Source organism: Kitasatospora sp. NPDC005856 (assembly GCF_040629945.1).
Taxonomy (GTDB): domain Bacteria; phylum Actinomycetota; class Actinomycetes; order Streptomycetales; family Streptomycetaceae; genus Kitasatospora.
In genome coordinates, this window is the sequence record NZ_JBEXWT010000084.1 from 1 (window position 1) to 41,129 (window position 41,129).

The following is a 41,129-nucleotide window of genomic DNA, read 5'->3' on the forward strand; positions in this document are numbered from 1 at the left end:
GCCGGGCCTTCCGGGCCGTCGGGCGCGCCCGGGCCCGGGTCGGCCGGTGCCGCCGCCGGGGACGAGCCCTTCCGGCGACCGCCCCGCCGATGCCGTCGAGCACCGGCCGACCTCCCCGGCCGTTCGCCGGGGGCCGCACCCGCCTCCGGGGCAGCGGGCCCGGGGCGGCCTTCGGCACCGGTCGGCGCCCCTTCGGCGGGCGCGGAAGCCTCGTCGCCCGGCGCTCCGCCGACCGGAGGCCGCGGACCCCCGGCCGGGGCCGCCGCGACCTCGGGCTCCTCGCGCCGCCGCCGCTGGGCCTCGACGGCGGTCAACAGGCCCTCGGGCGTCATGCCGTCGTTGAGCGACTCGTAGAGCAGTTCGGCCAACAGGTAGCCCGGGGCGAGCCGCAGGACGTGGCCGAGCACCACCCGGGCCGTCGCCGTGTCCCCGGCGACCCAGGACGTCCAGGCCAGCAGGGTGAGCGGGGCCACCGCGCAGCCCTCGTACGGCGGCACGGCCCGCCGGGCGAGGAAGCGCCAGAGCCGCTCGGCCGCGGCCAGTTCGGCGGGCCGGGCGAACTCGACGCCGCGGTCCCGCACCAGGCGGTCCCGCAGGGCGAGCAGCAGCTGGGCCGTACGGTCCGCATCGAGTTCCCTGGCCCCGGCCCGGAACTCGGCAACGGCCTGGTCGAGCAGGGCGATGCGCTGCTCCCTGGCGAGGGCGTCCACGGCCTCGGCCCGGGCGAGCGCCTCGCGCTGGGCGGAGGCCTCCGGCGGACCGATCGGGTCCAGCCCCCCGATGATCGCCTTCCGGCTGCCGCGCGGCACCAGGCCGGCGACCGTCGCGGCGGCCGCCGCCGGGCCGGGTTCGGGACCGCGCCGCACCGGATTGCCCGCCGCGTCGCAGCATCCGTCACCACGGCAGAGGAAGGACCACCAGCGGCCGTTCGAGACGCACAGCGACTCCTTGACGGCCACGCCCCGGCGCCCGAAGGCCGCCCGGAGGGCCTCCGCCAGCGGCCGTAGCCCGTCCACCACCGGCGGGGCGTGGGCCGTGCCGGGATCCTGGCAGAGGTAGAGGAGCACCTGGAGCGGCCGGGCACCGTGCCGCTCGGAGAGGGCGACCAGCAGGGCGGCCGTCTCCTCCGCCGCGGCCGGCCACTGCGCGGGCGACCGCGGCAGGTCCGCCCGGATCACCCCGCCCTGGTGGAGGCCGGGGCCGTGGAGCCCGACCGCGACGATGCTGTCGTCGGGGTAGAAGCCCAGGAAGTACGGAAGCAGCTCGGCCATGTCGGCCGGACCGCGCATGACGACCGACCGGTGGTCGGAGGCCGGACCGAGGGACAGAATGACGTGTTCGTTGTTCATCGCGTTCATGGCCGCAAGACTGGACGCAATCCGCGGACGACGCCGGAACCGAATTTTTTCTGTGGATAACCCCGCCCCCGAATTTCCCTTCGCTCGTTCGGAGCAGGCGACACGCCCTCCCACGAGTGGGTTTTTGACTGCCGTTCAGCGGGCCGGCGGATGAAATACACCCCGCCTTCCCCCGCTTCCCCTCCCCCGCATTCGTCGCTTGTCGGCGGTACGGGGTTACATGGACGCCATGCAGCAGCCCGACATCCACACCACCGCCACCGCCGACCGCGCCGAGGTCCGGGCGCGGGCCGAGGCCGTCCTGCGCGAGCTCGCCGGCCCCGGAGCCGCCCTGCGCGAGGACCAGTGGACGGCCATCGAGGCCCTCGTGGTCGACCGCCGCCGTGCCCTGGTCGTCCAGCGCACCGGCTGGGGGAAGTCCGCGGTCTACTTCATCGCCACCGCCCTGCTCCGGGCCCGCGGCTCCGGGCCGACGGTGATCGTCTCGCCGCTGCTCGCCCTGATGCGCAACCAGGTCGAGTCGGCCGGCCGGGCCGGCATCCACGCCCGCACCATCAACTCGGCCAACACCGACGAATGGGCGGCGATCCAGGAGGAGGTCGCCGCGGGGAAGGTCGACATCCTGCTGGTCAGCCCCGAGCGGCTGAACAACCCGGACTTCCGCGACCAGGTGCTGCCCGAGCTCGCCGCCTCCACCGGCCTGCTGGTGGTCGACGAGGCGCACTGCATCTCGGACTGGGGGCACGACTTCCGCCCCGACTACCGCCGGCTGCGCACCATGCTCGCGGACCTGCCGGCCGGCGTCCCGGTGCTGGCCACCACCGCCACCGCCAACGCCCGGGTCACGGCGGACGTCGCCGAGCAGCTCGGCACCGGCGCCACCGACGAGCACGCCCTGGTGCTGCGCGGGCCGCTCGAGCGGGAGAGCCTCACCCTGGGCGTGCTCTCCCTCCCGGACCCCGCCCACCGCCTCGCCTGGCTGGCCGACCACCTGGAGCGGCTCCCCGGCTCGGGCATCGTCTACACCCTGACGGTGGCCGCCGCCGAGGAGGTGACGGCCTTCCTGCGCGAGCGCGGCTTCCCGGTGGCCTCCTACTCCGGCCGCACGGAGGACGCCGAGCGCCGCACCGCCGAGGCCGACCTGCTGGCCAACCGGGTCAAGGCGCTGGTCGCCACCTCCGCGCTCGGCATGGGCTTCGACAAGCCCGACCTCGGCTTCGTGGTGCACCTCGGCTCGCCCAGCTCGCCGATCGCCTACTACCAGCAGGTCGGCCGCGCCGGCCGCGGGGTGGACCGGGCCGAGGTGCTGCTGCTGCCCGGGCGCGAGGACGAGGCGATCTGGCGCTACTTCGCCTCGTTGGCCTTCCCGCCGGAGGAACAGGTGCGCCGCACCATCGACGCCCTGGCCGAGGCCGGCCGGCCGCTCTCCACCGCCGCCCTGGAGCCCCGGGTGGACCTGCGCCGGGCCCGGCTGGAGACCATGCTCAAGGTCCTCGACGTGGACGGCGCCGTCCGCCGGGTCAAGGGCGGCTGGACCGCCACCGGCCAGAGCTGGACGTACGACGGCGCCCGCTATGCCAAGGTCGCCGCCTCCCGGGAGGCGGAGCAGCGGGCGATGCGCGACTATGCGGCGGGCACCGGCTGCCGGATGGAGTTCCTGCGCCGCCAGCTGGACGACGAGCAGGCCGTGCCGTGCGGGCGGTGCGACAACTGCGCGGGGCCGCTGCACACCCCGGACGTCTCCGCCGAGACGCTGGCGGCCGCCCGGGCCGCGCTCGGCCGCCCCGGCGTGAGCTTCGAGCCGCGCCGACTGTGGCCGACCGGGATGGACGCGCTGGGGGTGCCGCTCAAGGGCCGGATCCCGGCGGGCGAGCAGGCGGAGACCGGCCGGGCACTGGGCCGGCTGTCCGACATCGGCTGGGGCACCCGGCTGCGCACCCTGCTCGCCGAGCAGGCGCCGGACGTGCCGGTGCCCGGCGAGGCGGTGGACGCGCTGGTGGCGGTGCTCGCCGACTGGGCCCGGGGCCCGGGCGGCTGGGCCGGGCCCGCGACGACGGAGGGCACCCGGTTGGAGCGGCCGGTCGGCCTGGTGACGATGGCCTCCTCGACCAGGCCGCAGCTGGTCGGCAGCCTGGGCGCCCGGATCGCCGAGATCGGGCGGCTTCCGCTGCTCGGCCGGATCGACTACGCCGGCGGGCTGCCCCCGCACGGCGCCCGCAGCAACAGCGCCCAGCGGCTGCACTCGCTGGCCGGCGCGCTGGTCCTGCCCCCGGAGGTGGAGCAGGCGGTGGCGGCCGCCGGTGGGCCGGTACTGCTGGTGGACGACCTCGTCGACTCGGGGTGGACGGTCACCGTGGCCGCCCGGCTGCTGCGCCGGGCGGGAGCGAGCGCGGTGCTGCCGCTGGTGCTGGCCGTACAGGGGTGACGGAACGGCGGAGAGCCGTCGAAACAGCCCACCGACTCACCCGAACGGCCTAACGGAAAGGATCAGCCGAAGCGATTTCGCTCACACCGGTCGAGCGGCCCGAGAAAGGAGTGGTCACCATGCCTATGACGGTTCGCCCCGCCCACCGGGCGTTGTGGATCAAGGCCCGGAGGCACCTTCTCGGCGCTCGGTCCGCAGTGGAACATATCCGGCAGACCATGGGCTATCGGGTGGCGTTCATCATTTCATCGTTGCCGCTCTGCCCCCGGTGCCCTGAGAATTGGGAGGTACCCGAAACCCGGTCCGCTGGACCCGCCCTTCGGCGTACCCAGGCACCCGCCTGCCCACGGGCCAGGAAGGAGGATCGTGATCAACGGTATCGGCCGAGGTCAGAATCCCTTCTCCAGGAGTCCGGAACCCAGACGGGTACTGGACCTGGAGACCTGGACCGCCTCGGGGATCCCGTTGCTGCGCGACCCCCGCGAGTTCGTCCTGGAACTGCACCAGCGCCACCTGCCCCAGCCGGGCACCGTCGTGGTCGCCGTCGTGGACGCGCTCCACCGCCTCGTCGCCTCGGCCTCGTTCACCCCCTGGCCGCACGACACCGACGGCTGGCAGCACCGCAACGCGCTGCTGACGCACCTGCGCCGGATCGTTCCGCACGACCTGCGGCTGTCCGAGCCGACCCGCACGGCCCTGCTGCTGCGCTGCCGCGACGGCGCACCCGGCTGGACGGAGCAGGACGGCGCCTGGATGTGGGCACTGCGAGACGCGTCCGTGCTCCACGGACTGCGCTGCGGCGCGTACATCGGGCTCACCCCAGCGGGTTGGCAGGTCCTCGGGGACGGACGGGGCGGACGCAACCCGCACGCGGGCTCGTGGGCCGACGGACCGGTGCACACCGTCACGGAACTGCCGCCGCGCTCGGCACTGGACGCCCCGCGCGGCCACCGCAGCCGCCGGCAGACCGCCGAGCAGGCCACACGCGGCGAGGACGCGGCACGCTCCCCCGAGTCCGAGGCCCCCTGGGCCCCGGCGCGGGTCGCAGCGGCCGAGGCGACCCGCCGCACCGGCACGCGCTGAGTCCGCACGGGCCACCGGCCCCACCGGCGGTCGACACCGGGCGCCGAGCGCCGTGGGACGGACCCCAGGCCCGGCACCGTACGGCGGCACCGGGCCCGGGGTGGACGACTGTTGGTCAGGCCTTGACCGGACGGCCCGGCGCGGCTCCGGCCGTGCCCGCGGCAGCCGGGCCGGCGTCGCCGCAGACCACCAGCAGCGCGGTCGCGTGGCCGAGCGCCTCGGTGTACGCCTCGGCGGCCCGGGCGGACGGTCCGCCGTTGACCACCAGGACGACCACCTCGCGGCGGACCGGACGGGTCAGCGCGGCGTCGGCGTAGAACACGTCCCCGCCCTCGGCGAGCTGCGCCCAGTAGCGCTCCTCGCCGAAGGAGAGCTCGTGCTGCTGCCACGGGTGAGCCTCGCCGACCGTCAGCACCAGGATGCCGCCGGGGTCGCGGCCGGACTCCAGCAGCAGGTCGACCGTCTCGTCGGCGCGCTCCACCGCCTGCGCCGGGGTGGCGGCGATCCGCTGGACCTCCACCCGCGGTGCGGCGGAGGCCGGGGGGCGCGGCGCCGGCCCGGGCTTGGGGATCAGTCGCGGCGGGCCCGGACGGGCGGCACGCGGCGGGGCCGGGCGCGGGGGCGCCGGACGGGGGCCGGGAACCGGGGCGGCGACGGTGGTGGTGGGTGCGGTGGCGGGGGCTTGTGCGTCCGACTCGCGGGGGAAGGGAACGCCGGGGCCCGGGAGGCTCTCGTGAATCTCCGGCTCCTCGGGGAAGACAGGCATACCCGGATATCTATCAAATGCCGGTCGGGCGCGCACGGGCACCCCACCCATTGGGCACCGGTATCCCGCCGCCCCCTCCCGGGGCAATTCAAGACGGATCGTCAGAAACCGAGCGTCAGCTGTTCGTCGGCGGACCCACGGCCGTCGCCCGCGCCCTCCCGAACACGCTTGAGATGACGCCACTTCGGCAGTGCGTCCAAGTACGCCCAGGAGAGCCGGTGGTGCCCGGTGGGGCCGAACTCCTCCAGTGCGGCGCGGTGCACCGGGGACGGATAGCCGGCGTTGTCGGCGAAGCCGTACTCCGGACACTCCTCGCCCAGTTCGGCCATCAGGCCGTCGCGGTGGACCTTGGCGAGCACCGAGGCGGCGGAGACGCAGATGCAGGACTGGTCACCCTTGATCACCGTGCGCACCCGCCAGGGTCCACCGAGGTAGTCGTGCTTGCCGTCCAGGATCACCGCGTCGGGTTCGACCGGCAGCGCCTCCAGCGCGCGGACGGCGGCCAGCCGAAGCGCCGCCGTCATGCCGAGCTCGTCGCACTCCTGCGGGGAGGCCTGCCCGAGCGCGTACGCGGTGACCCAGTCGGCGAGGACGGGGGCGAGCGCGCGGCGGCGCAGCTCGGTGAGCAGCTTGGAGTCGGTCAGCCCCTCCGGCGCCTTGCGCAGACCGGTGACGGCCGCGCCCACGGTGACCGGCCCGGCCCAGGCGCCGCGCCCGACCTCGTCGAGACCGACGACGATCTTGGCGCCGGCCCGGCGGAGCGAGCGTTCGACGGAGTGCGTCGGGGGGACGATGGGCATGGCGGTTTCCGTTCGGCGGGGGCAGCCTCCAGCCTAAGCCCGGCCCGCGCCCGCCGAGTCCGCCTCCCGGCGGGAAGCGGCCGCCGTCGGCCGGGCCGGCGGGGCCCGCCAGCCCGGCCGCCCGGTCCCAGGCCACCCGGGTCCAGGCCGCCTGGGCCCGGGGCGCCGGGCATCGACCGTCGCGGGCCGGATGCCGGCCGCCTCAGGCCCGGATCATCGGTTCCAGCACCTCGTCCACCAGCCGGCCGGCGAAGCCTGGCCCCAGGCTCTCCAGCCCGCGGATCTTGACCTGGTAGAGCAGCACCGCCGGGATGACGTCCGCCACCAGGGGGGTGGCGGCGCCGGGCCGGACGTCGCCGCGCTCGGCGCCACGGCGCAGGATCTCCAGGATGGTCCGCGCGGTCGGCTCGATGACCCGGTCGGTGATGAAGGCCTTGAAGACCTCGGCCCGCTCGTGGTCGATCTCACCCATCAGCGCATTGAGCGCGGAGCCCACCCGGGAGGTCATCGCCTGGGTGAACCCCTCGACGAGCAGGTGGAGTTCGTCCCGCGCGGACCCGAGGTCGGGGGTGTCGTAAGGGCGTGGGAGAGTGGCGTCCAGGGCGTCGATGACGAGTTCGTCCTTGGATGCCCAGCGCCGGTAGAGCGCGGCCTTCCCGGTCCGCGCCGCACTGGCGACCCCTTCCATGGTCAGCCGCGCGTAACCGCCGGAGGTGAGCTGGTCGAGCGCGGCCTCGAAGATCGCGTTCTCCAACTCCTTCCCCCGGCGCCGCGCCGGCCGCCTCAGCGCCTGGTGGGCGGCCCGCACCGGACAGAAGGCCGGTTCCACGCCCGACCCGTCCGACCTGTCCGACCTGTCCGACCCGCCGCCCGGCTCCGCGCCGACCCCGGCGCCCCGCCCCGCGGCCACCGCCCCGGCGTCCGCCTCCGGGGGTCGAACGGCCGCCTCCCCCGACGCCGGACCCGCCGGACCCGCCGGGCCTCCCACCGGCCCTCCCGAAGAACCTCCCGGCGACCGACCGGACCGGTCCGCCATCAGGCGCCGCACCAACCGCTCCATCGCCACCCTCCTTAAGGAACGCTTGCGTTCACAATCACAGCCAGGTTATCGTCCCGCTTAGTGAACGATCCCGTTCCCTCCCGGCCCGCGCAAGAGCGCACGGCCACACCCGGACCGGCGACTCCGCCGAAGCCGCACCACCGAGCACATAGCCAGCAGGGGGCACATTCGTGGCTATATCCGACACGCTCAGCAAGAACTCGCCGCCGCGGACGAGCCAGGGGCGGGGCAAGGGCATCACCCTGACCGTCATCGCGGCCACCCAGCTCATGGTGGTCCTCGACGCGACCATCGTGAACATCGCGCTGCCGCACATCAAGGACGCCCTGGGCTTCTCCACCACCGACCTGTCGTGGGTCATCAACGCCTACACCCTGACCTTCGGCGGGCTGCTGCTGCTCGGCGGTCGCGCGGGTGACATCCTCGGCCGCCGCCGGGTGTTCATCTTCGGCACCCTGCTGTTCGGCCTGGCCTCGCTGCTCGGCGGTTTCGCGCAGGACAGCACCCTGCTGCTGGCGGCCCGCGCGCTCCAGGGCATCGGCGGCGCGATCTGTTCCCCGACCGCCTTCGCCCTGATCGCCACCAACTTCGACGAGGGGCCGGAACGCAACCGCGCCTTCGGCGTGTTCTCGGCGGTGGCCGGTTCGGGCGCCGCCATCGGCCTGCTGGCCGGCGGCCTGCTCACCGAGTACCTGAACTGGCGCTGGGTGTTCTTCGTCAACGTGCCGATCGCGATCCTGATCGCGATCGCCGCGCCGCGCTACATCGCCGAGTCCGAGCGCCACCCGGGCCGCTTCGACCTGCCCGGCGCACTCACCTCGACGCTCGGCCTGGTCGGCCTGGTCTACGGATTCATCCGGGCCGCCTCGGACGGCTGGTCGGACGGCATCACGCTCGGCTCCTTCGCGGCCGGCGCGATCCTGCTCGCCGCCTTCCTCGTGGTCGAGAACCGCACCGACCAGCCGATCACCCCGATGCACCTGTTCGCCGACCGCAACCGCACCGGCGGCCTGGTGATGATGCTCTGCCTGGCCGCGGCCATGTTCGGCATCTTCTTCTACGTCGTGCTGTTCGTGCAGGGTCCGCTCGGCTACAGCCCGCTGAAGGCCGGAGTCTCCTTCCTCCCGATCAGCGTCGCGATCATCATCGCCGCGCAGATCGCCTCCAACCTCCAGGCCAAGTACGGCCCCAAGCCCTTCATGGCGGGCGGCGCGCTGCTGGTCACCGTCGGCCTCACCTGGCTGACCCAGATGGGCAAGGACAGCGGCTACCTGGACGGGGTACTCGGCCCCACGGTGGTGTTCGGCTTCGGCATGGGTCTGATCTTCGTCCCGGTGATGCTGCTCTCCGTCGCCGGTGTCCCGGGCGAGGAGACCGGGGCCGCCTCCGGTCTCCTCAACTCGATGCAGCAGATCGGCGGTTCGCTCGGCCTGTCGATCCTGACCACGGTCTTCGCGCACTACGCCACGGCCGAGGCCACCGCGCAGCTGCCGAAGTTCATGGAGAGTGCGAAGCCGGAGCAGCTGGCCTACCTCCAGCAGCACCACGAGTTCCCGCAGGGCACGGACGCCGCCAACTCCGTGCTGACCGCGGGCATTTCGCACGGCTTCATCGTGGGAGCCGCACTCGCGGCGGTCGCCCTGCTGGTCGCGGTCTTCGTGATCAAGGCCAAGGCCAGCGACCTGCCGAGCGGCTCCTCCGCCGTCGCCATGCACTGACGCCGCCACGACGGACGACACCGCGGCGCGCTGACGCCGCCACGACGCGGCGCCACCACCGCCGCAACGAGCCCAGGGCCGGCCGGGAGCAACACGCTCCCGGCCGGCCCTGCCGCCGTCCGAGGGGCCCCGCCCCGGTCGGCCTACCGGTCGCGGTACGGCAGCCCCGCCCGGTCGCAGGCGTTGCGGCCCGATTCCGTCGAGCCCATCAGCGGCCGCTCCGCCAGGATCTCCCGGGCCCTGACGGCCGCGAGGTTGGTCGCGTACCAGGACCTCGACTCCTCGCCCGGGCCCGAGGCGATCAGCTGCAGCGCACAACTCCGCTGCGGCTCGGGGAGCCGGTCCAGGGCGGGCACCGCGTCCGCCGAGAGACGGCGGACGTTGCGCAGGTCGATCGCCGCGGTGTGCGGGTCGGTCCGCAGCGCCCGCTCGTACCGACTGACGTTCTGCTCGGCGACGATCGCGTCCGGGCCCATCAGGCCGTAGACCGCGACGGTGAGCATCCCGCTGAGGACGACGACGCGGGGCAGCCAGCCGGTGCGGCGGGTCAGCCCGGCGGCGATCAGCAGAAGGAAGACGGCGCCCAGCCAGACCTCGACCACCAGCACCCAGAGCCGCAGCCGGGTGAGCCCCGAGGCGTCCACGTAGAACCACATCCGGCCGAGCGCCGAGGCGACCACGGCCAGCGCCAGCAGGCAGAGCAGCCCGAGCAGGATCCGAGCCATCCGGTGGTCGGCCGCGGTGGTGCGCGGCGCCCACCGCTTGGCGACCGCCACCACGACCAGTGTCAGCACGGTGATCACGCTCAGCTGCCAGAAGCCCTGCCGGGCGTACTCGGAGCGGCTCATCCCGGTGTTGCCCAGCACGGCGTCCGCACCGCCGAGCACCACCACGGCCTGGATCGCCGCGAAGACCCCGAACATCAGATTGAGCGCGACCAGCGGCAGCGCCCACTCCAGCCGGCGCCGCTCCCGGCCCGGCCGGATCACCGTGCGGTCCCAGCGGCGCGGGCCGGCGGCCATGTGCGCGAAGCCCAGCGCGGTCACCGCGCCGAGAACGAACAGCAGGCCGCGCCCCGGGAGTTGGTCGAGGTCGAGGTCCGGGCTGAGACTGCCCAGCAGGTCCGCCATGGCCGCGTCGGCGCTGGCGAAGAGCAGGCCGAAGACAGTCAGCAGGACGGCGGCGACCGCGAGCGCCTTGAGCACCGGGACGACCCGGTTGCGGCCGGGCAGCGGCCGCCGGTCCATGCTCTCCCAGGCCCAGACCGCCGAGGGCACCAGCTGCCACAGGATGCCGGGCAGCGGGAACAGCACACCCGCCCAGCGGCGGCCGCCGTGCAGCGCCAGCGAGGCCAGGGCGAGCGCGCCGACCGCGGCCAGCGCCGCCGGCCAGGAGGCGTCCCGCCAGGCCGGAACGGCGAGCAGAGCGAGGGCGAGCAGGCTCCACACCGCCGTCCAGGGCCGGATCCGGCGACCGGCCGCCCGGGCGGTGATCCCCGCCCCGACGGCGATGACGGCGCCGAGCACCAGCAGGTTGGGCCCCAGGCCGTCGTAGAGCAGCCAGGCCGTCAGCAGGCCGGTGAGCAGGGCCGCCAGCGCGACCTTCGGCGTGGCCACCGTCCGGCGCTCGGGGTCGCTGTGGCACAGCCAGGCGCCGGCCGAGGGCACGGGCGTGCCGGGAACCCGGCCCGGGCCCGGTCGCCCCTGCGGGCCCTGCGGGCCGGGGCCCGTCGGTGCACGGTACGGGTCGTACGGGTCATACGCCCCGGGTGTGCCATGCGGGTTGTGCGACGCGGTCGGGCCCGACGCCCCAGCCGGCCCGGTCGGACCCGGCACCCCGGTCGCCCCCTGCGGTTCGGCGGAATCGGCCGAACCAGCCGAACCGGCTGAACCAACCGAATCGGCTGAACCAGGTGAATCGTGCGAATCGGACGAGGCAGGCATGGACGGACCTGACATGAGTCCCCCTCAGTGGTCGGCGGGCATGCGGAGACCACCCACCCGTCGGGGGCGGCCCACCGGCGGGCGCGCTCGGCGCCCCGGCCGCTGCCGACTGTAGACCATTCTGAACAGGTTCAAAAGTTGACTCTGAACGCGTTCAGAACACCCTCGCCACCAAGGACTCCCCGCTACCCCTTCACCGACCCGGCCAGCAACCCCCGGACGAAGTACCGCTGGAGGCTGAAGAAGACGATCAGCGGCACGACGATCGACAGGAACGCCCCGGCCGTCAGCAGCTCCCAGCGTCCGCCGAGCGAGCCGGACAGCTGGGCCAGCCGCACCGTCATCGGCGCCACCTCCGGCGTGCCTCCCGCGAAGGTCAGCGCCACCAGCAGGTCGTTCCAGACCCACAGGAACTGGAAGATCGCGAACGAGGCCAGCGCCGGGGTGCACAGCGGCAGCACGATCGAACGGAAGACCTTGAAGTGCGAGGCGCCGTCCACCACCGCGGCCTCCATCAGGTCGCGCGGCAGCTGGGCGATGAAGTTGTGCAGCAGGAACACCGCCAGCGGCAGCGCGAACATGGTGTGCGCCAACCAGACCGGCGCGTAGCTGCCCTTCAGGTCCACCGCCGGGATCAGCGTCAGCGGGCCCAGGTGGGCGCCGCCGGCGAACAGCCGCAGCAGCGGGATCAGCGCCATCTGGAGCGGCACCACCTGGAGCGCGAACACCGTGAAGAAGACCGCGTCGCTCCCCCGGAACCGCACCCAGGCCAGGGCGTACGCCGCCATCGCCGCCAGCGCCAGCGGGAAGACCGTCGCCGGGATGCTGATCGCCAGCGAGTTGACCAGGAAGGGCATCAGGCCGCTGGAGACGCCGGATCCGCCTTCGAACAGCACCGAGTGGTAGTTGCCGAGGCCGAGGTCGGGGTGGAGGAAGGCGTTCCACCAGCCGCTGGCGGTCACGTCCTGCTTGGGCCGCAGCGAGGTCACCAGCAGGCCCAGCGTCGGGATCGTCCAGAGCACCGTCATCACGATCACGAACACCGAGGCCAGCGGACTGCTGAAGGCCTTCCGTACCGGACCCGCCGGACCCACCGGACCCGTCGAACCCGCCGGCGGCACCCGCCGCACCGCCTTCACCCGCCGCGCGGACCTCACCGGCCGCGGCGCCTCCACCGCCCCCTCCCGGCCTTCCGTCCCCGTCACCGGACCTCACGCTCCTTCCGCAGCTGCAGGATGTTGTAGGCCACCAGCGGCAGCACCGCGAGGAAGAGGAGCACCGCGAGGGCGCTGCCCCGCCCGGAGTTGAACTGCACGAAGGACTGCGAGTACATCTCGTTGGCCAGCACCTGGGTGCCGAAGTTGCCGCCGGTCATGGTGCGGACGATGTCGAAGGCCTTCAGGGTGATGATCATGACGGTGGTCAGCACGACCATCACCGTGGTGCGGATCATCGGCACGGTGACGTGCCAGAACAGCCGCACCCCGCGCGCGCCGTCCAGCCGGGCCGCCTCCACGACCTCGTCCGGGATCGCCTTGATCGCCGCCGACAGCACCACCATCGCGAAGCCGGTCTGCACCCAGACCATCACCGCCATCAGCAGGAAGGTGTTCAGCGGCTGCGAGAGCAACCAGTTCGGCGGATCGTCCCAGCCCACCGCGACGGCGAGTTGGCTGAGCAAGCCGATCTGCGGCTGGCCCGGCCCGCGCGACTCGTAGACGAACTTGAAGATGATCGACGCGCCGACCAGCGAGATCGCCATCGGCATGAAGATCAGGGACTTGTACACCGACTGGCCGCGCATCCGGTCCACCAGCAACGCCAGCACCAGTCCCAGCCCGGTCGCCACCAGCGGCGCGACCACCAGCCAGAGCAGCGTGTTGACCAGCACCTTCTGCACCGAGTCGGAGGTGAAGGCCCAGCCGAAGTTCTCGCCGCCGACGAACCGGGTGCCGTCGTCGTTCTGGAGGCTGAGGTAGACCGTGCGGACCAGCGGCACGACCAGGCCGACGGCCAGCAGCAGCACCGCCGGGCCGAGGAACACCGCGACCGCCAGCGGACGGGCCAGGCGGCCCCGGGCGCGGCCGGCGACCAGGAAGACCACCAGCAGGATGCCGAGGAAGCCCGCGACGGCGCCGAAGGTGTTGCCGAACTTGACCGCCGCGTCGGTCCAGGCGCCGGCCGCCAGTCTCCCGGCGTTCAGATGGTCGGCGGCCAGCTCGGCAACGGGTGGCGGGAATCCGGGTACGGACATGGCTGCACGTCCCTTCGGGCGTGGTGGGAAGGGGGCGGGCGGTGCGGGTGGGTGGCCCCGCACCGCCCTCGACAGGTGGTCCCGGGTGCGCGCCGGCAGCGGCCCGGCCTCGCGGCTACTGCGGCCAGGCGGCGTCGATGTCGGCGGCGGTCTTCTGGATCGACTGCCCCTCGGCGAACCAGGCGGTCAGCGACTTCCACTCCTGCCCGGAGCCCACGGCGGCCGGCATCAGGTCGGAGCCGTCGAAGCGGAAGGTCGCCGACGGGTCGGTCAGCGCCTCGGCCGACAGCTTGTCGATCGGGTCGGTGTACAGGCTCTTGTCCACGCCCTGGTTGGCCGAGACCCAGCCGCTCGCGGTCTTCACCCGGCTGCTCGCCCAGTCCGAGCTGGACAGGTAGTTCTGCACCGCCTGCACCTCGGGCCGGCCGGAGAAGGCCGCCAGGAACTCGCCGCCGCCCTCGACCGGATTGGCGACCGACGGGTTCACCGCGGGCAGGTGGAACGCGAAGACGTCCCCGTCCGGGCCGACCTTGGTGCCCTTGGGCCACTGCGCCTCGTAGAACGAGGCCTGCTGGAGCATCGCGCACTTGCCGCCCAGGATCGGGGTGCCCGCGTCCTGGAAGGTCGTGGTGGCGATCGACTTCACGTCACCGAAGCCCGCGTTGACCCAGGCCGGGTTCTGCATCCAGTCGGCGACCGTCTTCATCGCGGCGGTGATCTTCTGGTCGGAGAACTTCACCTGGTGGCCGACCCACTGGTCGTACACCTCGCCGCCGTACGATCCGAGCACCACCTCCTCCAGCCAGTCGGTGGCCGGCCAGCCGGTGGCCGTCCCGGAGGCGATGCCGCCGCACCACGGCCTGGCGCCGCCCGCCTGGGCGATCCTGTCGCTGAGGGCCATCAGGTCGGCCCAGGTCTTGGGCACCTCGTAGCCGCCCGCTTTGAAGGCCTTCGGCGAGTACCAGACCAGGGACTTCATGTTGGCGCTCATCGGGGCCGCGTAGAACGTGCCGTTGACCGAGCCGTACGTCCGCCAGATCGGGCTCCACTTCTCCTGGTTGGCGACGGTCTGGGCGGGCGGCTTCACCACCTTGCCGCTCTTCACCATCTGTGCCAGCAGGCCCGGCTGCGGGATGATCGCGAAGTCCGGGGCGTTGCCACCGGAGACCCGGACCGGCAGCTGGGACTCGAAGTCGTTCGATCCCTCGTAACTGATCTTGATCCCGGTGCACTTGCCGAACTCGGCCCAGGACTTCTCCAGGTTGTCCGACTCCGGGCTCAGGATCGAGGCGAACACCGTCACGGTGGTACCCGCGTGCCCGGCGTACGGCTGGTACTTGGCACAGTCACCGGACAGCGACGCGGCCGATCCACCTCCGCCGCCACCCGAACCACCGGAGCTGTTGGAGCACGCCGCGGTCAGCGCCAGCGCGGACACCAGGGCGGACACGGCGGCCAGACGGCGACGGGAACTCGGTTGCCGCGCGGTCGGGTTGAGGGTCAATGCGGTTCTCCTCGCCAGGGCGTGCTGCCGACGGTGGACTGAACGACATTGCGCTGTACCGGAGATGGGCCTGCAGGAATCACGGATGGGATCACGGATGGGATCACGGGCGAACGGCGGCCGGACTGATCGAAGACGTTAACGCAGCCGCCGCCCCTCGCCAAGGTCCACGTTCGACCTTCACAAGCCGGTGTCCCGACCGTGACCCGCGACCAGGCGGCTCCCGGACCGCCACCGCCAGAAGTCGAAGGCCCCGACCGGAAACCCGGACGGGACCGATGACATGACGACGTATCAGGTCCGGTAAGGGGTCGGGCCGGCCCGGTCAGAACAGCCGGATCGGCACCTCCAGCAGGCTGTTCACCACCAGCGAGGGGCTCGGCCGCAGTTCGTCGTCCGGCACCGCGAGCGACAGCCCCGGGAAGCGCTCGAAGAGCGCGGGCAGCGCGATCCCCGCCTCCAGCCGGGCCAGCGGGGAGCCCGGGCAGACGTGCGGGCCGTGGCCGAAGGACAGGTGCCGGGTCGGGTCCCGGGTGACGTCGAAGACCTCGGCCGTCACCCCGTGCTGGAGCGGGTCGCGGCCGATCGCGTTGTACGAGACCAGCACCGGCTCGCCGGCCGGGATCACCACCTCGCCGACCGGGATGTCCTGCGCGGCGAACCGGAACAGGAAGTTGCTGGTCGGCGGCGTCCAGCGGAGCGACTCCTCCACCACCGCGTCCCAGGAGACCCGACCCGAACGCACCAGCTCCAGCTGGTCCGGGTGGGTCAGCAGCGCCCGCACCGCGTTGCCGATCAGGTTCACCGTGGTCTCGTGACCGGCCGCGATGATCACCCGCAGGGTGGCCGCCGCCTCCGCGTCCGTCAGCGCCCCGCCCTCGGTGTCGGCCGCCAGCAGCACGCTCGCCAGGTCCTCGCCGGGAGCCGAACGGCGCTGCGCCACCAGACCGTTGACGAAGGCGTTCAGTGCGGCCACGGTCGCCTGGATGCCCTCCGGGTTCGGCTTGATGCCGAAGAACCGCTCGTACAGGTCGCGCAGCAGGCCGTGGTCCGACTCCGGAACGCCCAGCAGCGAGCAGATCACCGTCATCGGCAGCGGGAAGGCGAAGGCCGTCTTGAGGTCCACCACCGGCTCGCCCGCCGCCAGGGCGTCCAGCAGCGCGTGGGTGACCTCCTCGACGCGCGGACGCATCAGCTCCACCCGGCGCGGGGTGAAGGCCTGCGCGACCAGCGCCCGCAGCCTGCGGTGCGCGGCGCCGTCCGTGGTCACCATGCTCGGGCCGGGCACCGCCAGGCCGATCAGCGGCCAGGTCTTCGGCACCTCGCCGCGTTGGTAGGCCGCCCAGTGCGCGGCGTCCTTCACCAGCCGGGCGTCGGTCAGCAGGTCGCGCGCGGCGGCGTGCTGCGTCACCGCCCAGGCGGCGACCCCGCCGGGCAGCTCGACCGGCACCACCGGGCCGGCGGCCCGCAGCAGCGCGCCCTCGGCCGCGTTGTCACGGGCCAGCGGGTCGAGGACTATTCGGGCCGGGGCAGCGGTCATCGACGACTCTCTTTCGAACGGCGGGTGTTGAACGGTCAGGCCGGCTGGCCCGGGGTGAACGAGACCGGCAGCGCCACCAGCCCCCGCACCCAGGCCGACGGCCGCCACACCAGTGCGTGCTCGGCCACCGCCAGCCGCAGGTCCGGCAGCCGGTCGAGCAGCACCTCGATCGCGGTGGTGGCGATCACCTCGGCCGCCTCCTGGGCCGGGAAGGGGCAGCCGTGCTCGCCGTACGAGTAGCTCATGTGCGCCCGGTTCCCCTCCGCCGGGCGGCCGTCCGCCTGCCGGACCGACGGGTCGGCGTTGGCCCCGGCGATGCCGAGCAGGATGAGGTCCCCCTCACCGATCCGCTGCCCGCCCAGCTGGGTGTCCCGGACCGCCCAGCGGCCGGCGAAGATCTGGGTCGGGGTGTCCTCCCAGAGCGCCTCGTTCAGCGCCTGGCTGATGCTGCGGCGGCCTCCGGCCAGCGAGGCGGCGAACCGCTCGTCGGTGAGCATCAGCCGCAGCGCGTTGGAGATCCAGTACGAGCTCGGCTGGTGGCCGGCGATCAGCAGCACCCGCAGGTCGCGCATCACCTCGTCGTGGGTCAGCCCGGCCGGGTGCGCCAGCATCCGCGAGGCGACGTCGGCGCCCGGGTACTCGGCCTTCTCCTCGACCAGCGCGAGCATCAGCTCCAGCAGCCGCTGGGCGCCGGCCGGCGCGTCCGGGCCGCCGTCCAGCATCGCCAGCAGCGCCGCGATCAGCTGCGGCGCCTGCTCCTCGTCCAGGCCGAGCACCCGGCACAGCACCAGCAGCGGCATCCGGTGCGCGTACTCGGCGACCAGGTCGGCCTCGCCACGCCCGGCGAACTCGTCGATCAGCCCGTCGGCGATCTCCTCGGCGTGCTTGCGCAGCTCGTACGGGTCGATCCCGGCCAGCGCGTCGGTGACCGCGCGCGAGCGCCGGACGTGCTCCTCGCCCTCGGCGTAGAGGATCGAGGGCACGGGCGCCATCATCGGCTTCAGCGGCCAGTCGGCGGGCAGCACCTCCCAGGCGTGCCAGCGGCTGGAGTCACGGCCGAACAGCTGCGGCTGGCCGGTCACCTGCTGGAGCTCGCGGTAGCCGATGACCAGCCAGGCGGGCACACCGCCGGCCAGCTCGACCGGGGCGACCGGGCCGTGCGCGGCGCGCAGCTCGCGGTAGAGCTGGGCGGGGTCGGTCTGGAAGCGCGGCCCGTACAGCGGCGTGGCGCCGGCGTGCGCCGGGCAGCCCGGGGGCGGGGTGGCGGCGGGCTCGGTCACGGGGTGCTCTCCTCGTAGATCGCGGTGCGGGACCCTGCCGGGGCGGGCGCTCGCCCGGCGGCGGTGACCAGGACGGCGCCCTCGGCCGGGGCCCGGCCGTCGAGCAGGGCCTGGCCACCGGTCGGGGACCCGCCGTCAGTCAGGGCCCCGCCATCAGTCGGGGCCTGGCCGTCAGTCAGGGCCTGGCCGTCAGTCAGGGCCTGGCCGTCGGCCGGCGCCCCACCGTCGGTCAGGATCTCGCCGTCGGCCAGGGCCGTCCGGTCGGCCCCGGCCAGGGCGGCCAGGTGGTGGACCAGGGCGATCAGCACCCGCTTGCCGGACTCGCGGTCACGCGCGTCGCAGTCCACCAGCGGTACCCCGGCCGGCAGGTCCAGCGCCTCGCGGACCTGCTCCAGGGTGTGGCCCGGCTCGCCGAAGTTGTTGCGGGCCACGATGAACGGCGTGCCGTGGTGCTCCAGCCGGTCGATCGCGTACCAGGAGTCCTCCAGCCGCCGGGTGTCCACCAGGACGACCGCGCCCAGGGCTCCGCTGAACAGCCGGTCCCAGAGGAACCAGAAGCGCTCCTGTCCGGGCGCGCCGAACAGGTACAGCACCTGGCGCTCGGAGAGGGTGATCCGGCCGAAGTCGAAGGCGACCGTGGTGGAGCGCTTGCCCCAGGCTCCGGCCGGGTCGATGCCCTCGCCCGCCTTGGTCATCACCTCTTCGGTGTTCAGCGGGCGGATCTCGCTGACCGAGCCGACCAGCGTGGTCTTGCCCACCCCGAAGCCGCCGACCACGACGATCTTCAGCGCGTTGTCGGCGGTCGCCCGCAGCGGGGTGCGCGCGCCGGCGGTCCGGGCTCCGGCGTCGTCGGCGGCGTCCCGCGCGTCAGAGCTGTTGGAGGCCATGCAGCACCTGCTTCAGCGTGTCGAGGTCGGGCAGCCGGGCCTTGTTCGGCGCGAACCGGGGGTGGCGGGCGGTGACCGCCCCGGACTCCAGCAGGTCGCCGAGGAGGATCTTCACCACCGAGACGGGCAGCGCCAGCTCCGCCGCCACCTCCACGACGGCGGTCGGAGCCTCGCACATCCGCAGGATCCGGGCGTGCTCCGACTGCATCCCGGGCGCCGGCTGCCGCTCGGCGACGATCAGGGTGACCAGGTCGAAGGCGTTCTCCGGAGCCCGGCTGCGGCCCCGGGTGATGGTGTAGAGGCGGTCCGGATCGTCGTCACGGCCCGGCAGCACCGGCCCGGCATTCATATGCCGGCGCTCTCATGCGCGGCGGCCTCGCCTTCCGCCGACCGGGCGGGCGCGCTGAGGTGGATCCCGATCTGCTCGATCAGGCCGTGCATGTTGTGGCCGACCACGCCGACGTCCGCTTCGTCGTCCGTGACCACCGCGAGGTGCGCGCCCTCACCGGCCGCCACGATGCACAGGATGCCGCCGTGGAACTCGGTCATCGACTGCCGCACGCCGCCGCTGCCGTCGCCGAACTCGATCGAGGCGCCGTGCGCCAGGCTCTGCAGGCCGGAGGCGATGGCGGCCAGCTGGTCGGCCTGGTCGGTGCTCAGCCCGGCGGTGTGGCACAGCTTGAGGCCGTCGGCGGAGAGAACCAGGGCGTGCCGGGTGCCGGGGGTCGCCGCCAGCAGGTTCTCCAACAGCCAGTCGAGGTCGCGGTCGGTGGCGCTGCTCATCAGGTGTCCTTCTCGGTGACGGGGGAAGCGTCGGGCATGGTGTCGGGCTCCGTGGTCGGCGCCCCGGCAGGGGGCTGCTCCGCCCCTTCGGGACGGGCGACGGCCCGGCGGAACGCACCGAACCGGGCGGCCGCACCGGCCGCGTCGGTGCTCACGGTCTTCACGGTCCTGGCCGCCGCGGGGGCGGTGGTGGCCAGCGTCTGCCCGCGACGGCGCTGCGGCAGGCCACTGTCGGTCATCCGGGCGGGAGCGGCGGGCGCGGGCGTCGTCCCGGGCACGGGCGTCGCGGCGGGCACAACCGGCAGGGCGGGCGCGGTGGCACCCTGCGTCCCGGCGGGGGTCCGCTGCGCGAGGGGCGCCGGAGGCAGGGAGGCGGGCGCGGGGCGCGCCGAGGCGAGCGCGGGGCGCGCGGTCTCCGCGGCCGGCGCCTGAGCCGGGACGGACGCCCGGACGGGCGCCGGGCTGGCGGCCGGCACCGAGTGCGTGACGAGCTGCTGCGGGATCAGCATCACCACGCCGGTACCGCCGCGCGCCGACGGCCGGAAGGAGATCTGCAGCCCGTGCTTGCGCGCCAGCACGCCGACCACCGCGAGCCCCAGCCGGGTACCGGCGGAGAGCGTGGTGAGGTCCAGCGGCTCGGCGGAGACGGCCCGCTCGGCCCGGCGCAGCCAGCTGTCGCTCAGGCCCAGCCCACTGTCCTCGACGGTGACCACCAGCCCGGCGGGCACCTCCTCGACGTAGACGTGCACCTCGGCCGGCGGAGCGGAGAAGTTGGTGGCGTTGTCCAGCAGTTCGGCCAGCGCGTGCATCACGCCCTCGGCCGCGTACCCGGCGACCGCGGCGCTGCTGGCGTTGTGCAGCCGCACCCGCTGGTAGGCGCCGATCCGGCCGAGCGCGCCGCGCAGCACCGACTCCACCGCGATCGGCTTGGCCCATCGGCGGCCCGAGCGGGCGCCGGTGAGCACCGCGATGCTGTCGGCCATCCGGCCCGCCTGGGCGGTCGAGTGGTCCAGGCTCAACAGGTCGCCGAGGACGTCCTCGTCGTGCCGGTGCTGCATCTCGCGCAGCTCGGCGTGCATGCTCGTGGCCAACGCCTGGACCCGCCCGGCGGCGGTCGCGCAGACGGCCAGCGCGGCGGCCCGCAGCCGCTCGCCGCGGCCGATCTCCTCGCCGACGGCGCGCAGCAGCGCGTACTGGGGGTGCTTGCGGTGGACGGCCAGCGCGCTGTCCACGGCCGCGCCGGCCCGCAGCTTCGTCACCACCTCGGGCAGCACGCCCTCGGGTATCCGGGCCAGCTCGGCGCGCTCCGACTCGGCCCGGGTCCGCTCGCTCTCCGCCCCGGCCCGATCGGCGTCGAGTTCGGCCCGCAGCCGGGCCAGCTCGGCGTGCGCGGCGGTGACGTCCGCCTCGGCGCGGGCCTGCTCGGCGCGGGCGGCGTCCCGCTCGGCGAGCGCGGCGGCGGCGCGGTCGGCGGCGGCCGTCTCGGCCTGCCGGGCCGTGCCCGCGGCGACCAGCGCGGCCCGGGTCTCCTCGTGCTGGGCGGCCAGGTCCTCGGTCAGCGTGCGGGTGCGCTCGGCGCCGGACGCCGCGAGCCCGACGGTGATCAGCCAGAGCACCGTGACGGCGCCCACCGCGAGGGCGGTGAGCGGCTGGTGCGCGCCGAACGCCCGGACGATGCCGACCGGCGCGGCGACCAGCGCCAGCAGCACGGCGGCCGCGGTCAGGGCGGCGGTGCGCGGCGCGGGCCGTCGGCGCGATCGGCCGTCGGGGCTGGTGGCTTCTCTCATCGGTGCGGTCCTCGGCAACGTCGGCGGGCGGCGGCGCGGGCGGCGGGTCGGCGACGGTTGCGGCCGCCGACAGCCGGGTCGGGCGCATACGGACCGCCCGGCGACGTGACGAAACGTCTCCGGGCGTCTGATCGGTTCACGCTTTCGGCCGATCATATCGATTCAGACATAGGCCTCAAGCGGCCAGTTGACGGCCAATCTCCTACCTTCACGCCGCCCACACCGCACCACGACGCCGCCGACGCCGCCGACGCCCACCCGGCCCCCCCGGTCAGGCCCCGGCCCCCTGCCCGAGCCTCCCCTCGACCGCCCGCCGAACGGCGACCGGATCCAGCCCATGGTCGGCGATCACCCGTGCCCCGAGCCCCTCCCCCTCGCGCAGCACCCCGAGCAGCAGGTGCCCCACCGCGATCTCCCCCGACTTCAGCCGCAGCGACTCGCGCAGCGACAGCTCCAGCGCCTTCTTCGCCCGAGGGCTGAACGGGCTGCGCCCCGGCTTCGACTCCCCGGAACGGAACCAGCCGCGCCGCTTGGCTTCCCCGTCCGGCGGCGTGTCCAGCGCGCCCTCCCCGAAGGCCGATTCCACCGCGGCCCGGACGGCGTCCAGGTCCACTCCGATCGAGGCCAGTGCCTCGGCGTCGCCGCCCGGTCCGAGCAGCCGCACCACCGCGCGACGCGCCGTCTCGTGCCCCAGGCCCATCGTGATCAGGACGTCGGCCGCCGGGTCGCCCGATATGGTCAGGATCGCCAGCAGCAGGTGTTCCGTCCCGATGTGACCGTGCCGCAGGTCCCGAGCCTCCTGCTGGGCCCCGGTCACCACCTGCCGCGCCGCGTCGGTGAACCGTTCGAACATCGCTCAGCCTCCGTCCTCGCCCTTGCCGGCTCCGCGCTTCGCGTACTTCTTGTGCACCGCTTGCCTGGTCACCCCGAGGCACACCGCGATGTCCTGCCAAGACCAGCCCTGCGAACGGGCACTGCCCACTTGCAGGCCCTCCAGGCGGTCCGCCAGATCGCGCAGCGCACGGACCGCCCGGAGCCCCACGGCGGGGTCACGACTGCTCGCGGCGGCCGCGAGCTCTCCGCTCTCGCTCATGATGTCAACTGTGGTTGACACTCGCGCGCTTGTCAACCCTGGTTGACAATCACGGGGCTCACCCGAACCGCCGCTCCAGCGCCTCCTCGAAGGTCCCCCGGCCCACCGCCCGGTCCGGCGTCAGGTTGCCGCCCTCGCGCAGCCCCCGGCCGACCGCGCCCGGCAGCCGCAGCGGCAGCAGCAGCCGCCGTTTGCCCGCCGCCCGGAGGTACGCCCCGGCCAGCTCCCGGTACGAGCGCACCTGCGGGCCGCCGACCTCCGGCGCGAAGCCGGCCGGTTCCTCCCCCACCAGGTCCGCGACCGCCGCCGCCACCTCCCGGACGTCCACCGGCTGGAACCGCACCCCGCCGACCACCGGGAACACCGGCAGCTTCGCCGAGGCGCCGAAGACCCGCAGCAGCAGGTCGTGGAACTGCGTCGCCCGCAGCACCGTCCAGCCCAGCCCCGACTCCCGCACCACCTGCTCACAGGCGAGCTTGGTGTTGTAGTACGCGATCGGGACCCGGTCGATCCCGACGATCGACACGTACACCAGGTGCCGCACCCCGGCCTCCCGGGCCCGGGTCACCAGGGTCCGCACCCCGGCCAGGTCCTCCTTCTTCTGCGTGGTCGCGCAGTCCACCACCACCTCGACCCCGGCCATCGCCTCCGCGATCCCGGCGCCGGTCACCAGGTCCCCGACCGCCCACTCGACCCCGTCACCCCCGCCCCGCGCCCGCCGGCTCAGCCCCCGCACCGCCACCCCGCGCGCCACCAGCAGCCGCACCACCTCCCGCCCGAGCGTGCCCGTCGCCCCGGTCACCAGCACCGTTCCCATCACCACACCACTCCTTCTCGGAAGGCTCGGAAGAACCCGTCACCCCCTGCGGACCGGACTCCACCCCCGAACGTGACATCGGCATTCCCGGGAACGCGAAAAAGCGGGGCGAGGACCGGAATGGTCCTCGCCCCGCTTCAGGGGGTCACCTCAGGAGGCGACCACCGGGGTCGAGCGTGGTCAGCTGCAGCCGCTGGTGGAGCCGCAGCCCTCGCAGAGGTAGCAGCTGCCGGCGCGGCGCATCTTGGTGCCGCAGGAGAAGCAGAGCGGGGCGTCGGCGTTGAGGCCGAGCTGGATCTCCATCAGCTCCGTGGAGTTGTGGGCCTGCTTCGGGGCCGCCTTGGGCGCCTCGACGGCCGGGGCCGGGACGGCGGCCGGCTTGGCGGCGACCGGGGCGGACTGGGCGAGCGACTCGGTGTCGAGCTCCTCCTCGGCCTCCAGCGGCTCGTACGAGCCCGTCTCCAGGTGGCGCTGGCGCTCCTCGACGGAGTGGATGCCGAGCGCCGAGCGGGTCTCGAACGGCAGGAAGTCGAGCGCCAGGCGGCGGAAGATGTAGTCGACGATCGACTGCGCCATCCGCACGTCCGGGTCGTCGGTCAGGCCGGCCGGCTCGAAGCGCATGTTGGTGAACTTCGAGACGTACGTCTCCAGCGGCACGCCGTACTGGAGGCCGACCGAGACGGCGATGGAGAAGGCGTCCATCATGCCCGCGAGGGTCGAGCCCTGCTTGGACATCTTCAGGAAGACCTCGCCCAGACCGTCGTCCGGGTAGGAGTTGGCGGTCATGTAGCCCTCGGCGCCACCGACCGTGAAGGAGGTGGTGATGCCCGGACGGCCCTTGGGCAGGCGCTTGCGGACCGGGCGGTACTCGACGACCTTCTCGACCACGGCGGCCGGGGCCTCCTCGGCCTTGGCCTCGGCGGTCTCGGAGTCCTTCTTCTTGGCCGAGAGCGGCTGGCCGACCTTCGAGTTTTCGCGGTAGATGGCGAGCGCCTTGACGCCCATCTTCCACGCCTCGAAGTAGATCTCCTCGACGTCCTCGACGGTCGCGGCGGCCGGCATGTTCACGGTCTTGGAGATGGCACCGGAGATCCACGGCTGGATCGCGGCCATCATCCGCACGTGGCCCATCGGAGAGATGGAGCGCTCGCCCATCGCGCAGTCGAACACCTCGTAGTGCTCGGGCTTCAGGCCCGGCGCGTCCACGACGTTGCCGTGCTCGGCGATGTGGGCGACGACCGCCTCGATCTGCTCGTCCAGGTAACCGAGGCGCTTGAGGGCGCGCGGGACGGTGCCGTTGACGATCTGCATCGAGCCGCCGCCGACCAGCTTCTTGAACTTGACCAGGGCGAGGTCGGGCTCGACGCCGGTGGTGTCGCAGTCCATCATCAGGCCGATGGTGCCGGTCGGGGCGAGCACCGAGGCCTGGGCGTTGCGGAAACCGTTCTGCGCGCCGATGCGCAGCACGTCCTGCCAGGCCTTGTTGGCGGCCAGCCGGACCGGGGCGTCCAGGTCGTCGAAGGAGACGGCGTCCAGCGAGGCGTCGGCGTGCTGCTTCATGACCTGCTGGTGCGGGGCCGCGTTGCGGGCGTAGCCGTCGTACGGGCCGACCACGCCGGCGAGTTCGGCGCCGCGGCGGTAGGCGGTGCCGGTCATCAGCGAGGTGATGGCGCCGGCCAGGGCGCGGCCGCCCTCGCTGTCGTAGGCGTGGCCGGTGGCCATCAGCAGGGCGCCGAGGTTGGCGTAGCCGATGCCGAGCTGGCGGTAGGCGCGGGTGGTCTCGCCGATCTTCTCGGTGGGGAAGTCCGCGAAGCAGATGGAGATGTCCATCGCGGTGATGACCAGCTCGACGACCTTGGCGAAGGTCGTGGCGTCGAAGGAGTCGTCGTCGCGCAGGAACTTCATCAGGTTCAGCGAGGCGAGGTTGCAGCTGGAGTTGTCCAGGTGCATGTACTCGGAGCAGGGGTTGGACGCGTTGATGCGGCCGGACTCCGGGCAGGTGTGCCAGTGGTTGATGGTGGTGTCGTACTGGATCCCGGGGTCGGCGCAGGCCCAGGCGGCCTCGGCCATCTTGCGGAACAGCTTCTTCGCGTCGACGGTCTCGATGACCTCGCCGGTCATCCGGGCGCGCAGGCCGAATTCGGTGCCGTTCTCGACGGCGGTCATGAATTCGTCGTTGACGCGGACCGAGTTGTTGGCGTTCTGGTACTGGACGGAGGTGATGTCGTCCCCGCCGAGGTCCATGTCGAAGCCCGCGTCGCGCAGGGCGCGGATCTTCTCCTCCTCCTTCACCTTGGTCTCGATGAAGGCCTCGACGTCCGGGTGGTCCACGTCGAGCACGACCATCTTGGCCGCGCGGCGGGTGGCGCCACCGGACTTGATGGTGCCGGCCGAGGCGTCGGCGCCGCGCATGAAGGAGACCGGGCCGGAGGCGTTGCCGCCGGAGGAGAGCAGCTCCTTGGAGGAGCGGATCCGGGAGAGGTTGAGGCCGGCGCCGGAGCCGCCCTTGAAGATCATGCCCTCTTCCTTGTACCAGTCGAGGATCGACTCCATGGAGTCGTCGACGGACAGGATGAAGCAGGCGCTGACCTGCTGGGGCTGCTTGGTGCCGACGTTGAACCAGACCGGCGAGTTGAAGCTGAACACCTGGTGGAGGAGGGCGTGCGTCAGCTCGTGCTCGAAGATCTCGGCGTCGTCCTTGGTGGCGAAGTAGCCGTGCTTCTCGCCGGCGGCGCGGTAGGTGAGCACCACGCGGTCGATGATCTGCTTCAGGCTCCACTCGCGCTGCGGGGTGCCGACGGCGCCGCGGAAGTACTTGGACGTGACGATGTTGACGGCGTTGACCGACCAGAAGTCGGGGAACTCGACGCCGCGCTGCTCGAAGTTGATCGAGCCGTCGCGCCAGTTGGTCATGACGACGTCGCGCCGCTCCCAGCGGACCTCGTCGTACGGGTGGACGCCAGGGGTGGTGTAGATGCGCTCCATCCGGAGACCGCCCTTCGGGGCCTTGGCGCCCTTGGCCGCGGCCTTCTCGGACTTCGACCCGCGCGCGGAACCGCTCGTGGTGTCTGTCACTTCTCGCTCCTCCTCCTGGGCAAACGCCCGAAGTGCCCCGAAAAGTCCGGGCACTGCTGGTTCGTTCTTCCGGTGTGCGGGCAGGCGGAGACCTTGCCTGCTTACGCACGGTTTGTAGTGTTCTGTGCCCAGTTTTCGGGCACGCGTGGGCCCCGCGGGGCCGTGGTGGTGCGACGGGGCCCGCCCGGGGCCCGGTGCCGGCGCCTCCTAGGGCGCGGCGGCGGAGACGGACACGGGGGTGTCGTCCGCCTCGGGGGCGCGGGGCCGCTCGGCGCGGAGTTCCGCGATGGCGGCCTCGAAGTCTTCCAGTCCGTCGTACGCCTGGTACACGGAGGCGAAGCGCAGGTAGGCGACCACGTCGAGTTCCTTGAGCGGACCGAGTATGGCCAGCCCCACGTCGTGGGTGGTCAGCTCGGCGTTGCCGCTGGCGCGCACGCACTCCTCGACCCGCTGGCCGAGCTGGGCCAGCGCGTCCTCGGTGACGGGGCGGCCCTGGCAGGCCTTGCGAACGCCGGTGATGACCTTCTGCCGGGAGAACGGCTCGGTGACGCCGCTGCGCTTGATGACCATCAGCGCGGCCGTCTCCACCGTGGTGAAGCGGCGGCCGCAGTCCGGGCACTGCCGACGACGGCGGATGCAGCTGCCGTCCTCGGTGGTCCGGCTGTCGACAACGCGGCTGTCGGAGTGCCGGCAGAAGGGGCAGTGCACCTGGGGATCCCTCCCTGGCAGAACGTTCGGACCGTTTGAGTCTAAGCGATGTGCCCCCGACCTCGGCAAGCTGATCATGCCGGGCGACCACTAGTACTGGGCACGGAGAGGACTGTAGCCACTACATCTAGGAGTCCGGGGGAGGTGAGCGCCGTGGCGTGTCGACGTCGGGGCGGCGCCGATTAGACTGCCGGAGTCGAGTTCTTCTCGAACATTTACTCGATGTACAACAAAGCCTTGATCGAGTCAGTCAACTCCCGAATAATTCACTCGAACGTGTGTTTGGCGCAACCTTTCGATAGGAGGCGCGTTGGGCTGGAAAAGGGAGAGGACAGCCGTCGAGAGGGGCCGCCGTGAACACGATCGAAAGCAACACCATCCCGGTGCAGGAACACTCCCAGTTCAAGGTGGGGCAGCGCACCACGAATCAGCAGGGTGTGGACATCAGCATGGACCGTAGCGAAGACCACCGTCTCCCCGGCGCGGCCCTGCCCGGGGCGCCCCGCGTTCCGGACCAGCCGATCGAACACTCCACCGCCATGGACGACACCCATCCCTCCCCCGCCCGCGCGATGCCCGGCCGCCCCCCCGGCATCCGCACCGACGAGGCCGGTCTCACCGAGCGCCAGCGCCGGGTGATCGAGGTCATCAGGGATTCCGTCCAGCGCCGCGGCTACCCGCCGTCCATGCGCGAGATCGGCCAGGCCGTCGGCCTGTCCAGCACCTCCTCGGTCGCCCACCAGCTGATGGCCCTGGAGCGCAAGGGCTTCCTGCGCCGGGATCCGCACCGCCCGCGCGCCTACGAGGTGCGCGGCGTCGAGGTGGCCCGCCCGAACACCGCCGAGACGGCCGGCCGGCCGTCCACCTCCTACGTTCCGCTGGTCGGCCGGATCGCCGCCGGCGGGCCGATCCTGGCCGAGCAGACGGTCGAGGACGTCTTCCCGCTGCCCCGGCAGCTGGTCGGCGAGGGCGAGCTGTTCGCGCTCACCGTGCGGGGCGACTCGATGATCGAGGCCGCCATCTGCGACGGCGACTGGGTCACCGTGCGCCGCCAGCCGGTCGCCGAGAACGGCGACATCGTCGCCGCGATGATCGACGGCGAGGCCACCGTCAAGCGGCTCAAGCGTGAGGACGGCCGGATCTGGCTGATGCCGCACAACTCGGCGTACGAGCCGATCAACGGCGACAACGCGACCATCCTGGGCAAGGTCGTCGCCGTCCTGCGCCGCCTCTGACCTCCTTCCGCCACCGACAGCACCGGGAAGGGGCTCCACCGCTCGTGCGGGGAGCCCCTCCGGCGTTTCGACCCGGAGGACGTGAATCCGGAAACCGGGGAACCGGGGAACCCAAGAGCACGGAGCCCGCGGGCCGCCCCCTCAGCCCCGCTTCACCACCGGCCGCACCGGCGCCGCCGAGGCGTCGATCGCCGCCAGCGAGCGGCGCACCTGGTTGCGGTCCGTGGTGTACCAGAACTCGGGCATCGAGGACCGGAAGAAGCTCCCGTACCGCTTGGTCTCCACCCGCGGGTCCAGCACCGCGACCACGCCCCGGTCGTCGGCCGCGCGCACCAGCCGACCCGCGCCCTGCGCCATCAGCAACGCCGCGTGCGTCGCCGCGACGGCCATGAAGCCGTTCCCGCCGCGCTGTTCGACGTCCTTCTGGCGGGCGCTCATCAGCGGGTCGTCCGGCCGGGGGAACGGGATCCGGTCCATCACGACCAGCTGGCAGGCCGAGCCGGGCACGTCGACGCCCTGCCAGAGCGAGAGCGTGCCGAACAGGCAGGTGGTGGCGTCCGAGGCGAACTCCCGGATCAACTCGCCCAGGGTGTCCTCGCCCTGGAGCAGGACGCGGTGGTCCAGCCGCTCGCGCATCGCCTCGGCGGCCGTCTGGGCTCCCCGCATCGAGGAGAACAGACCCAGCGTCCGCCCTCCGGCCGCGCCGATCAGCTCGGCCAACTCGTCCAGCATGTCCGGCCGTTCGGGATCGCGCCCGGGGTCGGCCAGGTGCTTGGCGACGTACAGGATGCCCTGCTTGGGGTACTTGAACGGCGAGCCGACGTCGATCCCGCGCCAGTGCGGCACCGCGTCCTCGCCGAAGGCCGGGCCGGACTCCGGGTTGTCCCCGGCGGTGCGGACGTCCGGCAGCCGCGTCTCGGAGGGCAGGCCGACGGAGGCGGCGACGCCGTTGAAGTCCCCGCCGAGCTTGAGCGTGGCCGAGGTGAGGACGACCGAGCGCTCCTTGTACAGCCCCTCGCGCAGCAGCCCGGAGACGCTCAGCGGGGCGACCCGCAGCGAGGCGGTGCCCAGCCCGTAGCGGTCGCTGCGCTCGATCCAGACCACGTCGTACTCGGAGTCCTCCAGCAGCCGCTCGGCCGTCTCGTGCAGCGCCTCGGCCGAGGCCATCGCCTGCTTGCGGACGGCGTCCTCGTCGCTGAGCCCCTTGTCCCTGGTCTCGCCCAGCGAGGTGATCACCTGGCGGGAGGCGTCCCGGATCGCGGTGACCGCGTACGCCAGGTACTCGGGCAGCTCCTCGACCCGGCCGGGCTGGGCGGTCTCCATCAGGCCGTGGTAGTTCTCGGCGGCGGCCTGGAGCGCGTCGACCGCCTTCTCGTTGGCCAGCCGCGCGGCCCGCTTCACCGCCCGGTTGACCGCGCCGACGGTCAGCTCGGCGGTGGCCGCGCCGGTGACCCGGTTGACCAGCTCGTGCGCCTCGTCCACGATCAGCAGCCCGTGCTCGGGCAGCACCGGCGCGCCCTCGATCGCGTCGATCGCGAGCATCGCGTGGTTGGTGACCACGACGTCCGCCAGCTTGGCCCGCTCCCGCGCCTTCTCCGCGAAGCACTCCTGCCCGTACGGACAGCGCGTGGCGCCCAGGCACTCCTTGGAGGTGACCGACAGCTGGGCCCAGGCCTTGTCGGAGACGCCGGGGCTGAGGTCGTCGCGGTCCCCGGTCTCGGTCTCGTCGGCCCAGTCACGCAGCCGCAGCACGTCCTGCCCGAGCTTCCCGGTGGGCCCGCCGAGTGCGTCCACCGGGTCGAACAGGCCCTCGCCCTCCTCGCTCGGGGTGCCCTCGTTGGCCCGGTGCAGGCACAGGTAGTTGGAGCGGCCCTTGAGCATCGCGAACAGCGGGCGGCGGCGCAGCACCGGGTGCAGCGCCTCGACGGTGCGCGGCAAGTCCCGCTCCACCAGTTGGCGTTGCAGCGCGAGGGTGGCGGTGGCGACGACCACGCGGTCGCCGTGGGCGAGCGCGGGCACCAGGTAGGCCAGGGACTTCCCGGTGCCGGTGCCGGCCTGGACGAGCAGGTGCTCGCCGTGGTCGACGGCGTCGGCGACGGCCTCGGCCATCCGGACCTGGCCGGGGCGCTCCACACCGCCTACGGCCGCCACCGCGGCGTGCAGCAGTTCGGGGATCCGCGAGCGCGGGACGGCGACGGCTTCCTCGGCCTCGTCGCCGGGGAGCGCCGCCCGCTGGGATTCGGAGTCGTGGGATTCGGAGTCGTTCGTCATGACCCTCCCACCCTACGGGGCGGGGGTGACAATCCGGTCCCGTTGCGCGGGCAGTCGCACGTCCACGGCGACCAGCGCGTTCGGCACGGTCCCGTACCGGGCGGCGTGGGGGCGGTGCGGGCGGTCCTGGTAGCCGTCCAGCAGCAGCCGGTTGCGGTTGAGGCAGAGCCGGTCGATCCGGGGGCGGAACAGGTCGAACAGCTCGAAGCGCTCGCACAGCTCGGGGAAACGGGCCTGGTAGCGCAGCACCTCGGCGCGCAGCAGCGCCCAGAAGTCGGTCTCGGGCAGCCCGGTCTGCGCCTCCAGCAGCGGGGCGAGGTAGCGGAAGACGCCGATGAACAGCCCGGAGTGGATGAACTGGCAGAGCCCCTGCGGGCTCTCCCGCAGCAGCACCTCGGCCACCTCGGCGGGCAGTGCGTCCAGTTCGGGCAGGCTCTGCGCGCTGAGGTTGACGTCGTCCACGAAGTCCTTGACCGCGAGCCGGACCGGCGCGTCGGACGGGTCGAAGACCACGATGGCGTTCTCGCCGTGCGGGGAGAAGACCAGCCCGTAGCGGTAGAGGAAGTGCAGCAGCGGGGGCATCATCGCGGCGAACAGCCGGGCGGTCCAGTCGCCGGGGAGCAGGCCGGAGCGGTCGATCAGCTCTGCGGCGAGCGCCCGCCCGTCGGAGCCGGTCTGCAGCAGCGCGGCCAGGGTGCGGGCCCGCTCGCCGCCGTCCAGGAAGGGCCCGAGCGGCTGGCGCCAGATCGCGCCGAGCAGCTCCTTGTACTGGTACGGCGCCTCGGGCAGCTCGCGGTAGAGCGGGTGGTCGACGGTGACGGAGGCGATCTCGCCGAGCAGGATCACCCGGCACTCGTCGCGCAGGTACGGGTCGGCGTCGCGCAGCCCGAGCAGCCAGGCGGTGACGGCGGGCGCGGCCAGCGTGCGCTCGACCGGCAGCCCGCGCCAGACCAGGGTGTTCAGGATGGACAGCGGCAGTTTGACGGTGCAGCGTTCGGGGTGGGCGGTGTTGAAGAAGGAGCGGATGGACTGCTGGGGCAGCCGTGGATCGCCGTCCGAGGGCAGCGGAACGATCTCGCCGGAGGCGATCCAGGGGGCGAACAGCGGCAGGACCGTCTCGTCCCACTGCCACGGGTGCACGGGCAGCAGCAGGTAGTCCTCCGCGGCCGGGCCGAGCACGGCGCGCAGCGCGTCCACGTCGTCCAGCTCGCGGTCGTACAGCTGCTCGGGCCGTTCGAGACCGGGCACCCCGCGGTACTCGGCGAGCCGGCGGTGGACGGCGATCCAGGGCAGCGGGCGCGGGCTGCGGGCCTCGGGGGCCCAGCGGGCGGCGTCGCTGCCGGAGAAGCCGATCCGGCCCTTGTTGGGCACGATCCAGGGGTGGCCGGTCTGCCGGCCCTCCAGGGCGGCGTGGTCGAGGTCGGCGAGTTCGGCGGCGGTCAGCGCGGTGGCGAGCTGGCGGGCGTCGGAGGTCAGGGTGGCGGAGAGCTCGCGGATCAGGTGGCCGGTGGTCTCGCCGCGCATGCCGAGGGTCTGCCGGGCGTACGGGAGGAAGCGCAGCGGATCCAGGCCGTCCGGGCGGGTGCAGTGGACCGAGTCCGGGTCGACCTGCCAGCTGTCGTAGGCGCCGCGCCGGGCGGTGAAGCGGTACTCGGCCTCGGGCAGCTCCAGCCGGTACTCGCCGGGCTCCTCGCCGGGGACGGGCCGCAGCAGTTCCTCGTAGGCGAACTCGCCCAGCATCTTGGCCAGCAGGGCGCGGCCGGCCCGCTGCCAGTGCCCGGCGGTGAGGTGCGGGGGCAGGTGCAGCGGCGGTTCAGCGGCCGACGGTTGCGGCACGGGTCAACTCCTGGGGGCGGGGGACGACGGGGGTCCGGTCGTGGTCGTAGGGCGCGAGGTCGGAAGCGGGCCCGGCGGGAGCAGGCCCGGGAGCGGTCGGGGAAGCGCCGGCGGGCCCGGAAGCGGGAGCGGGAGCGGGAGCGGGTACGGGCGGCGCGAAGCCGGTCCAGGCGGTGCGGTCGGGCAGCCGGTGGACGGTGCGCCCGGTGACGGCGTTGAGGATCACCGCGGCCCGGTGGGCCCCGAGTCCGAGGTCGGGGGTGCCGACGCCGTGGGTGTGCAGTTCGGCGTTCTGGACGTACAGCCCGCCGGTGAGTTCGGTCCGGGTGGCGACCCGGTGGTCCAGGTCGACCCGGTAGCGCCCGGCCTCGTCCCAGTCGATCAGTTCGGCGAGCGGTTCGAGCGCGGCCGGTCGGGCCGCCCGGTAGCCGGTGGCGAGCACCACGGCGTCGGTGCGCAGCAGGTGCTCGGCGCCGGAGTCGGTGTGCCGGCAGTGCAGTTCGAGGCCGCCGCAGGGGCCCGGCCGGGCGGCGGTGACGGCGGTGCCGGGGGTGATCTCGACCGGGGCGGTGTCGATCGGCCGGCCGATGGTGCGCTCGTAGAGGTGGTCGTGGATCTCGGCGAGGGTCTCGGCGCTGGCGGCCTTGTGCAACTGCCACTGGGCGGTGACCAGCGCGTCCCGGACGGGTGCGGGCAGGCCGTGGAAGTAGCGGGTGTAGTCGGGGGTGAAGTGCTCCAGGCCGAGCTTCGAGTACTCCATGGGGGCGAGCGCCCTGGTGCGGGTGAGCCAGCGCAGCCGGACGCCGTCGCCCTCGTGGCGCCGGAGCAGGTCGAGGAAGACCTCGGCGCCGGACTGTCCGCTGCCGACCACGGTGATGTCCCGGGCTCCGGCCAGGTCGGCGCGGCGGTCGAGGTACTCGGCGGAGTGGAAGGCGCGCGGGTGGCCGGCCAGTTCGGCGAAGGCCTCGGGGTGCACCGGCCGGGTGCCGACGCCGAGGGCGAGGTTGCGGGCCCTGACCTCGCGGCGCCGGCCGGTCGCGGTGTCGGTCAGCTCGGCGCGGTACCAGGGCGCGTCCCAGTGCAGGGCGGTGACCTCGGTGCCGAAGCGGCAGTTGGCCAGCCGCTCGGCGGCCCAGCGGCAGTAGTGGTCGTACTCGCGGCGCGGCAGCTGGAAGCGCTCGGCGAAGTAGAACGGGAAGAGCCGGTCCTGGTCGCGCAGGTAGTTGAGGAAGGACCACGGGCTGGTCGGGTCGACCAGGGAGACCAGGTCGGCGAGGAACGGCACCTGCATCCGGGCGCCGTCCACCAGCATCCCGTGGTGCCAGCGGAACTCCGGGCGCTGGTCGCAGAAGAGCGTGCGCAGGCCGGGGACGGGCTCGGCGAGCGCGGCGAGCGAGAGGTTGAACGGGCCGATGCCGACGCCGAGCAGGTCGTACGCAGGGGGTGTCGAGGTGTCCACAGGGGTGTCCTAGGCGGGGAGTTGGGCCTGCGCGGCGGGCCCGTCGGCCCGGTCGCGGACCATCAGGGCGGCGCGTTTGCCGGGCAGGTCGAGTTCGGCGGCGGCTCGGAATCCGGCCCTTTCGAAGGCCCGGACGGACCGCCGGTTGCGGACGTCCGGCTCGGCCACCACCCGTTCGCAGCGCGGATTCCGGCGAAGAATCAATTCTGCGAGGGCGGCGAGGAGGACGGCGCCCAGGCCCCGGCCGCGGCTGGCGGCGGGGCCGAGCAGCAGGTGCACGCCGGTGTCGTACGGCCGGGCGGGGTAGTGCGCGGCGAGCGGGTCGAGGTCGGCGCGGTAGACCTCCCAGTAGCTCATCGGCTCGCCGTCGAGCAGGCCGAGGCAGGGCAGGCTCCGGCCGTCGCCGTCCTGCTGGGCCCGGACGTGCCGTTCGGTGACCTCCGGCGGCCCGGCGAGCTCCCAGAAGGCGTCGACCTCCGGGTCGTTCATCCACCCGGCGAGCAGCGCCAGGTCGGCGGGCAGCCGGACCGGGCCGAGCCGGAACTCGCCGGCCGGGGTGGGGACGGCGCCCCACCCGGGCAGGTCGTGCGGCATCAGGCGCCCGCCACCGGGTTGGGGATGTCCACGTACACGGACTGGCTGGCGACCGGGCCGACCAGCTCGTCCATGCCGTTGATCCGGGTGAGCAGGTTGGCCTTGCAGGGCAGTGTGGGCGCGTCCAGCAGCAGCGCGGGCAGCGCCGAGCCGGTGGCGGCGGCCCGCGGCCCGGCCAGGAACCGGCGCAGCGCCGCCAGCAGCACCGTTTCGTCGGCGAGCCGTTGGGAGCCGAAGGCGCCGATCAGGCCGAGCACGTGGTTGATGCCGAGGTAGTAGGCGAAGTGGTGGTCGATCACCTCGTCCGGCAGGAAGGTGTCGCTGTCCGTGCCGAGCCCGGGCAGCCGGGCGGCGAGCCCGGCGGTGGCGCTCTCCCGGTAGTAGTAGCCCTGGTTGTCGCGGTAGCGGCCGCCGCGGGGCCAGCCGTCGGCGTCCAGCAGCACCAGACTGTTCTGCTGGTGGGCCTCCAGGGCGATGCCGCCCCGGCCGTCCAGCCAGAGGATGGGCAGCACGACCGCGTCCAGGTAGCGCAGGAACCATTCGGCGGCCACGGTCGGCAGCGGGCGGGCGCAGCGCAGGGCCAGCGCCCGCAGGATGTCGCCGAGCCGGGAGGGCACGGTGTCGCCGCTGCCGAGCGGTTGTTCGGCGACCAGCCCGGCGACGCACAGCACGCGGTCGGTGGGTGCGAAGGGCTGGGCACGCAGCACGGTGTCCAGGCCGCCCGGGTCGCCGAGGTCGGGGTGGTCGACGCCGATCCAGGCCGGGTCGCGGACGATGTCGAAGCCGGGGTGGGCGGACCGCCACTCGGCGGCCAGTCCGCTCTCCAGCAGCCGGTGCATCTCCAGGCCGCGGTGCAGTTCCTTGCGCAGGTTCTCCCGGCGGGAGTTGGTGATCCGCAGGCCGAGCGAGAGCTTGAGCATCCACGGGGTGCCGGGCCGGTAGACGGTGCGCACCGAGGAGGTGGGGTACCAGGGCTCACCGGCCGGGCCGAGGTCGTGCAGCAACCCGTCGGCCAGCAGTGCGGCGACGGCCGGGCGGTGGGCGAGTTCGCGGGCCTGCCAGGGGTGCAGCGGGAGGGCCGCGGTGCCGGGCGGCAGCGCCGGGCCGTCGTCGAGCAGGCCGGCGGTGAGCTGCTCGGCGCTCTCGGCGACGGCGGAGCCGGCCGCGAGCAGTGCGCGGTCCACCGCGTACCAGTGCAGCTGGAAGGAGCCGTGCAGTTCGGGCGAGTAGGCGGCGCTCTGGGCCGGGCCGAGGCCGTCGCGGCTCTTGGGCGTGGGGTGCAGCGGGTGGCCGAGCAGCAGGGACTGCTCGGCGGCGAGGAAGTGCGAGCGCTCCGGGCCGCCGGGCGCGGCGGCGGTGCGGCGGTGGGCGAGGATCTCGGCGGTGCGCACGACCGAGTCGGCGACCCGGCCGGCCAGGTCGGCGACCTGGCCGGGGTCGGGCCGTTCGGCGGCCGCGGCGGCGAGCAGCGCGGCGGCCGTGACGGCGTCGACCGGGGCCTCGGCGCCGCCCTCGCCGGCCGCGAGGGTGGCGGGCCCGAAGCGGTGCCAGCCGCCGGGCGACCAGTAGCGGACCGGGGCGGTGAGTCGGGCGGCTCCGCCGAGGACGGCGATCCGCAGTCGGCCGTCCGGGCCGGGCCGGGCTCCGGTCTCCCGCGTCCAGCAGCGCAGCAGGGCCTCCAGTCCGGCCTGTTCGGCGGCGACGGCCGGGTCGGGGTGCAGCAGCGGGTCGTGCCCGGAGGCCCGCTCCACGGTGGGCGGCGGTACGGGCGGGGCTCCGGTGAGGGCGGTGCTCAAGGCTGCTCCTTGGGGCGCGTGGGGGTGCGGACGCGCACTGTGGTGGAGGGGATCGGCGGGCGCTCACACCGTCGCGTCAGGTAAGGGTTACCTATCCCTGACGGGTGATCACAAGGACCGCTCACTCGTCCGGGTGAGAATCGGCGATTGTGCACATTCGGGACCGAATGCCCTGCTGGGGCGGTGAGGCGGCCGGGCCCGGATCACGGATCGGTGACCTCCGGCCCGCACCGCAACCCGGGGGGCGGGCACCGCCGTCCTCCTCGGCGATGGAAGACTCCAGGACGGCGGACCGCGCACCGCGGACCGGCCGGGCACCCGCCACCCCGGCGCGGAGCCACCCGGCACCACCCGGTGACCCGGCGTCATCCGGCGCCCAGGCACCACCCGGCACCCACCGCCCGAGCACAGGGGGAAGCGCACAGATGCCAACGATCCACCGGTCAGCCCTGGCCGCCGCCCTGGCCGCGGGCACCCTGTTCGCCGTGAGCGCCTGCGGGCCGGACGGCCCGGCGGGCGGCGGCGGGACCAGCGCCGCGCCGCCGCCCTCCTCCACGGCGTCCCCGGCCGCGGGCACGGGCGGGGCGATCGGCGGGATCACCCTCCCGTCCGGGCTGCCGACCAGCCTGTTGGAGGGGCTGCCCAGAACCTGGGACGACCTGAAGAAGTGGAAGTTCGAGGACTGGGACAAGTGGGCGTCCAAGCACGTCTTCAACAACCCGGTGGTGAAGGACTTCTGGGACCCGGACAAGATGGGCGACTCCAAGCCCGCCGACCCCGCCCCGCCCGTCGCCAAGCCCGCCCCCGCCACTCCCGCGCCGGCCACCGACGACGGCGTGACCGACCCCGAGCCCCCGGTGGTCAAGGCCGTCGCGGTGCCCCGCCCGTACACCAAGCAGCCCTCCGGCAAGGTGTTCTTCTCCGCTCAGGGCGGCCGCGGCAACTGCTCGGCGACGGTGATCACCGACCCGCAGCACCCGGGCAGGAGCAACCTGGTCTGGACGGCCGGTCACTGCGTGCACGAGGGCAAGGGCGGGAGCTTCTACAAGGACCTGGTCTTCGTGCCCGCCTACAACAACTCGGGTGCCTCCAGCGGCGGCAAGCGGGCCCCGCTGTCCGAGCTGGCCCCGCTCGGCACCTGGTGGGCCGAGCAGGTCACCGCCTCGCCGCAGTGGATGGTCGAGGGCGGCGGCAGTGGCGACGCCGCCAACCAGTACGACTTCGCGGTCATGCGCGTGCGCAACCAGAACGACACCGGCAAGTCCCTGGAGGAGACGGTCGGTTCGGCCGTCCCGGTCTGGTTCGACGCGCCGCGCGACCAGCTCAAGGTCTCGGCCGTCGGCTACCCGCTCGTCAAGCCGTTCGACGGCCAGGAGCTGTACAAGTGCGACGGCGGCAAGCCGACCCGGCTCTCCTTCGACGCCAAGCGCCCGACGATGCTGACCATCGGCTGCAACATGACCCAGGGCGCCAGTGGCGGCGGCTGGTTCGCCACCATGCCCGACGGCAGGACGGCACTGGTCAGCAACACCTCGATCGGCACCCAGGAGCACACCACGCTGAGCGGCCCCTACCTGGAGGCGGTCGCCCGGCAGGCGCTGGACTGGATCTCCAAGAAGTAGCAGCCGTTCGAAGGAAGCAGCCGCCGGGGGGCGGTACGGAACCACCAGCGCAGCACGGGGGACGAGCCAGCATGCCGACAACCACCAGCCGGCGGCGCCGGGCCGCGACGGCCTGCGCCGCGCTGCTCGCCGCGCTCGCGCTGGGCGCGTCCGGGTGCGGCCCGGACGGCCCGCCCCGGCCCGCCACCGCGCCCCTGGCCCTGCCCCGGTCCGCGCCCACCAGCCTGGGCGACCTCACCGGCTGGAAGGTGGAGGACTGGGACCGCTACGTCGCCGACAGCGCCTTCTCCGGCGACGCGGCGCCCGGCTCCTGGACGGCGGCCCGGATGGACACCGCCAAGCCCCGGCCCACCCCGGAGCACTCCCTCGCCGCCCCCGCGGCGGCCGGCGTCGAACAGGACGCCCCGCCCGCCGCCGTCCCGGCCGCGCCGCAGCCGCACCCGTACGGCCGGGCCGGCGCGGTGGTCGGCCGGCTCTTCATGACCACCCCGCAGGGCGACGCCGTCTGCTCCGCCACCGTGGTCTCCGACCCGGTCGCCCCCGGCCGCAGCAACCTCGTCTACACCGCCGCGCACTGCCTGCACGACGGCAAGGGCGGCGGCTGGCTGAAGAACCTGGTCTTCGTGCCCGGCTTCAACCGGGACGGCCGGATGGTCCACGGCAAGCCGAACCCGGACCAGCAGGCCGCCCCGTACGGCCGGTGGACGGCGGTGCGCGCGCTGGTCTCGCCGACCTGGCTCCAGGAGGGCGGTGTCGGCGCCCGCAACCAGTACGACTACGGCGTGCTGCGGGTGCGCGGCGAGGACGGCTCCGGAAGGTCCCTGGAGGAGACGGTCGGCGGCTCGGTGCCGATCTGGTTCAACGCCCCGCGCGAGCAGATCACCACGACCGCCGCCTTCGGCTACCCCGCCGAGCGGCCGTTCGACGGCCTGGAGCTCGAACAGTGCGACTCCCCGGTCGCGCCCGGGCGGCTCTCCTTCGACCGGACCCGCCCGCCGATGTACGTGATCGGCTGCTCCATGACGGCCGGCGCCTCCGGCGGCGGCTGGTTCGTCACCCGGGACGGCAAGCCCAACCTGATCAGCGTCGGCGCGGTGGGCGACCGCAATCCGGCCGGCTACCAGGCCGGGCCCTCCCTGCAGGACCAGGCCAAGCAGGCCTTCGACTACTTCGCCAAGAACGTCAGGTAGCCCCCGCGGGGGCACGGGAAAGGGCCCCCGGAAACCGCGACGGTTTCCAGGGGCCCTCCGCGTACCGGGGCCTCAGCCCTGCAGGGCCACGGCGAAGTACTCCAGCTCGGCGGCCAGCTCGGCCGGCACCTTGGCGTGCAGCAGGGTGCCCTCGCCGGTGTGCTCGGTGGAGATCAGCTCTCCCTCGGCGTGCACCCGGGAGACCAGCGCGCCCTGGGTGTAGGGCACCAGGGCCCGCACCTCGACCGCCGGACGCGGCAGCTCGTCGTCGATGAGCTGCAGCAGCTCCTCGATGCCCGCTCCGCTGCGGGCCGACACCACGATGGCGTGCGGCTCGCGGCGCAGCAGGCGCTGGAGCACGTGCGGATCGGCGGCGTCCGCCTTGTTGATCACCACGATCTCCGGCACGTTCTGCGCGTCGACCGAGACGATGACCTCGCGGACGGCGGCCAGCTGCGTCTCCGGCTCGGGGTGCGAGCCGTCCACCACGTGCAGGATGAGGTCGGCGTCGGCGACCTCCTCCATGGTCGAGCGGAAGGCCTCGACCAGGTGGTGCGGCAGGTGCCGGACGAAGCCGACGGTGTCGGCCAGGGTGTAGAGCCGCCCGCTCGGGGTCTCGGCCCGGCGCACGGTCGGGTCCAGGGTGGCGAACAGCGCGTTCTCCACCAGGACGCCCGCGCCGGTGAGCCGGTTGAGCAGCGAGGACTTGCCGGCGTTGGTGTACCCGGCGATGGCCACGGACGGCACCTGGTGGCGCTTGCGCTCCTGGCGCTTGGTGTCGCGGCCCTTCTTCATGTCGGCGATCTCCTTGCGGAGCTTCGCCATCTTCTCGCGGATCCGGCGCCGGTCGGTCTCGATCTTGGTCTCACCGGGACCACGGGTGGCCATGCCGCCGCCCGAGGTGCCGGAGCCACCGCCACCCATCTGCCGGGACAGCGACTGACCCCAGCCGCGCAGGCGCGGCAGCATGTACTGCATCTGCGCGAGCGAGACCTGCGCCTTGCCCTCCCGGGACTTGGCGTGCTGGGCGAAGATGTCCAGGATCAGGGCCGTCCGGTCGACGACCTTGACCTTGACCACGTCCTCCAGGTGGATCAGCTGCCCGGGCGTGAGCTCACCGTCGCAGACCACGGTGTCGGCGCCGCTGGCGGCGACGATGTCGCGCAGCTCCTTCGCCTTGCCGGAGCCGATGTAGGTGGCCGCGTCGGGCTTGTCGCGGCGCTGGATGAGGCCGTCCAGCACCTGGGAGCCGGCCGTCTCGGCGAGCGCGGCGAGCTCGGCCATCGAGTTCTCCGCCTCCTCCAGCGTGCCGTCGGTCCAGACGCCGACGAGCACCACGCGCTCCAGGCGGAGCTGGCGGTACTCGACCTCGGTGACGTCTTCGAGTTCGGTGGAGAGGCCGGCGACGCGGCGCAGGGCGGCTCGCTCACTGCGGTCGTACTGGTCGCCGTCGTAGTGGTGGCCGAGGTCCTCGTCGATGGCCGCGAGGTCCTCGTCCATGAGGGCTTCCGCCCGCAGACCGTCGAGGCGGCGCGGAGCGTCGGCGTGGTCGCGGGTGTCGAACGTGGAGGTCATTCTGTCCTTTGGCTCGCTGGTACGGGTGGCCTTCGGGGGCCGCGGTGGCGGTCCCGTACGGAGTCTGCCCAGCTGCCGCCCCGGCTACCGTCCGGGCGGGGAGAGCTACCCCTCGGGTCCTCGGGCTGCCGCCCGGGCTCCTGTGCCCGGACAACGCCGTGGACCGGCCGTGAATTCCCCATGATGGTCGCACGCCCGGCGCGGGCCGGTCATCCCGATTTCCCCCGGGCTACCGGGCCGAGCGGCCGCTCCCCCGGTTCCCGGCCGCCCTCCGGGGCCTGCGGGCGGCTCACGTCGTACACCCCGGAGACCTTGAGCATCGCCCGCATCAGCCCGGGCAGGGCGGCCGGCTCGGGCAGTTCGACGGTGTAGGTGTGCCGGACCCGGGACTCCTGCGGCGGTTCGACCTCGGCCGACACGATGCCGACGCCGGCGCCGGAGATCGCCGCGGTGAGGTCGGCGAGCAGCCGGGGCCGGTTCAGCGCCTCGGCCCGCAGGGTGACCCGGTGCCCGGCCGCCGGGGCGCCCTGCGGCTGCCAGCGGACCTCCAGCTCGGCCCGCCCGTCCGCGCGCATCCGCCGGTGGACGGCTCGACGGGACCGGTCCGGAGGCCACTGCGGCCCGCATCGACCGGTGTGCGCGGTGGTTCCGGCGCGCCGGAGTGGGCGAC

At 73.5% G+C, this 41,129-nt stretch carries 30 protein-coding genes and 3 pseudogenes; 6 read left to right on the top strand and 27 right to left on the bottom strand.

The genetic code is table 11. The annotated features are described in order from the left end of the window. A partial coding sequence (locus ABZ449_RS33670) for a DUF4192 domain-containing protein (protein ID WP_360353721.1) occupies positions 1-1,358 on the bottom strand: 1,358 nt, incomplete at its 3' end. 229 nt (positions 1,359-1,587) lie between these two features. Here ABZ449_RS33670 and ABZ449_RS33675 point away from each other — a divergent pair. Further along, positions 1,588-3,783, top strand: coding sequence for a RecQ family ATP-dependent DNA helicase (locus tag ABZ449_RS33675; RefSeq protein ID WP_360353723.1), 2,196 nt, complete (start codon positions 1,588-1,590; stop codon positions 3,781-3,783). Between the two features lie 429 nt (positions 3,784-4,212). Then, entirely contained in the window at positions 4,213-4,866 is a 654-nt protein-coding gene (locus tag ABZ449_RS33680; protein ID WP_360353767.1) for a hypothetical protein, read from the top strand. Between the two features lie 115 nt (positions 4,867-4,981). On the opposite strand, the gene ABZ449_RS33685 is transcribed toward ABZ449_RS33680, so the two are convergent. From ABZ449_RS33685 to ABZ449_RS33695, 3 genes are all read right to left on the bottom strand, one after another. Continuing rightward, positions 4,982-5,632, bottom strand: a complete 651-nt coding sequence (locus tag ABZ449_RS33685; protein WP_360353725.1) for a hypothetical protein — start codon at positions 5,630-5,632, stop codon at positions 4,982-4,984. Positions 5,633-5,733: 101 nt separating this feature from the next. Further along, positions 5,734-6,432 carry a ribonuclease HII gene (locus ABZ449_RS33690; protein WP_360353727.1) on the bottom strand — a complete coding sequence of 233 codons (699 nt, stop codon included), beginning with the start codon at positions 6,430-6,432 and terminating at the stop codon, positions 5,734-5,736. A gap of 202 nt (positions 6,433-6,634) precedes the next feature. Continuing rightward, positions 6,635-7,186, bottom strand: a complete 552-nt coding sequence (locus tag ABZ449_RS33695; protein ID WP_360353728.1) for a TetR/AcrR family transcriptional regulator — start codon at positions 7,184-7,186, stop codon at positions 6,635-6,637. A gap of 482 nt (positions 7,187-7,668) precedes the next feature. Between ABZ449_RS33695 and ABZ449_RS33700 the strand changes: the two genes are divergently transcribed. After that, the gene (locus tag ABZ449_RS33700) at positions 7,669-9,210 is read left to right on the top strand and encodes an MFS transporter (RefSeq protein WP_360353768.1); all 1,542 of its coding nucleotides are present in this window, start codon (positions 7,669-7,671) and stop codon (positions 9,208-9,210) included. A gap of 143 nt (positions 9,211-9,353) precedes the next feature. Here ABZ449_RS33700 and ABZ449_RS33705 read toward each other — a convergent pair whose 3' ends face one another. From ABZ449_RS33705 to nrdR, 16 genes and pseudogenes are all read right to left on the bottom strand, one after another. Next, positions 9,354-10,877: a DUF4173 domain-containing protein gene (locus tag ABZ449_RS33705; RefSeq protein ID WP_360353730.1), complete on the bottom strand. Its 1,524-nt coding sequence runs from the start codon at positions 10,875-10,877 to the stop codon at positions 9,354-9,356. 461 nt (positions 10,878-11,338) lie between these two features. Next, the gene (locus ABZ449_RS33710; RefSeq protein WP_360353732.1) at positions 11,339-12,196 is read right to left on the bottom strand and encodes a carbohydrate ABC transporter permease; all 858 of its coding nucleotides are present in this window, start codon (positions 12,194-12,196) and stop codon (positions 11,339-11,341) included. Positions 12,197-12,354: 158 nt separating this feature from the next. Continuing rightward, positions 12,355-13,407 (bottom strand): sugar ABC transporter permease, encoded by a 1,053-nt coding sequence (locus ABZ449_RS33715; RefSeq protein WP_360353734.1) that lies wholly within the window; start codon positions 13,405-13,407, stop codon positions 12,355-12,357. 115 nt (positions 13,408-13,522) lie between these two features. Next, the gene (locus ABZ449_RS33720; protein ID WP_360353735.1) at positions 13,523-14,911 is read right to left on the bottom strand and encodes an ABC transporter substrate-binding protein; all 1,389 of its coding nucleotides are present in this window, start codon (positions 14,909-14,911) and stop codon (positions 13,523-13,525) included. Positions 14,912-15,236: 325 nt separating this feature from the next. Beyond that, positions 15,237-16,451 (bottom strand): cytochrome P450, encoded by a 1,215-nt coding sequence (locus ABZ449_RS33725; protein WP_360353737.1) that lies wholly within the window; start codon positions 16,449-16,451, stop codon positions 15,237-15,239. 35 nt (positions 16,452-16,486) lie between these two features. After that, a complete protein-coding gene (locus tag ABZ449_RS33730) occupies positions 16,487-17,731 on the bottom strand; it encodes a cytochrome P450 (protein ID WP_360353738.1) in 1,245 nt (414 codons plus the stop codon). A 263-nt stretch (positions 17,732-17,994) separates the two neighbouring features. Further along, positions 17,995-18,618, bottom strand: a pseudogene (locus ABZ449_RS33735) (ATP/GTP-binding protein); the annotation flags it as partial. Next, a complete protein-coding gene (locus tag ABZ449_RS33740; protein ID WP_360353740.1) occupies positions 18,599-18,967 on the bottom strand; it encodes a DUF742 domain-containing protein in 369 nt (122 codons plus the stop codon). The pseudogene ABZ449_RS33735 and the gene ABZ449_RS33740, both read right to left, overlap by 20 nt. Next, entirely contained in the window at positions 18,964-19,401 is a 438-nt protein-coding gene (locus tag ABZ449_RS33745; protein WP_360353742.1) for a roadblock/LC7 domain-containing protein, read from the bottom strand. Before ABZ449_RS33745 ends, ABZ449_RS33740 begins: the two co-directional genes overlap by 4 nt. Further along, complete coding sequence (locus tag ABZ449_RS33750) at positions 19,401-21,188, bottom strand: ATP-binding protein (RefSeq protein ID WP_360353743.1); 1,788 nt, start codon at positions 21,186-21,188, stop codon at positions 19,401-19,403. The genes ABZ449_RS33745 and ABZ449_RS33750 overlap by 1 nt, the downstream gene beginning before the upstream one ends. A 271-nt stretch (positions 21,189-21,459) precedes the next feature. Then, a pseudogene (locus ABZ449_RS33755) lies at positions 21,460-21,672 on the bottom strand (Clp protease N-terminal domain-containing protein); the annotation flags it as partial. A gap of 78 nt (positions 21,673-21,750) precedes the next feature. Next, a pseudogene (locus ABZ449_RS33760) lies at positions 21,751-22,041 on the bottom strand (Clp protease N-terminal domain-containing protein); the annotation flags it as partial. A 3-nt stretch (positions 22,042-22,044) separates the two neighbouring features. After that, complete coding sequence (locus ABZ449_RS33765) at positions 22,045-22,281, bottom strand: RNA polymerase subunit sigma-70 (RefSeq protein ID WP_360353745.1); 237 nt, start codon at positions 22,279-22,281, stop codon at positions 22,045-22,047. Between the two features lie 58 nt (positions 22,282-22,339). After that, positions 22,340-23,098: an NAD(P)H-binding protein gene (locus ABZ449_RS33770; RefSeq protein ID WP_360353747.1), complete on the bottom strand. Its 759-nt coding sequence runs from the start codon at positions 23,096-23,098 to the stop codon at positions 22,340-22,342. A gap of 180 nt (positions 23,099-23,278) precedes the next feature. Next, positions 23,279-26,173 carry a vitamin B12-dependent ribonucleotide reductase gene (locus ABZ449_RS33775; protein WP_360353749.1) on the bottom strand — a complete coding sequence of 965 codons (2,895 nt, stop codon included), beginning with the start codon at positions 26,171-26,173 and terminating at the stop codon, positions 23,279-23,281. A gap of 207 nt (positions 26,174-26,380) precedes the next feature. Beyond that, complete coding sequence (nrdR, locus tag ABZ449_RS33780) at positions 26,381-26,881, bottom strand: transcriptional regulator NrdR (RefSeq protein ID WP_360353751.1); 501 nt, start codon at positions 26,879-26,881, stop codon at positions 26,381-26,383. Between the two features lie 539 nt (positions 26,882-27,420). Between nrdR and lexA the strand changes: the two genes are divergently transcribed. After that, positions 27,421-28,116, top strand: a complete 696-nt coding sequence (lexA, locus tag ABZ449_RS33785; protein WP_360353770.1) for a transcriptional repressor LexA — start codon at positions 27,421-27,423, stop codon at positions 28,114-28,116. A 141-nt stretch (positions 28,117-28,257) separates the two neighbouring features. Here the strand turns inward: lexA and ABZ449_RS33790 are convergent, their stop codons facing one another. The 5 genes from ABZ449_RS33790 to ABZ449_RS33810 are packed head-to-tail and all read right to left on the bottom strand — an operon-like array spanning position 28,258 to position 36,072. Further along, entirely contained in the window at positions 28,258-30,387 is a 2,130-nt protein-coding gene (locus ABZ449_RS33790; protein WP_360353753.1) for an ATP-dependent DNA helicase, read from the bottom strand. Positions 30,388-30,399: 12 nt separating this feature from the next. Continuing rightward, positions 30,400-32,223, bottom strand: coding sequence for an IucA/IucC family siderophore biosynthesis protein (locus ABZ449_RS33795; protein ID WP_360353755.1), 1,824 nt, complete (start codon positions 32,221-32,223; stop codon positions 30,400-30,402). Then, positions 32,201-33,682, bottom strand: coding sequence for a SidA/IucD/PvdA family monooxygenase (locus ABZ449_RS33800; protein ID WP_360353757.1), 1,482 nt, complete (start codon positions 33,680-33,682; stop codon positions 32,201-32,203). The genes ABZ449_RS33795 and ABZ449_RS33800 overlap by 23 nt, the downstream gene beginning before the upstream one ends. Before the next feature lie 9 nt (positions 33,683-33,691). After that, positions 33,692-34,279: a GNAT family N-acetyltransferase gene (locus ABZ449_RS33805; protein ID WP_360353772.1), complete on the bottom strand. Its 588-nt coding sequence runs from the start codon at positions 34,277-34,279 to the stop codon at positions 33,692-33,694. After that, positions 34,276-36,072: an IucA/IucC family protein gene (locus tag ABZ449_RS33810; RefSeq protein WP_360353758.1), complete on the bottom strand. Its 1,797-nt coding sequence runs from the start codon at positions 36,070-36,072 to the stop codon at positions 34,276-34,278. The genes ABZ449_RS33805 and ABZ449_RS33810 overlap by 4 nt, the downstream gene beginning before the upstream one ends. Before the next feature lie 425 nt (positions 36,073-36,497). Here ABZ449_RS33810 and ABZ449_RS33815 point away from each other — a divergent pair, with 425 nt between their 5' ends. Together ABZ449_RS33815 and ABZ449_RS33820 are read left to right on the top strand one after the other, a co-directional pair. Next, complete coding sequence (locus ABZ449_RS33815; protein WP_360353760.1) at positions 36,498-37,694, top strand: hypothetical protein; 1,197 nt, start codon at positions 36,498-36,500, stop codon at positions 37,692-37,694. A 71-nt stretch (positions 37,695-37,765) separates the two neighbouring features. Next, on the top strand, positions 37,766-38,884 hold the full coding sequence (locus ABZ449_RS33820; RefSeq protein WP_360353762.1) for a hypothetical protein: 1,119 nt from the start codon (positions 37,766-37,768) through the stop codon (positions 38,882-38,884). Between the two features lie 72 nt (positions 38,885-38,956). On the opposite strand, the gene hflX is transcribed toward ABZ449_RS33820, so the two are convergent. Further along, the gene (gene hflX / locus ABZ449_RS33825; protein WP_360353764.1) at positions 38,957-40,459 is read right to left on the bottom strand and encodes a GTPase HflX; all 1,503 of its coding nucleotides are present in this window, start codon (positions 40,457-40,459) and stop codon (positions 38,957-38,959) included. Positions 40,460-40,668: 209 nt separating this feature from the next. Beyond that, positions 40,669-41,129, bottom strand: a 461-nt coding sequence (locus tag ABZ449_RS33830; protein WP_360353765.1) for an ACT domain-containing protein, incomplete at its 5' end; no start/stop codon positions are given.

Bases quoted from the DNA above. Each gene is read 5' to 3' on its own strand.
- ABZ449_RS33745 (WP_360353742.1), bottom strand. From the start codon at position 19,401: ATGAGCAGCGCCACCGACCGCGACCTCGACTGGCTGTTGGAGAACCTG.
- ABZ449_RS33715 (WP_360353734.1), bottom strand. From the start codon at position 13,407: ATGTCCGTACCCGGATTCCCGCCACCCGTTGCCGAGCTGGCCGCCGAC.
- ABZ449_RS33815 (WP_360353760.1), top strand. From the start codon at position 36,498: ATGCCAACGATCCACCGGTCAGCCCTGGCCGCCGCCCTGGCCGCGGGC.
- ABZ449_RS33740 (WP_360353740.1), bottom strand. From the start codon at position 18,967: ATGAATGCCGGGCCGGTGCTGCCGGGCCGTGACGACGATCCGGACCGC.
- hflX (WP_360353764.1), bottom strand. From the start codon at position 40,459: ATGACCTCCACGTTCGACACCCGCGACCACGCCGACGCTCCGCGCCGC.
- ABZ449_RS33725 (WP_360353737.1), bottom strand. From the start codon at position 16,451: ATGACCGCTGCCCCGGCCCGAATAGTCCTCGACCCGCTGGCCCGTGAC.
- ABZ449_RS33690 (WP_360353727.1), bottom strand. From the start codon at position 6,432: ATGCCCATCGTCCCCCCGACGCACTCCGTCGAACGCTCGCTCCGCCGG.
- ABZ449_RS33750 (WP_360353743.1), bottom strand. From the start codon at position 21,188: ATGAGAGAAGCCACCAGCCCCGACGGCCGATCGCGCCGACGGCCCGCG.
- ABZ449_RS33770 (WP_360353747.1), bottom strand. From the start codon at position 23,098: ATGGGAACGGTGCTGGTGACCGGGGCGACGGGCACGCTCGGGCGGGAG.
- ABZ449_RS33685 (WP_360353725.1), bottom strand. From the start codon at position 5,632: ATGCCTGTCTTCCCCGAGGAGCCGGAGATTCACGAGAGCCTCCCGGGC.
- ABZ449_RS33820 (WP_360353762.1), top strand. From the start codon at position 37,766: ATGCCGACAACCACCAGCCGGCGGCGCCGGGCCGCGACGGCCTGCGCC.
- ABZ449_RS33765 (WP_360353745.1), bottom strand. From the start codon at position 22,281: ATGAGCGAGAGCGGAGAGCTCGCGGCCGCCGCGAGCAGTCGTGACCCC.
- ABZ449_RS33790 (WP_360353753.1), bottom strand. From the start codon at position 30,387: ATGACGAACGACTCCGAATCCCACGACTCCGAATCCCAGCGGGCGGCG.
- ABZ449_RS33675 (WP_360353723.1), top strand. From the start codon at position 1,588: ATGCAGCAGCCCGACATCCACACCACCGCCACCGCCGACCGCGCCGAG.
- lexA (WP_360353770.1), top strand. From the start codon at position 27,421: ATGGACGACACCCATCCCTCCCCCGCCCGCGCGATGCCCGGCCGCCCC.